The 57671-nt window shown below is 26.6% G+C and carries 48 protein-coding genes, 3 tRNA genes and 1 pseudogene (1 of these 52 running past the window's edge); 30 read left to right on the top strand and 22 right to left on the bottom strand.

Translation table 11 applies throughout. The features are described 5' to 3' along the window. Together CRV09_RS00355 and bioB are read right to left on the bottom strand one after the other, a co-directional pair. Positions 1 to 160, bottom strand: partial view of an 8-amino-7-oxononanoate synthase gene (locus tag CRV09_RS00355; RefSeq protein WP_136132163.1) — the 5' portion only. It extends 992 nt beyond the left edge of the window; only the first 160 of its 1152 coding nucleotides appear in the window; the start codon lies at positions 158 to 160; the stop codon falls past the left edge of the window. Next, positions 157 to 1179, bottom strand: a complete 1023-nt coding sequence (gene bioB, locus CRV09_RS00350) for a biotin synthase BioB (protein WP_136132162.1) — start codon at positions 1177 to 1179, stop codon at positions 157 to 159. The genes CRV09_RS00355 and bioB overlap by 4 nt, the downstream gene beginning before the upstream one ends. Positions 1180 to 1275: 96 nt before the next feature. On the opposite strand from bioB, the gene bioA reads away from it, so the two are divergent. Further along, on the top strand, positions 1276 to 2568 hold the full coding sequence (bioA, locus tag CRV09_RS00345) for an adenosylmethionine--8-amino-7-oxononanoate transaminase (RefSeq protein ID WP_136132161.1): 1293 nt from the start codon (positions 1276 to 1278) through the stop codon (positions 2566 to 2568). A gap of 260 nt (positions 2569 to 2828) precedes the next feature. Then, positions 2829 to 3524, top strand: a complete 696-nt coding sequence (gene gpmA, locus CRV09_RS00340; RefSeq protein ID WP_136132160.1) for a 2,3-diphosphoglycerate-dependent phosphoglycerate mutase — start codon at positions 2829 to 2831, stop codon at positions 3522 to 3524. Positions 3525 to 3626: 102 nt separating this feature from the next. Here gpmA and nadA read toward each other — a convergent pair whose 3' ends face one another. From nadA to sdhC, 9 genes are all read right to left on the bottom strand, one after another. Next, the gene (nadA, locus tag CRV09_RS00335; RefSeq protein WP_136132159.1) at positions 3627 to 4694 is read right to left on the bottom strand and encodes a quinolinate synthase NadA; all 1068 of its coding nucleotides are present in this window, start codon (positions 4692 to 4694) and stop codon (positions 3627 to 3629) included. 364 nt (positions 4695 to 5058) lie between these two features. Continuing rightward, entirely contained in the window at positions 5059 to 5931 is an 873-nt protein-coding gene (sucD, locus tag CRV09_RS00330) for a succinate--CoA ligase subunit alpha (protein WP_136132158.1), read from the bottom strand. Next, the gene (sucC, locus tag CRV09_RS00325) at positions 5931 to 7100 is read right to left on the bottom strand and encodes an ADP-forming succinate--CoA ligase subunit beta (protein WP_136132157.1); all 1170 of its coding nucleotides are present in this window, start codon (positions 7098 to 7100) and stop codon (positions 5931 to 5933) included. Before sucC ends, sucD begins: the two co-directional genes overlap by 1 nt. Positions 7101 to 7127: 27 nt before the next feature. Beyond that, positions 7128 to 8393: a 2-oxoglutarate dehydrogenase complex dihydrolipoyllysine-residue succinyltransferase gene (odhB, locus tag CRV09_RS00320; RefSeq protein WP_136132156.1), complete on the bottom strand. Its 1266-nt coding sequence runs from the start codon at positions 8391 to 8393 to the stop codon at positions 7128 to 7130. 11 nt (positions 8394 to 8404) lie between these two features. Further along, positions 8405 to 11218: a 2-oxoglutarate dehydrogenase E1 component gene (gene sucA / locus CRV09_RS00315; protein ID WP_136132155.1), complete on the bottom strand. Its 2814-nt coding sequence runs from the start codon at positions 11216 to 11218 to the stop codon at positions 8405 to 8407. Between the two features lie 50 nt (positions 11219 to 11268). Beyond that, on the bottom strand, positions 11269 to 11988 hold the full coding sequence (locus CRV09_RS00310) for a succinate dehydrogenase iron-sulfur subunit (protein ID WP_136132154.1): 720 nt from the start codon (positions 11986 to 11988) through the stop codon (positions 11269 to 11271). A 15-nt stretch (positions 11989 to 12003) separates the two neighbouring features. After that, complete coding sequence (sdhA, locus tag CRV09_RS00305; protein WP_136132153.1) at positions 12004 to 13770, bottom strand: succinate dehydrogenase flavoprotein subunit; 1767 nt, start codon at positions 13768 to 13770, stop codon at positions 12004 to 12006. Continuing rightward, positions 13771 to 14118: a succinate dehydrogenase, hydrophobic membrane anchor protein gene (gene sdhD, locus CRV09_RS00300; protein ID WP_136132152.1), complete on the bottom strand. Its 348-nt coding sequence runs from the start codon at positions 14116 to 14118 to the stop codon at positions 13771 to 13773. Then, a complete protein-coding gene (gene sdhC, locus CRV09_RS00295) occupies positions 14112 to 14489 on the bottom strand; it encodes a succinate dehydrogenase, cytochrome b556 subunit (protein WP_136132151.1) in 378 nt (125 codons plus the stop codon). Before sdhC ends, sdhD begins: the two co-directional genes overlap by 7 nt. Positions 14490 to 14924: 435 nt before the next feature. Here sdhC and CRV09_RS03650 point away from each other — a divergent pair, with 435 nt between their 5' ends. The 4 genes and pseudogenes from CRV09_RS03650 (at position 14925) to fldA (ending at position 16947) form a co-directional block, all read left to right on the top strand. After that, entirely contained in the window at positions 14925 to 15125 is a 201-nt protein-coding gene (locus CRV09_RS03650) for a hypothetical protein (RefSeq protein ID WP_338419100.1), read from the top strand. A 115-nt stretch (positions 15126 to 15240) separates the two neighbouring features. Then, positions 15241 to 15726: pseudogene (locus CRV09_RS03645) on the top strand (citrate/2-methylcitrate synthase). 141 nt (positions 15727 to 15867) lie between these two features. Continuing rightward, positions 15868 to 15942: a hypothetical protein gene (locus CRV09_RS03670; protein ID WP_422386571.1), complete on the top strand. Its 75-nt coding sequence runs from the start codon at positions 15868 to 15870 to the stop codon at positions 15940 to 15942. Positions 15943 to 16431: 489 nt separating this feature from the next. Next, a complete protein-coding gene (fldA, locus tag CRV09_RS00285; protein ID WP_136132150.1) occupies positions 16432 to 16947 on the top strand; it encodes a flavodoxin FldA in 516 nt (171 codons plus the stop codon). A gap of 173 nt (positions 16948 to 17120) precedes the next feature. Here the strand turns inward: fldA and glnS are convergent, their stop codons facing one another. Then, positions 17121 to 18803 carry a glutamine--tRNA ligase gene (glnS, locus tag CRV09_RS00280; protein WP_136132149.1) on the bottom strand — a complete coding sequence of 561 codons (1683 nt, stop codon included), beginning with the start codon at positions 18801 to 18803 and terminating at the stop codon, positions 17121 to 17123. 992 nt (positions 18804 to 19795) lie between these two features. Here glnS and CRV09_RS00275 point away from each other — a divergent pair. From CRV09_RS00275 to rodA, 11 genes are all read left to right on the top strand, one after another. After that, positions 19796 to 19869, top strand: a tRNA-Met gene (locus tag CRV09_RS00275). Between the two features lie 5 nt (positions 19870 to 19874). Continuing rightward, positions 19875 to 19958, top strand: a tRNA-Leu gene (locus CRV09_RS00270). Between the two features lie 26 nt (positions 19959 to 19984). After that, positions 19985 to 20056 (top strand) — tRNA-Gln (locus CRV09_RS00265). A gap of 568 nt (positions 20057 to 20624) precedes the next feature. Beyond that, positions 20625 to 21971, top strand: a complete 1347-nt coding sequence (miaB, locus tag CRV09_RS00260; RefSeq protein ID WP_136132148.1) for a tRNA (N6-isopentenyl adenosine(37)-C2)-methylthiotransferase MiaB — start codon at positions 20625 to 20627, stop codon at positions 21969 to 21971. A gap of 337 nt (positions 21972 to 22308) precedes the next feature. After that, entirely contained in the window at positions 22309 to 22764 is a 456-nt protein-coding gene (gene ybeY / locus CRV09_RS00255) for an rRNA maturation RNase YbeY (RefSeq protein WP_136132147.1), read from the top strand. Positions 22765 to 23107: 343 nt separating this feature from the next. Then, positions 23108 to 25714: a leucine--tRNA ligase gene (gene leuS, locus CRV09_RS00250; protein ID WP_136132394.1), complete on the top strand. Its 2607-nt coding sequence runs from the start codon at positions 23108 to 23110 to the stop codon at positions 25712 to 25714. A gap of 38 nt (positions 25715 to 25752) precedes the next feature. Beyond that, positions 25753 to 26415, top strand: a complete 663-nt coding sequence (locus tag CRV09_RS00245; RefSeq protein ID WP_136132146.1) for an LPS-assembly lipoprotein LptE — start codon at positions 25753 to 25755, stop codon at positions 26413 to 26415. Between the two features lie 21 nt (positions 26416 to 26436). Next, positions 26437 to 27477, top strand: coding sequence for a DNA polymerase III subunit delta (gene holA / locus CRV09_RS00240; protein WP_136132145.1), 1041 nt, complete (start codon positions 26437 to 26439; stop codon positions 27475 to 27477). After that, the gene (gene nadD / locus CRV09_RS00235) at positions 27467 to 28114 is read left to right on the top strand and encodes a nicotinate-nucleotide adenylyltransferase (protein WP_136132144.1); all 648 of its coding nucleotides are present in this window, start codon (positions 27467 to 27469) and stop codon (positions 28112 to 28114) included. Before holA ends, nadD begins: the two co-directional genes overlap by 11 nt. A 337-nt stretch (positions 28115 to 28451) precedes the next feature. Next, positions 28452 to 30296: a penicillin-binding protein 2 gene (mrdA, locus tag CRV09_RS00230; RefSeq protein ID WP_136132143.1), complete on the top strand. Its 1845-nt coding sequence runs from the start codon at positions 28452 to 28454 to the stop codon at positions 30294 to 30296. Between the two features lie 48 nt (positions 30297 to 30344). Continuing rightward, positions 30345 to 31472, top strand: coding sequence for a rod shape-determining protein RodA (gene rodA / locus CRV09_RS00225; protein WP_199733967.1), 1128 nt, complete (start codon positions 30345 to 30347; stop codon positions 31470 to 31472). Between the two features lie 64 nt (positions 31473 to 31536). On the opposite strand, the gene lipA is transcribed toward rodA, so the two are convergent. The 4 genes from lipA to CRV09_RS00205 form a co-directional block, all read right to left on the bottom strand. Then, a complete protein-coding gene (gene lipA / locus CRV09_RS00220; protein ID WP_136132142.1) occupies positions 31537 to 32442 on the bottom strand; it encodes a lipoyl synthase in 906 nt (301 codons plus the stop codon). 52 nt (positions 32443 to 32494) lie between these two features. Further along, positions 32495 to 33130, bottom strand: a complete 636-nt coding sequence (lipB, locus tag CRV09_RS00215) for a lipoyl(octanoyl) transferase LipB (RefSeq protein WP_136132141.1) — start codon at positions 33128 to 33130, stop codon at positions 32495 to 32497. Positions 33131 to 33627: 497 nt separating this feature from the next. After that, the gene (gene cspE / locus CRV09_RS00210) at positions 33628 to 33837 is read right to left on the bottom strand and encodes a transcription antiterminator/RNA stability regulator CspE (RefSeq protein ID WP_006118399.1); all 210 of its coding nucleotides are present in this window, start codon (positions 33835 to 33837) and stop codon (positions 33628 to 33630) included. Between the two features lie 659 nt (positions 33838 to 34496). Then, on the bottom strand, positions 34497 to 35780 hold the full coding sequence (locus CRV09_RS00205; protein WP_136132140.1) for a serine/threonine transporter: 1284 nt from the start codon (positions 35778 to 35780) through the stop codon (positions 34497 to 34499). A gap of 1028 nt (positions 35781 to 36808) precedes the next feature. Between CRV09_RS00205 and secB the strand changes: the two genes are divergently transcribed. The 4 genes from secB (at position 36809) to pfkA (ending at position 40854) form a co-directional block, all read left to right on the top strand. Continuing rightward, positions 36809 to 37258, top strand: coding sequence for a protein-export chaperone SecB (secB, locus tag CRV09_RS00200; RefSeq protein ID WP_136132139.1), 450 nt, complete (start codon positions 36809 to 36811; stop codon positions 37256 to 37258). 467 nt (positions 37259 to 37725) lie between these two features. Next, complete coding sequence (gene cysE, locus CRV09_RS00195; protein WP_136132138.1) at positions 37726 to 38541, top strand: serine O-acetyltransferase; 816 nt, start codon at positions 37726 to 37728, stop codon at positions 38539 to 38541. A gap of 276 nt (positions 38542 to 38817) precedes the next feature. Next, the gene (gene fieF / locus CRV09_RS00190; RefSeq protein ID WP_136132137.1) at positions 38818 to 39702 is read left to right on the top strand and encodes a CDF family cation-efflux transporter FieF; all 885 of its coding nucleotides are present in this window, start codon (positions 38818 to 38820) and stop codon (positions 39700 to 39702) included. Between the two features lie 189 nt (positions 39703 to 39891). Next, positions 39892 to 40854, top strand: coding sequence for a 6-phosphofructokinase (pfkA, locus tag CRV09_RS00185; protein ID WP_136132136.1), 963 nt, complete (start codon positions 39892 to 39894; stop codon positions 40852 to 40854). A 28-nt stretch (positions 40855 to 40882) separates the two neighbouring features. Here pfkA and tpiA read toward each other — a convergent pair whose 3' ends face one another. The 5 genes from tpiA to priA form a co-directional block, all read right to left on the bottom strand. After that, positions 40883 to 41647: a triose-phosphate isomerase gene (gene tpiA / locus CRV09_RS00180; protein WP_136132135.1), complete on the bottom strand. Its 765-nt coding sequence runs from the start codon at positions 41645 to 41647 to the stop codon at positions 40883 to 40885. A gap of 158 nt (positions 41648 to 41805) precedes the next feature. Further along, positions 41806 to 42552 carry a ferredoxin--NADP(+) reductase gene (gene fpr, locus CRV09_RS00175; RefSeq protein WP_136132134.1) on the bottom strand — a complete coding sequence of 249 codons (747 nt, stop codon included), beginning with the start codon at positions 42550 to 42552 and terminating at the stop codon, positions 41806 to 41808. Positions 42553 to 42842: 290 nt separating this feature from the next. Beyond that, a complete protein-coding gene (hslU, locus tag CRV09_RS00170; protein WP_136132133.1) occupies positions 42843 to 44180 on the bottom strand; it encodes an HslU--HslV peptidase ATPase subunit in 1338 nt (445 codons plus the stop codon). An 11-nt stretch (positions 44181 to 44191) separates the two neighbouring features. Next, positions 44192 to 44722 (bottom strand): ATP-dependent protease subunit HslV, encoded by a 531-nt coding sequence (gene hslV / locus CRV09_RS00165; protein ID WP_136132132.1) that lies wholly within the window; start codon positions 44720 to 44722, stop codon positions 44192 to 44194. Between the two features lie 509 nt (positions 44723 to 45231). Continuing rightward, positions 45232 to 47433: a primosomal protein N' gene (priA, locus tag CRV09_RS00160; protein WP_136132131.1), complete on the bottom strand. Its 2202-nt coding sequence runs from the start codon at positions 47431 to 47433 to the stop codon at positions 45232 to 45234. Positions 47434 to 47667: 234 nt separating this feature from the next. Here priA and rpmE point away from each other — a divergent pair, with 234 nt between their 5' ends. From rpmE to metF, 3 genes are all read left to right on the top strand, one after another. Then, entirely contained in the window at positions 47668 to 47880 is a 213-nt protein-coding gene (rpmE, locus tag CRV09_RS00155; protein ID WP_136132130.1) for a 50S ribosomal protein L31, read from the top strand. Between the two features lie 134 nt (positions 47881 to 48014). Continuing rightward, on the top strand, positions 48015 to 49178 hold the full coding sequence (gene metB, locus CRV09_RS00150; RefSeq protein ID WP_136132129.1) for a cystathionine gamma-synthase: 1164 nt from the start codon (positions 48015 to 48017) through the stop codon (positions 49176 to 49178). 501 nt (positions 49179 to 49679) lie between these two features. Further along, positions 49680 to 50570 (top strand): methylenetetrahydrofolate reductase, encoded by an 891-nt coding sequence (gene metF, locus CRV09_RS00145; RefSeq protein WP_136132128.1) that lies wholly within the window; start codon positions 49680 to 49682, stop codon positions 50568 to 50570. Positions 50571 to 50638: 68 nt separating this feature from the next. On the opposite strand, the gene argE is transcribed toward metF, so the two are convergent. Then, a complete protein-coding gene (gene argE / locus CRV09_RS00140) occupies positions 50639 to 51790 on the bottom strand; it encodes an acetylornithine deacetylase (RefSeq protein ID WP_136132127.1) in 1152 nt (383 codons plus the stop codon). Between the two features lie 77 nt (positions 51791 to 51867). On the opposite strand from argE, the gene argC reads away from it, so the two are divergent. The 6 genes from argC (at position 51868) to murI (ending at position 57514) form a co-directional block, all read left to right on the top strand. Continuing rightward, positions 51868 to 52872 carry an N-acetyl-gamma-glutamyl-phosphate reductase gene (gene argC, locus CRV09_RS00135; protein ID WP_136132126.1) on the top strand — a complete coding sequence of 335 codons (1005 nt, stop codon included), beginning with the start codon at positions 51868 to 51870 and terminating at the stop codon, positions 52870 to 52872. 23 nt (positions 52873 to 52895) lie between these two features. Continuing rightward, positions 52896 to 53672 carry an acetylglutamate kinase gene (gene argB / locus CRV09_RS00130; protein ID WP_277870351.1) on the top strand — a complete coding sequence of 259 codons (777 nt, stop codon included), beginning with the start codon at positions 52896 to 52898 and terminating at the stop codon, positions 53670 to 53672. 29 nt (positions 53673 to 53701) lie between these two features. Next, positions 53702 to 54919 (top strand): argininosuccinate synthase, encoded by a 1218-nt coding sequence (locus CRV09_RS00125; RefSeq protein WP_136132124.1) that lies wholly within the window; start codon positions 53702 to 53704, stop codon positions 54917 to 54919. Positions 54920 to 54979: 60 nt separating this feature from the next. Then, positions 54980 to 56368 carry an argininosuccinate lyase gene (argH, locus tag CRV09_RS00120; RefSeq protein ID WP_136132123.1) on the top strand — a complete coding sequence of 463 codons (1389 nt, stop codon included), beginning with the start codon at positions 54980 to 54982 and terminating at the stop codon, positions 56366 to 56368. 301 nt (positions 56369 to 56669) lie between these two features. Further along, the gene (locus CRV09_RS00115) at positions 56670 to 56912 is read left to right on the top strand and encodes a hypothetical protein (protein ID WP_136132122.1); all 243 of its coding nucleotides are present in this window, start codon (positions 56670 to 56672) and stop codon (positions 56910 to 56912) included. Further along, positions 56798 to 57514, top strand: a complete 717-nt coding sequence (murI, locus tag CRV09_RS00110; RefSeq protein ID WP_136132121.1) for a glutamate racemase — start codon at positions 56798 to 56800, stop codon at positions 57512 to 57514. Before CRV09_RS00115 ends, murI begins: the two co-directional genes overlap by 115 nt. Positions 57515 to 57671: the final 157 nt, after the last annotated feature.

Below are 57671 nucleotides of genomic sequence, written 5' to 3'. Positions count from 1 at the left end.
GATTTAATCCAAGATAATCATTACTGGAAAAATTAATATATGTTTTGTTTTCTATTTTAATAAGACGAGTACTATTTTCTTCCACAACATAGCGTTTACGCCATCTATTTCTAAATAGTTGTTTAGATAAAGCTTCATCTATTCTTTGTTGCCAACTCATTGTAATGTCGCATCGTAAAATTGTTCGTTAGTTAACACCTGATTTTTTGTATTTATATAATTTTCATTTTTTTTGATGTTATTATGTTCAGCTTTGAGTCCTAATTTATTCAATAACATAATATCTTTCTTTTCATTTGAATTCGGTGCTGTAAGCAATTTGCATCCGTAAAAAATTGAGTTAGCTCCAGCTATAAAGCACATAGCTTGAGTCTGTTCATTCATTCGATCTCTTCCAGCTGATAAACGAATGTATGATTTTGGTATCATAATTCTCGTTATAGCAATAGTTTTAATAAATTCAAATGGTTCAATATTTTTATTATTTTCTAAAGGTGTTCCTTTTACTTTTACTAGCATATTTATTGGTATACTTTCAGGAGGTTTTGGTAAATTAGCTAGTTGTATTAATAGACTAGCACGATCTTTTACTGTTTCTCCCAAACCTAAGATACCTCCAGAACAAATTTTAATTCCTGCATTACGAACTTTATTTAAAGTCTCTAATCTTTCTTCATATTTTCTTGTGGTTACTATTTTATTGTAAAATTCTGGTGAAGTATCAAGATTATGATTATAAAAATCAAGACCTGCTTTAGCTAAATGTTGCGCCTGAGAATTGGTTAATGAACCAAGAGTCATACAAGTTTCCATTCCTATTGCTTTTACTTCTTTTATTATTTTTTTTATATAAGGTATATCACGATCATTGATGTTTTTCCAAGCAGCTCCCATACAAAAACGACTGGAACCAGAAGCTTTAGCTTGATGAGCAGCAATTAATATTTCTTTTACTTTCATTAAACTTTGGTATTTTAAACCAGTTTTATATCTTATGCTTTGAGAACAATATTTACAATCTTCTGGACAATTACCAGTTTTTATTGATAGTAATGTACTGATCTGTATGAGGAGAGGATCAAAATGTCTACGATGGACTTGTTGTGCCTTAAATATTAAATTAATTAAAGGTTTGTTAAAAAGTTTTTCTACTTGTTTTATTTTCCAAATTTGTTTCATTTTTACTCCAATTTACTCTAATAATTAAAGATTATTTTCTATTAATCAATATAGTTATACTAATAAATTAATTTCTTCTAGTATGGTTTAATAATAATGTCAATAAAAACCGATTATGAATTTGATTATAAACATATTTGGCATCCTTACAGTTCAATTAAAGAACCATTTCCTTGTTATCAGGTAATAAATGCCCAAGGATGTAAATTAAAATTGAAAAACGGAAAGATACTTATTGATGGAATGTCATCATGGTTAGCAGCTATTCATGGATATAATAATACTCGTCTTAATTATGCAATTAAAAAACAAATAAAAAAAATGTCTCATATAATGTTTGGTGGTATTACACATCCTTCGGCAATTTCTTTATGTCGTAAACTTATAGAAATAACTCCTTTGTCTTTAGAGTGTATATTTTTATCAGATTCTGGTTCAGTATCGGTAGAAATATCAATGAAAATGGCATTGCAATATTGGTTAGGACGAAAAGAAAACCGTCAGAAATTTTTAGCACTTAAAGGTGGTTATCATGGTGATACTTTTGCTGCGATGTCTGTATGCGATCCTAATAATTCAATGCATAGTTTATGGCAAGGATATTTAAATAAACATTATTTTGCTTCAGCACCAAAATGCAATTTTTATTCAGATTGGGATGAAAAAGATTTTAACAGTTTTGCCTATCTTATAGAAATGCATCATAAAAGCTTAGCAGCTGTTATTCTTGAACCAATAGTTCAAGGAGCTGGTGGAATGCGCATTTATAACCCTCGTTATTTGCAATTAGTTCGTGAATATTGTACTCACTATGGAGTATTACTAATTATTGATGAAATTGCCACTGGTTTTGGCAGAACTGGTAAATTATTTGCTTTCGAACATGCAAAAATTGAACCTGATATCCTATGTTTAGGAAAAGCTCTTACTGGCGGTACTATGAGTCTTGCCGCTACGATTACTACCCGTAAAATAGCTAATACAATTAGTAATAGTTCAGCAAATTGCTTTATGCATGGTCCAACTTTTATGGGTAATCCTATAGCATGTGCTGTAGCTGTAGAAAATTTAAATATATTACAGAATAATAAATGGATAAATCAAGTCTTTAATATTGAAAATCAACTTCGAAAGTACTTATTACCATTAAATCAATTAAAACAAGTTGCAGACATTCGTATATTAGGTGCCATTGGTGTTATTGAAACCCATAATTTATTAAATGTTGTAGCAATTCAAAAATTCTTTGTTGAACAAGGTGTTTGGATCCGTCCTTTTGGTAAATTAATTTATTTAGCACCACCATATATTATAAAAAAACATGAATTAGAAAAATTAATTGGGGCTGTTATTTTAGCAATTGAAAAACCTGTACATTACTTACAATAAGTCTTTTTAATTCTCACTGTAATGAATTTATTGATATAATATACAAAAAAATACACAAAATTATTTATAAATAATATTTATATATTCTAATAAAAATAAATATATAGAGTTTAAAAATTTTATTTTAGACAAAATAGTTTTTAATTTATTTTTTATTTTATAAATATTAAAAATAAATGATAAATTGATATACTATCAAATGATATATTATCTCAAAACATTTTATATCATATAAAATAATTAAAATTAAGGATGATTATATGAATTTAAATAAATTAGTCTTATTAAGACATGGTGAAAGCAAATGGAATAAAGAAAATCGCTTTACCGGATGGGAAGACGTAGAGCTATCTAATCAAGGTCATGATGAAGCAAATAAAGCTGCTAAACTTTTAAAAAAAGAAGGTTTTTTATTTGATTTTTCTTATACTTCTATGTTAAAAAGAGCAATCCATACACTATGGCATGTCTTATATCAACTTGATCAAACTTGGATTCCAGTAGAAAAATCTTGGTGTCTTAACGAACGTCATTATGGTGCTTTACAAGGATTAAATAAAACAGATGCAATTAACAAATATGGAGAAGAACAGGTTAAACAATGGAGACGTAGTTTTTCTACATTTCCACCAAAAATCACAATTGATGACAAAAGATTTCCAGGGCATGATTACAGATATTCTTTATTAAAATTCGAACAACTACCTTTAACAGAAAGTTTAGAATCAACTCTTAACAGAGTCGTTCCTTATTGGAATACAAATATTTTACCTTTGGTAAAAAAAGGTAACAGAGTAATTATTGTTGCACATGGTAACTCATTAAGAGCATTGGTAAAATATTTAAATAATATTAGTAAGAAAAAAATTGAAGATATTAACATTCCTACTGGAAAACCCTTGGTATATGAATTCCTAAATAACTTTAAAATATCAAAAAATTATTATTTAGAATAAATATTATATAATATATTTATAGAAATGACTTAAATTTATTATATTAGATTTAAATATTGATTTTTTATAAAATATTTTAAATCAATACATTGAATTAATGAATTAAATATTTCCTTTTATTTCACGATTAAGTTGTTTTGCAAAATCTAGCATCCGGTTCAATGGTAATAATGCTGCTTTACTCAATTCAGAGTCAATATTAATTTCATATTTAGAACCACCAAATTCTAAACTATCAGCAATATTTTTTAGATTATTCATTGCCATCCATGGACAATGAGCGCAACTACGACATGTTGCACCTTCACCAGCAGTAGGTGCTTCCAAAAGTTCTTTTTTTGGTACAACTTGTTGCATTTTATAAAAAATAGATCGATCAGTGGCTACTATAATTTGTTTATTTGGTAATTCTTTTACTGCATTAATTAATTGACTAGTTGATCCAACAACATCTGCTAATTCAATTATTGCTTGTGGAGATTCTGGATGAACTACTATTGCAGCATCAGGATAGATAAATTTCATACGTCTTAGTGATTTGAATTTAAATTCATTATGTACAATACAAGTACCTTGCCAATTTATCATATCAACATTTGATTTTTTAATAATATAATTACCTAAATTACGATCAGGTGCCCAAATAATTTTTTGCCCTAAACTGTCTAGATATTCAATTAATTCGACTGCAATACTTGATGTAACAACCCAATCCGCCCTAGCTTTAACTTCAGCTGAAGTGTTAGCGTAAACCACCACAGTACGATCTGGATGATCGTCGCAAAAAGCACTAAATTCTTTGATCGGACAACTAAGGTCTAAGGAACAATCTGCTTTTAAGGTAGGCATAATAACATTTTTTTCTGGACTAAGTATTTTAGCTGTTTCTCCCATAAAACGTACCCCAGCAACTAATAAAGTAGTTGCTGGATATGTACTACCAAATCTAGCCATTTCTAGTGAGTCAGAAACACATCCACCGGTATCTTCAGCTAATTTTTGAATTTCAGGATTAGTGTAATAATGTGCTATTATAACCGCATTACGAGATTTCAATAGCATCTTAATTTTAGTTAAATAAAACAATTTTTCGTCTTGAGTTAATATAGAAGGTTTTATCCCAAATGGATAAGTTATATCTCTATAATCAACAAATACATTACTTTTCATATATAACTCATTTTTTTTGATCAAATTAATAAAAAATAATTTTTAATTAACAAATTAAAATAGTTAAGTTTAATTATATTGATATTTAAAAAAAATTTATCAAATTTTTATTAGTTTAATATAATAAAAAATTAGATTAAATATAATAACCATAAATAAATTACAAATTTTATCTATTTGCAATCTCTAATATTGTATATATTTTAAATATTATTATATTAAATAATACTATTAAATTAGTATAATAAATATTAATTATCGTTATATAATTTAAAAATTAATTCAATAATGGATATATTAATTATAAAAATATTAAATTTATGTTGTTTAAAAATTAGTTCAAAGATAGTAAACTATAAAAAAATTATTGAATTAAAATAGATCTAACTGTTTCACCAATATCTGTCAATTTAAGAACTGTATTTACCCCAGCTTTCCTAAGTAAAGTTAATTTTTTATCTGCTGTACCCCTATCTCCCGATATAATAGCACCAGCATGTCCCATTCGTTTGCCTTTTGGAGCGGTTATTCCAGCTATATAACCTACAATAGGTTTTGTAATATATTTCTTTATAAAAACAGCTGCTTTTTCTTCTGCTACACCACCAATTTCACCAATGATAACAATCAGTTTAGTTTGTATATCATTTTGAAACATTTTTAATATGTCAATAAAATCAGATCCTGGAATAGGATCTCCTCCAATGCCTACACAAGTAGATTGACCATATCCAGCATTAGTAATTTGCTGTACTGCTTCATAAGTCAACGTACCAGAACGAGAAATAACACCAACACAACCAGGTTTATGAATGTAATCAGGCATTATACCAATTTTGCATTCACCCGGAGTAATAACTCCCGGACAATTAGGTCCAATCATACGCACGCCTTTTTCATTTAATTTTGTCTTTATTCCTATCATATCTAAAGTTGGAATACCTTCTGTAATTGTGATAATCAACTTTATGTCGGAATCTATAGCTTCAAGAATACTATCTTTACAAAATTGAACGGGAACATATATTACACTCGTGGTAGCACCAGTATATTCAACGGCTTCTTTTACTGTATTAAATACAGGTAAACCCAGGTGTATACTGCCACCTTTTCCAGGTGTAACCCCAGCCATAAGTTTAGTTCCATAATTCAATGCTTGTTTGGAGTGAAAAGTACCTTGTTTTCCGGTAAAACCTTGACAAATGACTTTAGTCAATTTGTTAATTAGAATTGACATTATTTATTCTCCGATGCAGCGCTAACAGCATATTTAACTGCTTCTATTAAATCATTTCTAATAGTAAAACCTAAATTACTATTTATTAGTTTTTTTATGCCTAATTCAGAGTTATTACCTTCTAATCGTATTATTATTGGTAATTTTATTTGTAACTTCTTTATTGCATTAATTATACCATCGGCAATAAAATCACATCGTACAATACCACCGAAAATATTAACAAGAATAGATTTAATATTATTATCTGATATTATTATTTTAAAAGCTTCAATAACGCGTTCATTAGTTACATTGCCACCAACATCGAGAAAATTAGCTGGTTGACCACCATAATATTTAATTATATCCATAGTTCCCATGGCTAAACCAGCGCCATTAACCATGCACCCAATGTTACCTTTTAATGATACATAACTTAATTCAAATTTATTTGCAAGAGCTTCTCGTGGGTCTTCTTGGCTTGAATCTATCATCTTGTTAAATTCTGGATGACGAAATAAAGCATTGCTATCAATAGATAATTTGCTATCTAGACAAATTAAATTACCACTTTTATTAACTATTAAAGGATTAATTTCAACCAACTTAAGATCAAGATCTGTAAACATACATGCTAATTTAATAAAAATATCAGTAAATTGATTTATTTGTGTACCTGTTAATCCTAATTTAAATGCTAGTTCTCGTCCTTGATATTGTTGAGGACCTGTAATAGGATCTATTTCTATTTTATAAAGCATATTAGGTGTTTTTGTTATTATTCTTTCAATTTCAACACCTCCATTAACAGAAACCATAAAACTTATGCGATATGTTTCACGATCTACAACAGCACTTAAATAAAGCTCTTTGTCGATTGCAGCATTTTCTTCAATTAGAATTTTGTTAACTAGTTGACCATTACTATCTGTCTGATAAGTTATCAGACGTTTTCCAAGCCATTTTTTAAAAAAATCTCTTATTTCTTCTATATTACGTGCTATTTTTACAGCACCAGATTTACTACGACCGCCAGCATGTACTTGACATTTCATTACTAACGAATCAGCTTTAATCTTATTAAATAATTCTTCTGCTTCAGCTAAAGTACTACATATGTAACCTTTTGGTATTGGTATATCGTATTTTGAAAATAAATTTTTAGATTGATATTCATGTATGTTCATTAATATTATATCCAAGTAATATTATAATTATATATCCAGCAACAAACGTATTGGATCCTCTAGAGCTTCTTTTACTTTAACTAAACAACCAATAGACTCACGACCATCAATTAACCGATGATCATAAGATAAAGCTAAATACATCATTGGTAATATTACAATCTCACCTTGCAAGGCCATAGGTCGATCTTTAATAACATGCATACCTAAAATTGCACTCTGTGGTGGGTTTAAGATGGGTGTTGACATTAATGATCCAAATACACCACCATTAGTAATGGTAAAATTACCACCTATTAAGTCTTCTATTTTTAATTTACCATCCCGACCTTTAGTTGCTAGTTCTTTTATTTTTCTTTCAATATCTGCCATACTCATACTATCAACATTATTTAAAACTGGAGTAACTAATCCGCGAGGTGTTGATATAGCGATGCTGACATCAAAATAGTTATGATAGATTATATCATCATTATCAATGAAAGCATTGAGTTCTGGATATTTTTTTAGTGCTTCAACAACCGCTTTAACATAAAAGGACATAAAACCCAAACGAATTCCATGTTCTTTCTCAAAAAGATCACCATATTGGTTACGAATTTTTATAATTGGTTGCATGTTAACTTCATTAAATGTTGTTAACATAGCTGTATTATTTTTTGCTTCTATTAATCTTTCTGCAATGCGTTTTCTTAAACGTGTCATTGGGATACGTTCTTCAACACGATTAGCATTTGAAATAGAATCCTTAACTGTTGAATGTATATTTACATTTGTATTTTTTTGTTGATTTTCTATAATATTTTTGATGTCTTCAATATTAATGCGTTGATTAATATCCTTTCCTTTTATTTGAGAAATATCTAAATCATACTCCATAATTAACCTGCGAATTGATGGAGTTAATGCATTATTTTCTTTATCTTTTTCTTTTTTCTCAACTAAGATGTCTATTTTTTTATTTTGATCATTTCTATTATCTGTATCATTTCTATTATCTGTATCATTTCTATTATCTGTATCATTATTAATTATGACAGTTTCTTTATTAATAGTTTCTTTTAAATAACCAATAACTTGACGTGCTTTTACAACTGCACCTTTATCTTCTAAAATATTGGCAAGTATTCCGTCGGCAACTGCTGGAACTTCTATTATAACTTTATCAGTTTCGATTTCTACCAATACTTCATCAAAACTGACAATATCTCCTGGTTTTTTATGCCAAACTGCTATTGAAGCATCGCTAACTGATTCAGGTAAATCAGGAACAAGGATTTCCAAGTTACTCATTATCTTTCCTTTTAATTAACATCAATCAATGCTTTATTAATCAGATCTTTTTGTTGTTTAAGATGTGTGGAAATACAACCGACAGCAGGTGAAGCAGAGGGTGGACGACTTACATAATGAACTGTTGCATTAAATGGTATAATTTTACTAAAATAATGCTCAACATATAACCATGCACCTTGATTTAAAGGTTCTTCTTGACACCATATAAAATCCTTTACATGAGAATATGATTCTTTTAATAATTTTTTAAATGCATTGTACGGAAAGGGATAAAGTTGTTCAATACGTACTATAGCTATACTAATCTGTTTATTTTTGTTACGTTGTTCAATTAAATCAAAGTATACCTTACCAGAACAAATTATTACACGCTCTATTTTTTTTGGATTTAAATTATAAGTTTCATCGATTATTAATTGAAAATCCCCATTTGCCATTTCTTCTATTTTTGAAGTAACCAAAGGATGCCGTAGTAATGATTTTGGAGACATAACAATTAATGGACGACGCATCTTTCTTATAGATTGTCGTCGTATCATATGATACATTTGTGCTGGTGTAGAAGGAATACAAATCTGCATATTTTGTTCAGCACAAAGTTGTAAATATCTTTCAAGACGTGCAGAAGAATGTTCTGGACCTTGACCTTCATACCCGTGTGGTAATAACATAACAAGTCCCGACATACGACCCCATTTTTGTTCACCAGAACTTATAAATTGATCAATTACTACTTGTGCTCCATTTGCAAAATCTCCAAATTGAGCTTCCCAAATTGTTAAAACTTTCGGTTCAGTTATGGAGTAGCCATACTCAAATGCAAGAACAGCTTCTTCTGATAAAACAGAATCCCAAATGTTAAACTTTCCTTGATTATTACATATATGATTTAAAGGAACATAGGTAGATCCATCAATTTGATTATGAATAACTGCATGTCTATGAAAAAAAGTACCTCGACTGGAATCTTCTCCAGAAATACGTATTGAAATTCCTTGGTCAATTAATGAAGCATAGGCAAGATTTTCAGCAGCACCCCAATCAAAATTTCTTTTACCTTCTGCCATTTCTTTTCTATCATTGTAAACTTTAACTACTCTTTCTTGCATTTTTATTTCTGCAGGAATATAACTAATAAGATGGGCTAACTTTTGAAGATGGTTTACATCTATTTTTGATATATAATTCCCATCCCAATTATGATTTAGGTATGGAGACCAAATAGAAGAACGTGAATTATCAGTAAATAGATTTGGTATAATACATTCTCCTTTTTCAAGGCTAATACGATAAGAAATCATCATGTTATTGACATCATTTTCAGAAATAACTGCATTCTTAACCAAAAGATCTGTATACATTTTACGTATAGTAGGATGTTTTTTTATTTTTTCATACATTAATGGTTGAGTAACTGTTGGTTCATCAGCTTCATTATGTCCATGTCTTCTATAGCAAACTAAATCAATGAATATATCCCGCTTGAATTTTTTTCTATAATCTAAAGCTAGTCTTGTAATAAATAATACAGCTTCTACATCATCAGCATTAACATGAAAAATAGGCGCTAATATCATTTTACCAATATCTGAACAATATAGTGTTGAACGTGAATCTTTAGGATTGGATGTAGTAAAACCTATTTGGTTATTAATTATAATATGTAAAGTTCCACCTACCTCATAACCTCTTACTTGAGACATATTTAATGTTTCTTGAACAACTCCTTGACCAATTATAGCAGCATCACCATGAATCATAATTGGTAAAACTTCATTATTGTCATTTTCTTCCGATCTGTCTAATCTTGCACGTACTGAACCCATAATCACTGGGTTAATAATCTCAAGATGAGAAGGATTAAATGCTAATGTTAAGTGTAATAAACCATCTTTTGTTTTTATATCAGATGAAAATCCCATATGATATTTTACATCTCCTCCTCTAACTAAATTTTCTTCATATTTTCCAGAAAATTCGTTAAAGAGATCTTTTGGCTTTTTGCCTAAAATGTTAATTAACACGTTAAGACGACCACGATGTGCCATACCCAATACTATTTCTTTAATTTTATTTTTACCTGAACAACGAATTATTTCCCTTAACATCGGAATTAATACATCTCCACCTTCCAATGAAAAACGTTTTGCACCAGGAAATTTAGCACCTAAATATTTTTCTAAACCTTCTGCTGCAATTAAATCATTTAGAAAATCTTTTTTTTCTTTTTCATTAAATAGATTGCGATAGTTATTCGATTCAATTTTATCCTGAATCCAAAACTTTTCTTTAACATCATTAATATGCATATATTCCACACCAATAGAACCACAATATATATTTTTTAATTTATTTAAAAAATCAGATAGTTTTATTGGCTTTTTTTCATTGATGAAATAATTCAGATAAAGTTTTTCTTGAAAATCAGAATCTGTTAATTCATAAAAAGCAGGATCAAGATCAGGCACTAAATCTGGTTTATAAAAATCTAATGGATCTAAACTTGCATGCCTGTGACTATGAGATCGTATGGCATTAATTAATTGCATTATTTTGAATTGTTTATTACCGTTATTGTAAAGATTAGAATCATAATAACATTTATTTTTTACTAAACAACAACGCAGATAATTACGGATATTAGAATGTGATTTTTCAAGTTTTATTTCTATATCTGTTAATTTTTGAAATATTTTTCTCCATCCTGTATCAATAGATTCAGGATTTTTTAAAAAATCTTCATAGAGCTTCTCTATATAATGTTGGTCTATACTGACTAACCAAGACGATTCTAACCAAGATTTTATCGCTCTATTATGCATTATAATCCCTTAGATATTAACTTTTATTTAATTTACTATTATTAGTTTATTTAAGTTCTATTCTTTAACAACATTAATTTAATTTGATTAATAGCTCTTGTGGGATTCAATCCCTTTGGGCAAACACTAACACAATTCATAATGTTATGACAACGAAAAACACTAAAAGAATCATATAAATTATCAAGTCTTATATTTTTTTCTGTGTCTCTATTATCTACTAAAAAACGATAAAGGTTTAATAAACCAGCTGGGCCAATAAATTTATCTGGATTCCACCAAAATGAAGGACATGAAGTAGAACAACAAGCACAAAGAATACATTCATATAGTCCGTCTAATCGTTCACGTTCAGATGGAGATTGAAGATATTCACGCATCGGAGTATTTGGTTCATTATTTAATAAAAAAGGTTTTATTTTTTTATATTGATCATAAAACTGACTCATATCTACTACTAAATCACGTATAATTGGTAATCCAGGTAAAGGACGTATAATTATTCTTTTTTTTCTATTTTTTAATTTTGATAATGGAATAATACAAGCTAATCCATTTCTGCCATTGATATTCATCCCATCAGAACCGCATACTCCTTCCCGACATGAACGACGAAATGATAATGTTGGATCTTGTTGTTCTTTTAAAAAAATTAAAGCATCTAGCACCATCATATCACGGCCATCTTCTAGTTCAAGAGTATAATCCTGCATATATGGCTTTTTATTCACTTCTTTGTTATAGCGATAAATTGAAAACAAAAGCTTCATAACTATTCAACTCAATTAATAAGTGCGTACCTTTGGTGGAAAAGATTTGCGTAATTTAGGTTGCATATTAACTTTACGACGCATCATATTTTCAGTTTGTGGAAGGTAAATACTATGGCATAACCAATTTTTGTCATCTCGATCTGGAAAGTCAAAACGATTATGTGCACCTCGACTTTCAGTACGGTAGTTAGCAGCAATTGCAGTTGCATAAGCTGTTTCCATTAAATTATCTAATTCAAGACATTCAATGCGTTGTGTATTAAATTCTTTTGAATGATCATCTAATCTAACTAATTTTAATCTTTCTCTAATAATTTTTAATTCATTAATACCATATTCCATCGTTTTACCCTCTCTGAATACAGAAAAGTTATTTTGCATACAGTATTGAAGTGCTTTACGAATATCAATTGGATTTTCGCCTGTTTTATTTTTTTCCCAATAATTCAAACGCATCATTGCATTATCAATATCTTCTTTAGAAGCCTCACGTAATTCTCCTTGTTCTTCTATACTTTGCAATAAAAATAAACCAACTGCTCTACCGAACACTACTAGATCTAATAATGAATTACCTCCTAGGCGATTAGCACCATGTACTGATAAACAAGCAACTTCACCTACTGCAAATAAACCAGGAACAATAATATCTTGACCTTGTTCATTAACTTTTATTACTTGGCCAGTTATTTTTGTAGGGATACCACCCATCATATAATGACATGTTGGAACTACAGGAATAGGTATTTTCGTAGCATCAATATTAGCAAAAGTACGAGATAATTCAAGAATACCTGGTAATTGCGATTCAAGTATTTGTTTTCCTAAATGATCTAATTTTAGCTGCACATGAGGACCCCAAGGACCATCAAAACCACGATTTTCACGGATTTCTATCATAATTGATCTGGCTACTACGTCACGACTTGCAAGATCTTTAGAATTTGGTGCATAACGTTCCATAAAACGTTCACCATATTTATTTAAAAGATAGCCTCCTTCACCACGACAACCTTCTGTTACTAAAACTCCTGAACCAACTATACCTGTTGGATGAAACTGCCACATTTCCATATCTTGCAATGGAACTCCAACACGCAATGCCATACCAATTCCATCACCAGTGTTAATATATGCATTCGTTGTAGATTGAAATATACGACCTGCTCCTCCTGTTGCTAATATAGTAGCTCTAGCTTTAAAATAAACTATTTCACCAGTTTCTATTTTAATTGCAACACATCCAACTATAGCATTATCGTTGTTTTTTACTAAGTCTAATGCATACCATTCTGAAAAAATAGTAGTTTTATTTTTTAAGTTTTGCTGATATAAAGTATGTAATAAAGCATGACCAGTCCTATCAGCAGCAGCGGCAGTACGAGCTGCTTGCTCTTCTCCAAAGTTTTTTGATTGACCGCCGAAAGGACGTTGGTAAATACGTCCATCATCAAGACGTGAAAAAGGCAAACCCATATGTTCTAGCTCTAATATTGTTTCTGGACCATTTTTACACATATACTCAATTGCATCCTGATCACCTATATAATCAGAACCTTTTACAGTGTCATACATATGCCATTCCCAGTTATCTTTATGTATATTACCCAAAGTCACAGTAATACCACCTTGTGCAGAAACTGTATGGGAACGAGTAGGAAATACTTTTGATAATAAAGCACAACTTTGTCCTGCTTTAGTAATTTGAAGTGCAGCTCTCATACCAGCACCACCAGCACCTATTACAACAGCATCAAAATTTATAACTGGTAAATTCATTTATCCTCCACAAACTACAATAAATCCAAAAATAGCATATGATATTAAGAATAATATAATTATTGATTGTAGTATTAGACGTACAAATGCTAATTTGACGTAATCTGTTAATACTTGCCAAATACCAATCCAGCCATGGATAAGAACAGAAAATATCACTAACATAGTAAGTGTTTTGGTTATAATATTTTCAAAAAATTTATGCCAAGTATAATAATCTAGTTTATCTACATTAATGAAAAAACAACAAAGGTAAATTGCATATATAACTATAACAATTGCCGTTATACGTAATATAAACCAATCTATAGCACCATTACGGCTTAAAGCAGAAGGATAACTTACCATATAAAAACTCCTGCACATATAGAAAGGATAATAGTTATACCAAATATTACGTAAGTTGAGATAATACTATTACCTAGCGTTTCAGATAAAAAACTTAGATCTGTCAAAATATGACGAATGCCATTGGTTATATGATATATTAGAGATATAGAAATTAACCAAATAATAAATTTACAGAAAGAACTATTAAACAAAGATATAACATACTGAAAATTCTCTGGAGAAGAAAGAGATAAATTTAAAAACCATAATAAAATACCAAAAACAATCAATATCACTATACCAGAAATACGGTGTAAGATAGACGATATTGCTGTAACAGGAAAATGAATCGTTGATAGCTTTAAGTTAATAGGTCGTGATTTATTCATTGTTAATAATTTTAATTAAAAATCAATTCAATAATACTGATTATAATAATTATTTTAAAAAATTACTATTATTATAAAGGTATCATAATAATGATTACAATTCTTCGATAAAAATTTTTGAATATTTTTTAGATAAAATTGATAATGATCACTTTTTATCTGTCTTATTTAAAATAGTTGATATTCTTTATATTCATTTATAATTCATTATACAACCATATATATGTGTCAATAATAAATATTATTTAACAATAATAATTTACTTTATTAAGTAATATAATTATAAAATTAAATGTTTAATTAAATAATTTCCTCAATACATTATAATTATTCAAAATATGTGATTTTATAATCATTACTTTTTTAGTTTATGAGCATATCATAACATAACAATATTATATATTGTTATGTTAACAATTAAGGGGTCTATAACAAATGAATTATGAAAAAACAAAAATAACTATACATGATAAAAAACCAATTGAATTAAAAATATTAAAAGGAACATTAGGTCAAAATATTATTGATATTAGAATATTAAACTCTAAAGAATTACTTGCTTTCGATCCTGGATTTACTTCTACAGTTTCTTGCAAATCAAAAATTACTTTCATAAATGGAGATAAAGGTATTTGATTACATAGGGTCTTCCCTATAAGCTAATTAGCAACTGAATATAATTACCTAGAAGTGTGTTATATTTTGTTAAAGGGATATACACCTACAAAAAATAAATTTATAAATTTTCATTATGCCTTATACAATGATTCATGAACAAATAACGAGATTATTCAATTTATTTAGAAGATATTACCATCCTATGGCTGTTATGTGTGGTGTTACTGGAGCATTAGTAGCATTTAACGTAGAACGTCATCGTGAAATTGCATCTTTCAGTTTGTTGTCTAAAATGACAACAGTAGCTGCAATGTGTTATAAATATTCTATAGGTTAATAAATATCCTCATAATGATTTATCTTATGTGCTGGTAATTTCCTACAAATGATGTTTGCTACACTTTGTGAAACTTATAACATTAATCCTGTTTTAGAACGAGCTATGGATCGAATATTAATTCTTCATGCTGATCATAAACAAAATGCCTCTACATTAATAGTTAGCAGTGCAGGTTTAGGAGCAAATCCATTATTTGCTTGTATAGCAGGTATTGCTTCTCTTATAGGTGGTATGAGAACAAACACATTGGAACAAATGAAACTTGTTTGCATATGTTAGAAGAAATTAATAATGTTATTCGTATTCCAAAATTTATTAACAGTGTAAAAAATAAAAATGATTCTTTTTGTTTATGGTTTTTGGACGTCGCGTATATAAAAACTATGATCCATATTTTATAGAAAAAAGCTATATCCAAATGTGGATTTTTATTCTGGTATAATACTAAAAGCAATGGGTATTACCTCTTCGTTTTATATTTGCAATGGCTCGTAATGTTGATTAGATTGCGCATTAGAAAGAAATGTATGATGATAAAATTAAGATAGCTAGACTATGTCAGACTGAATATACTGAACGTAAATTTGTTTCTAAGTTAAATGATTTATGTTAAATGACTAACACTTTATAATACTTATTTAATATACTTTATTAATTGAATTATAGATACAATACTTTAGTAAGTTTATAGATTGATTAAATTTTTTAAAATATTTTAGATTGATTACCTTATTCTATAATTATTAAATTATCTTAATAAATTACAATTTAGCATTAAAATGTTTTATAAATTCATTTTAAAATTTATTATTCATTGATAATTTTATCATTTTTGATATCAATCATTTAAGATATGTTATTTTATATAATAACATAATTTATAATAGGATTTAACTGATCAAAACTCTATAGAATTTTGATCAAAAAATAACATATTAATTTATCGTTTATAAAAATTTTAAATCAATATTAGTAGAGGTTTTTATGAAAAATATAGGTATTTTTTTTGGTAGTGATACTGGCAATACAGAAAATGTTGCTCAAATAATTCAAAAAAAAATAGGTAATAATATTGCAAAAATTTATGATATAGCTGATAGTAGCAGAGAAGATTTAGAAATATTTGATATAATTTTATTAGGAAGCCCAACATGGTATTATGGAGAATTACAATGTGATTGGGAGGATTTTCTACCAATATTAAAAAAAATTAAATTCAATGGAAAAAATGTAGGTTTATTTGGTTGTGGAGATCAAGAAGATTATACAGAATATTTTTGTGATGCGATGGGTATCTTATATAACGTTGTTCTATCCAATGGAGCAAAAATTATAGGTCATTGGCCTACTAAAGGTTATAATTTTGAATCCTCAAAAGGACTAGTAAATAAAGATATTTTTTTAGGATTAGCTATTGATGAAGATCGTCAATCACATCTTACTAATGATAGAGTTAATAAATGGGTGAAACAAATTTTAAATGAATGTGGTCTTCTTTAAAATAAAATAGAAGTTCTAACTATATTGTTATTATTGATTAAATATTATAGTGGTAAATTTGATTTTTTAACTAAAGTATGTTTTTGATTATATCTATAAAAATATGTAAAGTCATGCTAATTGCTAATATTGATATATATTAATAAAATTAAAATGTTAATTTAATTTGGAAATTAAAATGATTTACTAGATAATTTTTCATAAGAATCACGTAAACTAACAATGCGATTGAATACTAAATGCGATTGATTAGAATAAACGCTATCTGCACAAAAATAACCTTCGCGTTCAAATTGATAAGGTTTGTTGGCTTTTGCGTTTTTAATACTTTGTTCAACATAACCATGTTTAATTTCTAGTGAATTTGGATTTATATTTGCAAGAAAATTTTTTTCTGAACTTGGATTTGGAATGTTAAATAAACGATTATATAAACGAAATTCAGCTGGCTGTGCATGTGCTTTTGATATCCAATGAATAATACCGTTATTTTTGTAACTTTTATCAATTACATTTTTGCTTAATGTATTTAGATCACATGTGCAATATATACAAATTATGTTTCCTTCTTTATCTTTGGTAATATAATCACAACGAATTATACAAGCATTACGCAAACGAACTTCTTTTCCAAGAATTAAACGTTTATAATTTTTAATATATTGTTCACGAAAATCAGCTTTATCAATCCAAATTGTATTACTAAACACTACTTCACGAGTACCCATTTCTGGCATATTGGGATGATTTTTCATTACAATGATTTTTTCATAATTCAACGGAAGATTTTGAATAATGATTTGAATTGGATCTAATACAGCCATTGCACGAGGTGCATTTCTATTAAGTTCATCACGAACACATGATTCTAGCAAACTCATTTCAATAATATTTTGTTGTTTAGTTACTCCGATACGATGACAGAATTCACAGATTGAAGCTGGTGTGTAACCTCTACGCCGTAAACCAGAGATTGTTGGCATACGAGGATCATCCCAACCTTCAACATATTTTTTATTTACTAATTGGCTTAATTTTCTTTTTGACGTAACTGAATACTCTAAATTTAATCTAGAATATTCGTACTGACTTGGATATATTGTAGAAATAGAAATATGTTTCAATATCCATTCATAAAGACGTCTATTATCTAAAAATTCTAATGTACATAATGAATGAGTAATTCCCTCCAAAGCATCAGATATACAATGAGCAAAATCATACATTGGATAAATACACCAATCATCACTAGTTTGATGATGTTTAAAAAATTTAATTCTATACAGTACTGGATCTCTCATTAAGATAAAATTAGAAGACATATCAATTTTAGCACGTAGACATGCTTTTCCTTCTTTAAAATAACCTTTTTTCATTTTGTCAAACAAAAATATATTTTCTTTTATAGATCTGTTACGATATGGACTGTTTACTCCAGGTTTACTCCAAACTCCGCGATATTCTTTAATTTCTTCTATTGTTAATTCATCTACATATGCAAGTCCTTTATTGATAAGTTCAATTGCATATTTATATATTTGATCAAAATAATTTGATGTGTATTTAATATCTCCGCTCCAAGTAAAACCTAACCACTTTATATCATTCTTTATGGATTCAATAAAATTACTATTTTCATTTACAGGATTTGTATCATCAAAACGTAAATTACATTTACCATTATAATCCTTTGCAATTCCGAAATTCAAACATATTGATTTTGCATGTCCAATATGAAGATAACCATTTGGTTCTGGTGGAAAACGAGTATGTATATTGTCATATTTACCAATTGCTAAATCCTCATCTATAATATGACGAATAAAATTCATAACTTGGTATTTGTTTTGTTTCATTTTTTTAATTCCCTCAATTATAGTAAATAAAATAATAAGAATATAAATTATTAAAATAATTAGTAATATAAATCAAAAATTTTATTTAACTATTAGAGATAATTTATATATGTAAATTCAACGCAATTATACATATTATTTTGTAATTATAAAAAACTTAAATTAATATTATTAGAGCAACTATATTGTAATTTAGTTATCTTAACTGAAATATTTGATTTTTTTTAAAAAATTGAAATAAATAATATAAAAATTGTATTGAATTTAATATTGTTCATATTATGAGATTCTAAATAGTGTGATTTACAATTATCTAATGATGAAATACCAGACATTAATAATGTTGTCAATCTCAGATCTATTATGATAGAAGATAAATGTATTTCATATCTAAATATTAAACATATTTAACTCGTTAAACTAAATTATTAGGGATTATTTTATAATCCTATAATTTATTATTATTAGGAATACAATCAATGTAAGATAAAATATAAACTTATATTTACAAATATTCTATTATAAAGTTAATAAAATAAATTACACGTGTTAAAAAAATAGTTGAAAAATAACCGAAAATTACTCCTAAATGAATTATGAGATTATATTTTTTTATGTAATTACATAATTATAGAATAAATACAGAAATAATTATTATAGTTTTGTTCTACTTTAACAAGTATTTGCATTATAAGATCTTGAAATTAATAATTTAAAATTATGGATTATATAATACAAAAAATATTGTCAGCTAGCTAACTAATTAAATAAAGAGATTATTTCTAATATTTATTAGAAATGAGTATAATCAGTTATATATTAATTTCTATATTTAATTCCTAATTCCTATATTAGTTTTATATTTTAATTTAAAGTTTTTTCTTGAATATCCTTTAAATTTAATAAGATTAAAGTCATTATAAAAAAATTAGTTGACGATATATGATTAACTTATCATAATAATAGTTGAATTAATTTGCTATATGCAAAATAGCTACGTAGCTTAGTTGGTTAGAGCACAGCACTCATAACGCTGGGGTCACGGGTTCAATTCCCGTCGTAGCTACTATTGCGGAAGTGGCGAAATGGGTAGACGCACCAGATTTAGATTCTGGCACCTCTATTGGTATACGAGTTCAAATCTCGTCTTCCGCATTCCATTCAGATGCGGGTGAATCAGATGGGGTATAGCCAAGCGGTAAGGCACCGGTTTTTGATACCGGCATTCCCTGGTTCGAATCCAGGTACCCCAGCTAAAAAACTAATCTTTAAGATTATTATATCATTCAATTTTTATAATTAAGATATATTGGGTTTATTTATCGATTTATTATTGATAAACGTTAAATGAATCTTTTCTCATTTTATGAAATTTTTATTTGAAAGAGCTTTTTCATATTCGATGATTTCTAAAGATATATATAAATTATATTTTTACTTTTATTAAATAGTTTATTAATAATAATTTCATTTTCGTTTTATATCAGAACATTTTAGATAAAATTTATATTCGTATATAATCTATATATTTATTTTTCTGAAACTATTAATAAATAAATATTTAATGTATATTTATATTTTACAAAATTTTAAATATTATAATTAATTTATAATGATTTTTACTTAATATTGAAACTTATTTAAGATTTAAAGTATTATGTATTAAATATTATTAAAAGTCGAAAATAATTTTGATTTTAATTAATGTAAAATAAAGTAATTATTATTAATATATGTATAATGATAATGAAAATTTAATCAATCATATTAAATATGATTGATTATTTATATAATAGAGTGTTTAACTCTAAGAGTTTATAAATGAAAAAAATATATATTAAAACTTGGGGCTGTCAGATGAATGAATATGATTCATCTAAAATTATCAATTTATTAAAACAATCTCATGGTTATATTTTGACAAAAGAAGCTGAAAATGCAGATATTTTGTTATTGAATACCTGTTCTGTTAGAGAAAAAGCACAAGAAAAAGTTTTTCACCAATTGGGAAGATGGAAAAATTTTAAAAAAAACAATACTGATTTAATTATCGGCGTTGGTGGATGTGTAGCATCACAGGAAGGTGAATATATTATAGAACGTGCACCTTACGTAGATATAGTTTTTGGTCCACAAACACTACATCGTCTTCCTGAAATGATTAACAGATCTTATAATATAAAAAATCCAATTATAGATATTAGCTTTCCAAAACTAGAAAAATTTGATAGATTTTCTAGTGCTATTGCAGATAAGCCTACTGCTTTTGTTTCTATTATGGAAGGTTGTAATAAATATTGCACTTTTTGTATAGTACCTTATACTCGAGGCGAAGAAGTAAGTCGTTCTAGCAATGAAATATTATTAGAAATTTCTCAGCTAGCATCACAAGGGGTAAGAGAAATTACTTTATTAGGGCAAAATGTAAATGCATACCGAGGATTAAATTCTGAAGGGCAGATATGTACACTAGCTAATTTATTACGTCTTGTTGCAAAAATTCAAGGAATAGATCGCATTCGTTTTATTACTAGTCATCCAATTGAATTTAATGATGAGTTAATTGAAGTTTATAAAGATATTCCTAATTTAGTAAGTTTTTTACATTTACCTGTACAAAGTGGTTCTGATCGTATACTTAAATTGATGAAACGTTCACATACTGCATTAGATTATAAATCTATCATTAATAAATTAATTCAAGTACGTCCAAATATTCAAATAAGCTCGGATTTTATTGTTGGTTTTCCTGGTGAAACAGTCTGTGATTTTAATGAAACTATCAACTTTATCAAAGATATAAACTTTGATATGAGTTTTAGTTTTCTATATTCTCCTAGACCAGGTACACCTGCAACTTATTTACCTGATGAAGTAAAAGAAGAAGAAAAAAAACGAAGGCTTTATTTACTTCAAGATCTTATTAATAAACAAGCTAAATATTGGAGTGATCGTATGGTTGGCACTATACAACGTGTTTTAGTGGATGGATTTTCACGTACAGATACCAAAGAAATATCAGGAAAGACGGAAAATAATCGTGTAGTCACGTTTAAAGGATCATATAATAACATTGGCAAATTTGTTGATGTAAGAATTACAGGTAATAATTTTAATTATTTAAAAGGTAAATTACTCAAGACTGAAGATGAAATAAATTTTTCATAAATATAAAATATTACTAAAATAATAATTTATTAGCACAATAAAAAAGTAGAAAAAATTGTTAATAATTCTTCTCCTAAGAAACTAATAAAATTACCAGCAAATATATTAATAAATGTGTATATTTGTTTGAATTTTCATTAAGTAATAAATTAGAATAATTTAAATAAAATGCGTATCTTCAATAAGATATAATCATATTAGTCTTTTATTAATAATTATATATTTTTAATTAATTCATATTTTTATAAAAAATATGAAATTTTAGAAACTAGTTGTTAGTTTATTATAAATAAAACATTAGTAATTAATGTATATTAATTTTTTGAAAAATAAATAAATGAGAGAAATCATAGTAGATTTACAAATTGCTTGTAGAGAAGTTAATAACATACCTAATATATTAAACTTTAAAAATTGGATAGAAAAAATATTAATTTATTTTCACAAAAAAAGTGAAATTACTATTCGTTTAGTAGATGAAGAAGAAAGTCGTAATCTTAATCTAAGATATAGAGGAAAAAATAAGTCTACAAATATTCTTTCATTTCCTTTTGAACAACCTACAAATATTAAGTTATCTTTATTAGGTGATTTAGTTATTTGTTTCCCATTAATTGAAAGAGAAGCAATAGAACAAGGAAAAAATATTGAACTTCATTTAGTACACATGTTAGTTCATGGCGTACTTCATTTGCTTGGATACACGCATAATACAGAAAATGAGACTAACTTAATGGAATGTCTAGAAATCAAGATAATGTCTATCCTTGATTATCCTAATCCATACAAATAAAACATCATTTTAGATAAAGAGAATAGATTAGTTTAAATCCAGATGATAATAGTCAACAAAAACAAATTTTACAAACTATACTCAATTATTCTTAAAATAAAATGTCTTGTTGAATTTTTTATATTTTAAATAAACAAACCTATTTTAGGTTTTAAGTTCTTTCAAAATAAATAAACAATTTTGTTGTATTAAATATAATAAATTATTATATATTTTCAAGTAAAGTTTTAATAACATATTCTTTATGTTTTTAGTATTATTAATAAAATAATAAAATTGTTATAATAAAGATAAAAATATATTATTGCAGTCGGTTATAAATTAAGGATCACTGTAAGTGTTTATGAAAAAAGAATACCATCCTAAAGATATTGAATTTAAAGTTCAAAGTATTTGGGATGAAAATAAAATTTTTAATGTAACTGAGAATAAAAATAAAGAAAAATATTATTGTTTATCTATGATACCTTATCCTTCTGGTCATATACATATGGGACATGTTCGTAATTATACTATTGGAGATGTAATTACAAGATATCAACGTTTACTTGGAAAAAATGTATTGCAACCAATTGGATGGGATGCATTTGGACTACCAGCTGAAAATGCTGCAATTAAAAACAATACTATTCCTGCGATTTGGACTTATAAAAATATAGCTTATATGAAAAAACAGCTAAAATCTTTAGGTTTTAGCTATGACTGGAATCGAGAAATAACTACTTGTCGACCAGAATATTATTACTGGGAACAATTATTTTTTATAAAACTTTATAATAAAGGTCTAGTGTATAAGAAACTATCAGAAGTAAATTGGTGTAATCAAGACCAAACTGTATTAGCTAACGAACAAGTTATTAATGGTCGTTGTTGGCGTTGTGATACTCCAGTTAAACGTAAAGAAATTTCACAATGGTTTATGAAAATCACTGATTATGCAGAAGAACTATTAAGAGATTTAGATCTTTTAGAAGATTGGCCTGAAAAAGTAAAAACTATGCAACGTAATTGGATTGGACGTTCTGAAGGTTTAGAAATTATTTTTCAAATAGCCAATAATAATAACATTAAGGATAAAATAATAGTATATACTACACGTCCAGATACTATTTTTGGAGTAACTTATATTAATTTATCTTTAAATCATCCATTAACTTTAAAAATTTCTAAAAATGATATTTCAATTTCTAATTTCATCAAGGAATGCAGAAATACTAATATTTCTGCAACTAATATAGCAAAGAGAAAAAAGAAAGGAGTCATTACGAATTTAATGGCAATTCATCCATTAACTAGTGAACTTATCCAAGTTTGGATATCAAATTTTATCCTTTCAGAATATGGTACAGGTGCCATAATGTCTGTTCCGGCCCATAATAATGATGACTGGGAATTTGCTAAAATATATAATTTGCCTATAAAATCAGTCATTTTAAATAATGACGGTAGTGAGCCAAATGTTAATAAATCAGCAATGATAGAAAAAGGTGTATTATTTAATTCAGGAAAATTTAATGGATTAAATCATAAAGATGCAATTAATATTGTATCTGAAGAATTAATATCAAAAAAAATTGGAATACGTAAAATATATTATCGTCTTCGTGATTGGAATATTTCACGTCAACGTTATTGGGGTACGCCAATTCCAATGGCAACATTAAAAGACGGAACTTTAGTTCCAATTCCTAAAGATCAATTACCGGTTATATTACCTGAAGATATTGTTATGGATGGTATTATTAGTCCAATAAAAACAAATAAAGAATGGGCTAAAATTAAAATAAATAATCAAGTTGCGTTTCGAGAAACTGATACTTTTGACACTTTTATGGAATCTTCATGGTATTATGCACGTTATACCTCACCTGGCTATACTAAAGATATTATAGATTCTGTAGAAGCCAATTACTGGTTGCCAGTAGATCAATATATAGGAGGTATAGAACATGCTATAATGCATTTGATGTATTTTCGTTTTTATCATAAATTATTACGAGATGCTGGTTTTTTAAATTCCAATGAACCTGTAAAGCGTCTTCTTTGTCAAGGTATGGTATTATCTGATTCTTTTTATTACGTAGATAACAATGGTAATCGCAATTGGATATCTCCATTAGATGTAATTGTAAAACGTAATAAATTAGGTGAAATTATAAATGCTATTGATAAAAAGGGACGTCTATTAGTTTATGATGGAATGAATAAAATGTCTAAATCTAAAAATAATGGAATTGACCCTCAAAAAATAATTAGTTGTTACGGTGCTGACACGTTACGTTTGTTCATAATGTTTGCTGCTCCAGTAGAAATGACATTACAATGGCAAGAATCTGGTATTATTGGAGCACATAGATTCTTAAAGCGTTTTTGGAATTTAGCATTTGAACATATAAGTAACTTAAGTATAGCTCCATTAGTTTTATCCAATCTTAATAATAAACAAAAAAATTTATTAGAAATGTTGAATAAAACAATTATTAAGGTAACTGAGGACATTGATCGCCGTAGATCCTTTAATACAGCTATTGCGGCTATTATGAAATTAATGAATAAAACAATTCTCGCTCCTAAAGAGAGTGAACAAGATAAAGCATTAAGACAAGAAATATTGCTAGTTTTAACACGTTTGCTTTATCCTTTCACTCCTCATATTTGTTATGTTATATGGCAAAATCTAGTAGGGGATAAAAATATCAGTATAGACGAAGCGTCTTGGCCAGTTCCTAATAATTATAGGAATGAAACTATTAATGATTCATTTTTAATAGTTGTACAAGTAAATGGAAAATTACGAGATAAATTAGTAATTACAGACATTAATCTTACAAAAGAACAGGTAGAACATGTTGCTATTCAACGATATGCAGTTGCAAAATATGTTAATGGAGTTACTATTAGAAAAGTAATATATATACCAGGAAAAGTAATAAATTTCGTAACTAATTAAACAACTAATTTTGTTAATAATTAAAATAGGGAAATAACATGAAAAATATTTTTTATAAGTTATTAATTATATTGATAACATTTACAACAACAGGTTGTAATTTTAAGTTACCTAAGATTTTTCATGCTCCACATGGATTTAGGGATGTAATTATTTATAAAGACAAAGATCATAGCCCTATTTCACCTTATATTTATAAAGGGTTAGCTTCTAATCATATTAGAATAGTTAAGGATACTGAACAAAATCGTGCTAACTTCCCTGTACTATATTTTATTCACCCACAAAAACAAAACTATCCTCTTCTAGAAATTCTTAAGCAAAAGAAATTAACAACAAAAAATTGTAAATTTAAATTAGAGACATCAGTAGATTTAAAATTACCAAAGCATAAAATATTTAAAATAAAAACTTATAGTTATCATTCATTATGTGAGTATATTGGAACTATTGATACAAAAAATAATGAAAAATATAACAAATTAATTGATGATGTAGGGCAACAAGCTGCTGATAAGTTTTTAAATGAGTTATTCTATCAGTATAGCTCAAAAGTTAAAATTAAAAGAATTGTATTAAATCCGTCAAATCATAATAGGGGATCAAATTATAAATATTATAATCGTAAATTTTTAAGTTCTAATAATAATAATAGACAGAAAAGGATAATACCTAGAAGATTAAATAAGAGATTTAGATAGAAGATTAAATAAGAGATTTAGATGATCAAAATTTATGCTCAACAACTTAGCACTCAACTTCATAAGAAATTACATAATTGCTATATATTAATAGGGAATGAACCATCTTTAATAAATGAAAGTGCTAATTTAATAAATACAATAGCTAAAAAAAATGGTTTTGGAGAAAGTTTTTATTTTATAATAGATAATAGTACTAATTGGATTAATTTATTTATAATTTGTAATTCATTGAGTTTATTTAATACTAAAAAAGTTATTAATTTACAATTCAATGAATTTAGTCAAAATGAATTAATAACAAAACAGCTAAATGTACTATCTAAGTTATTACATCCTGAAATTTTATTTATTTATCGTATAGGAAAACTAAATAAAAATGATGAAAGTAGTATTTGGTTTAAAATAATTTCTAGATGTGGTATATCAGTTTTATGTTGGAAATTAGAACTGAATAATTTATACAAATGGGTAGAAATTCGTGCTAAAGATATGAAATTATCTATAGATGATAATTCAATAAAGTTACTTTGTCATTACTATGAGGGTAATTTATCAGCATTAACTCAAACTATGAAAATGTTATGTTTGCAGTGGCCTGACAGGAAATTAACTTTATCTAGAGTTAAATTATCAATAAGTAAAACACAATGTTTTTCTTCTATTGTTTGGGTTAATGCTTTATTAGAAGGCAATATTATTCGTGCAATAAAGATTTTAAATGAGTTAGAACGAAGCAATAATGAAGCAATTCTTTTACTTAATACTTTACAACGTGATATATTAATATTGGTAAAATTGCATTATTATCAACAAAAACAAAAACCTTTATGTGTTGTTATGGATAATTGTAATGTATGGAAACAAAGACGTTACTTGTTTAAGTATGCTTTAAAAAGATTGGATACTACTAATTTACAAACAATAATACATTTATTGATCAAAGTAGAAACTTCAATAAAGCAAAACTATACTAAGATAGTTTGGTTGCAATTTGAAATGTTGTCATTTTTATTATGCAATAGTAATATGTTGCCTATTGACTTTTATCGTGTCTTGTAAAATACGAACCATATTTGGAGGGACCTTTGATCCTATTCATTTTGGTCATTTATATACAGCAAAGATATTAGCTACTAAGCTTCGTTTAGAACGCATATTTTTATTGCCTAATTGTAATCCACCTCATCGTTTATTACCAGAAGCTAATGCAATACAACGCATTAATATGATAAGATATGCTATTGAAAGAGAACCATTATTTAAAATTGATTCTCGTGAATTACAATATGAAACACCTTCATGGACTGTTTCTACTTTAGAAAATATACGTACAGAATTTGGTAATAATCAATCTATTGCTTTTATAATTGGTTATGATTCTTTATTAAATTTAAATAAATGGTATCGTTGGCAGGATATCCTCTCTTTATGTCATTTATTAGTATGTAAGCGTCGCTATTATAAATTAAGTAATGAAAAAAAAGAAAGATTTTTTTGGATAAATAAGTACGTTATTCAAGATATAAAAAATTTATATTTAAAACCATCAGGATATATATGGTTAGCCGATACTCCTTTTTTTAATATTTCATCTAGCGAAATCAGAATACTTTTTAAGCAAAATAAACCATGTAATAACTTACTTCCACAAGTTGTTATTGATTATATTTTAAAATATGGGTTATATAAAAAATAAATTTAGTATTAGACGAGATTATTTATTAAAATTAAAGAAAAGCATTGGTTTTTATTTTATAAAATAATATTTAATAATCAAAATTTATATTATATTTGATATCTAATTAAAAACTGCTAGTTAGCATTTTACTTAACATTAAAATTAATTTTTAATTAGCAAAAAAGAATATATACTGAAATAGTATCGGTACTTGTATCCCTGTTAGGAATATATTTATTCACTAATATAAATAAATGAAATAAACTGGGATATTGTTAAAAGTAAAAATAATTATTAATTATTTAATATACTATTTTATATACAACGTTATTTATCAATTTAATTATATATTAACATGAATTTTAATAATCGTAACAACGGGAAAAATATTTCTATACGAAGAATATTAATTGGTTTTTCCTTTATTCTAATAGTGCTTTGTGTAATATTGGTAAATATATATTATTTACAAGTAATAAATTTTAAAGAATATACAATACAAGCAAAAAAAAATTATGTTAAATTAATTCCAATTGAACCTAGTAGAGGAACTATATATGATTGTAATGGTATAGCTTTAGCAATTAATCGAAATTCTTATAAAATACAATTTATATTAAAAAAGATTCATGATTTAAATAAAACATTTTTAAATTTAAGTAAGATTTTCGATTTAACAGATAGTGATTTTAAAAATTTAAAAAAAGAACTTATAAAAGGTTTTAATGTTATTGATATTCCTCTCGGATCTCAAGTAAATATAACTAAACTTGCTAAATTTACGGCAAATAAACATCTTTTTCCCGGAGTAAGAATAAAAAAATATCAAATTCGTTATTATCCTTTTGGTAAAACACTATCTCATATTATAGGTTATATATCAAATATTAATAATAAAGATATCAATAATTTAACTAAAATTAAAAAAAGAGATAACTATTTAGGCACTAAAAATATCGGTAAGCTAGGAATTGAAGCTTATTATGAAGATGTATTACATGGAAATATTGGTTATAGAAAAATTAAAATTAATAGCCGTGGTTATAAACTTAGAGAATTACGTAAAAAACCGCCAATATCAGGTAATGATATATACCTTACTATAGATTTAAAATTACAACAATATATCGAAAAGATAGTTGCAAATAAAGGTCGTATTGCTGTAATAGCAAGTAATCCTAAAACTGGTGCAATATTAGCTATGGTTTCTATTCCTAGTTTTAATGCAAATTTATTTGTAAAGGGCATTTCTAATAAAGATTATAATATATTATTAAAAGATAAAAATTTTCCTTTATATAACCGTGTAATTCAAGCTATTTATCCTCCTGCATCTACAGTCAAACCATATATGGCACTTACAGCACTTAATGCTGGAATAATTAGTAGTGATACTACCATATTTGATCCAGGTTGGTGGAAATTACCAGGTTCTAAAAAATATTACCGTGATTGGAAAAAATCAGGTCATGGATACTTGGACGTAATAAAGTCTATAGAGGAATCTTCTGATACTTTTTTTTATCAAGTCTCATATAATATGGGCATTGATTATATCAATGAATGGATGACAAAATTTGGTTTTGGTAAACATACTGGTATTGATTTGTTTCAAGAAAATATAGGAAACATGCCAACACGTAAATGGAAAGTAGATAATTTTCAAAAACCATGGTATAAAGGTGATACAGTTCCAATTGGAATTGGACAAGGTTACTGGACTTCTACTCCATTACAAATGAATAAAGCATTGATGACTTTGATAAATAATGGAATTGTTAAGATTCCACATATTCTTCATTTTATTACTGATATAAATTCCAATATCCTTTATAACAAACCATTTACAAAAAATGCAATCACTTCCAATTCCAAATATTGGAATATAGTTAAATATGGAATGTATGGTGTGGCTAATCATGTAAACGGAACTGCATATCATAATTTTGCAAATGCTCCTTATAAAGTAGCAGCAAAGTCTGGTACTGCTCAAGTATTCGGATTAAAAAAAAGTGAAATTTACAATTCATATAAAATCCAAGAAAATTTACGTGATCATAAGTTAATGAATGCATATGCTCCTTATGATAAACCACGTATAGCGGTGACAATTATTATGGAAAATAGTAATAATAATCATAAAATAGGATTAGTTATGCGCAAAATTTTAGATTATTATTTAATTAATAAGAGTAAATAAATTAATTAAAGACTATGTTTACAACAAAATCTTTACGGAAAGATCAATATGTCAATCAGAGCATTTAATAATAAATTCAACGTAAATTCAATTTGGATGCGTATTCATATTGATCCATTATTTATGTTTACAATGGTTCCTTTATTAATTTATGGAATAATTATTGTATGGAGTGCTAGTAATCAGAATATAGGAATTACAGAGAAAAAAATCATTCAAGTTATAGTTGGTTTAACGACTATGATATTATTAGCTCAACTACCACCTAAAATTTATGAAAAATATGCTTATTATCTCTATATAATATGTGTGATTTTATTAGTAGTTGTAGATGTTTATGGTCAAATAAGCAAAGGATCACAACGTTGGTTAGATTTAGGAATATTACGGTTTCAACCATCAGAAATTGCTAAGATAGTTGTTCCATTAGCAATCACCAGATTTATCAATAATGATTTCAAACCGATAACAATAAGACGTATATTTGCTGCCTTAATTTTTATATTAATACCAACTTTATTAATAGCAATACAACCTGATTTAGGGACATCTATTTTAGTAGCTATATCGGGACTACTTGTATTGTTTATTTCTGGCATAAATTGGAAGTTAATTATTATAACATTATTTTTAATAATTTTATTTAGTCCTATTCTGTGGTTTTTTTTAATGCAAGATTATCAACGTGAACGTATAATTATGCTACTACATCCAAATAGTGATCCTTTAGGAGCTGGATATCACATTATGCAATCTAAAATAGCTATTGGTTCTGGTGGTTTATATGGAAAAGGTTTTCTTTTAGGTACTCAATCACAATTAAAATTTTTACCAGAAAGACATACTGATTTTATTTTTGCAGTTATAGCAGAAGAACTAGGCCTAATAGGTATAGTATTTTTATTTTTGTTATATTTACTCTTAATCATAAGAGGTTTAATTTTAGCATTACGTGCTTCAAGTTCTTTTGGTTGTGTAATAATAAGTACTTTAATATTAGTTTTATTTATATACATAATCATTAACGTAAGTATGGTTAGTGGTGTTTTACCAGTAGTTGGCATACCATTACCTATGATAAGTTATGGAGGATCATCATTAGTCGTACTTATGGCTGGATTTGGGATTATGATGTCTATTGACACGCATAAAAAAATATTAAGTTACTATATTTAAGTTTATTATAAATATTTATAATTCATAACTTAAGTTTTATATATTTTTACAAAAATGTTAATATTCAATTAATATGCAATCCTCTATCTTGCCTATCAGCATAATAAGAAGATCTAATTAGTGGGCCACAAGCAGCATAAGTAAAACCCATAGATAACGCTTCTTTTTTTATATCATTAAATTCCTTAGGACTTATGTAGCGTTTTACTGGTAAATGTTTATGACTTGGTTGTAAATACTGTCCTACAGTTAACATAGTTACACCGTGACTACGTAGATCTTGCATTACTTTGATAATTTCAGCATTTGTTTCACCTAATCCTACCATTAACCCAGATTTAGATGGAATATTTGGATGATATTTCTTAAATTTTTCCAATAATTGTAAAGATTTTTTATAATTAGCACCAGGACGTATTTGGCGGTATATTCTTGGAACATTTTCTATATTATGACCAAATATATCAGGTGGTTGGTTATTTATAATCTTTAAAGCATGATTCATACATTTTCGAAAATCAGGGACTAATATTTCAATTCTAACGTTGGGACTATGTTTACGAATTGCAATAATACAATTAACAAAATGTTGTGCCCCACCATCAATTAAATCATCGCGATTAACAGAAGTAATTACTATGTACTTTAATCCAATAGCAATTACAGCATTAGCTAACCTATTAGGTTCATCAGGATCAGGCATAGAAGGATTTCCGTGTTTAACATCGCAGAATGGGCATTTTCTGGTACAGATTACTCCAAGTATTATAAATGTTGCTGTATTATTATTAAAACATTCAACAATGTTTGGACATGAAGCTTCTTTGCAAACTGAATTTACATTATTTTCATGCATAATAGCTTTAATATTATTAATACGAACTAAATTTGTAGGTAATTTAATTTTAATCCATTCTGGTTTAGATAGAGTTTCTTGATTTTCTATGTTTTTTATTGAAATTATTTTCATTGTTACTATATTTCTATATTAGACTTAAAATATTATGATTCAATAGTTTTTATTATTGATATTTAATATGTTGATAGTTCATTAGACTAGAAAATTCTAATATTAACAGAGATCTAACTTTATCGATATTAATATTTGGACAATAATTTTGTATTTTAGTCATTTTCATATCGGCATAACCACAAGGATTGATAATTAAAAATGGTTTTAAATCTACTGTTACGTTTAGCGCTAATCCGTGCAAGGAGCATCCATTACTGATGCGTAGTCCCAATGAACAAATTTTCTTGTTTTTTACGTAAACTCCGGGAGCATCTAAACGATTATGAGCTTTTATTTCAAAATAATTTAAAGTATTAATTACTGTTTTTTCTAATATACTTACTAGTTCCTTAACCTTTATTTTTTGACGTTTTAAATCAATCAAGACATACATTATTTGCTGTCCTGGACCATGATAGGTTATTTGACCACCTCTATCACTTTGAACAATTTTAATTAAACTAGGTTGTAAAATATGTTTACTTTTTCCTGTTCTGCCTTGAGTAAATATTGAATAGTGTTCCACTAGCCATATTTGATCGTAACTTCTTTGATTACGTTGACTTGTATATTGGTGCATTGCAATTGATATAGATTGCCAATCACACAAATTCAATTGACGTACTATTATAGAGTTAGTTGGCAATGGACTCCCTTTTTAAACTTTCGAAAAAATTATATTTCATAATAGAATTATACTATAATAATTATTTGGATAAAATACCACTAATTTAAATTACAATATAAAAATTATATTTATTAAATATTTTTTATTACTCGTTATAATTTACTATATATCATTAATAGCAATAATAATTGTTATTCACAATAAAATATTTCTATGCAAATAAATATTAATTATTTGATTAAATTTCATAGAAAATTTAGTTATAAAATAATTGGTTTATCAAAATAAATTTAGTAAAAATGTGATTCAAGTGATAGGACTTTATTATTCTTCTGTTAATATTACTATAAATGATAAATGCTAGTCATATTAATTCAAATATTAAAAAATATATGAAAAACTTGGAAAAATTAAAATAGTTTGGTGTATATTATAATAAAATTATATTGAATTATTAATTTAAAATAAAACCCGCCTAATTACGGCGGGTGGTTGTAGTGTTTCTGACTGTTAAGTTAAAGACTGATAACGTTAGCAGCAGATGGGCCTTTTGCGCCGTCAGTAATTTCAAACTCAACTCTTTGACCTTCAGCTAGAGTTTTGAATCCGTTACTCTGAATAGCAGAGAAATGCACAAATACATCTTTGCTACCATCTTCAGGAGTAATGAAACCGAATCCTTTTGATTCATTAAACCATTTAACATTACCTTTGATCTTAGACATCTAATATTACCTTTACTTGAAAAAAAATAACACTATCACTGTATTAATATTCAGTACAGCAATTGTAAAAAATACATAATTTAAATCTATCTATACTTTAAAAGTATTAATATTAATTATATTTTTAATTATTATTTTTTTGAATAATTCAGTACCCTCCTTTTTGATTTTATATTAAATTTATATTTAAATTTTTAATACTAAATGTTTCTAACTATTACACAAAATAATATTTAATTCAAATAAAATATTTACATTATGTCTTAATAAAATTTTCAAATTAGCTGCCATTATACCATACATTATAAATAAGTGTACTCTATCAAGTTGAAAAAATATAGTTATTATTAATTAATATTTTTTATAATTAATAGAATAAATTATTCACTGTACTGAAGTATTTATTAATAAATCATAAAAATCAATAAGTTTTATAAAACAGTATCCAATATAATATATATTTTAAATATTATTTTTAAATATGCCCATAAATTTAGTTAAAATAATTAAGACCATTAATATAGTATTAAACATATTCAATAATATTAAAAAATAATTTAAATTAGTATCTTTTTATTATGATCATTTTATTATATTAAATAATATAATAACAAATCATTTAATAAAATTTAATATTTTATTAAAATTTTTAAATATAATTAATAAAAAAATGAATAAAAAATTGCAGAAATTGCAGTTAAACCAATAAATACAACAAATAAATTAACAAAATTATTAGAATATTTGCACATAATTGGAACTTTTTTAATTGCATATATTGGCATTAAAAATAAAATTACTGAAACAATTGGTCCCCCTAAAATTTCTATCATTTTTAAAATATTGGGATTTAATGTAGCTACAAACCAAGTTGTTGTTAAAATAAAAAATGAAGTTATATAATTTATCCGTTTATTGTTTACATTTTTACCTAACTTGCGTAGTAATTTATCTATTATTCCATTAAGTCCTTCTCTAGCTCCTAAATAATGTCCAAGAAATGATTTAGTAATTGCTATAATAGCAAGAGGTGAACCCAACCAATCTATCACTGGTGCATTAAAATGATTTGTAAGATATGTTAATACAGTAATATTTTGTTTTTTAGCAATATTTAAATCTTCAGAAGATAAACTAAATACACAGCTAAAAACGAAGAACATAACTGTTATTATCATTAATAAATGTGCATAAGCAAGAATACGTGAACATTTCTTTTCTGCATATTCTCCATATTCAGATCTTTTTGCTAAAGCAAAAGAAGATATAATAGGTGAATGATTAAAAGAAAAAACCATAACTGGAATAGCTAACCATAATGTAATCCAAATATTATTGGTTTGATGAAAATTTAAAGTTTCTAAGGTAGCTCTTTGCCAATGTGGCATCAAATAAAATGATATTAAAATCAATGAAATAATAAATGGATAAACTAATAAATTCATTACTTTTAATATTATTTTTTCACCAAATCTAAATATTAGCATCATTAGCACAATTAAAATGAATGATAATAACCCTCGTGGTGGAGGTATTATTTTTAATTGATTTAAAATAAAACTATTTAATGTATTGGTCATAGCTACACTATACATCAATAGAGTAGGATATATAGATAAAAAGTAAAATAACGTTATAATATTACCTATATGAGTACCGAAATGTTCTTCTACTACTTCAGTAATACCTCCTGAAGGATTATTTCCAGATAATACAAATCTTGTTAATGCTTGATGAGAAAAAAAAGTTAAAGGAAAAGCAATAATAGCCATAATAATTAATGGAATCAAGCCTCCAATTCCTGCATCAATAGGTAAAAACAATACTCCAGCACCAATTGCTGTTCCATATAATCCCATTAACCAGGTAGTATCAGTTTTATACCACCCTTTTTTAGCTGCCGTATTAATATTACTTGACGTGCTTATTTGAGTGGTTTTCATTAAATACTCCGATAAAATCTTATAAGTTTTATTTAATTTAAAATAGTTATAATATATTAAATGATTTTTTCCATTATTTAATAATGATATTAATTTATAAATACACTATTTTACGGTGATTAAAATATTATTGTATATTATAATATTATATTTTAATATAAAATAATTTATATTAAGGTTGATATCGTATTTTATCATTTCTAGAAAAATATAAATATATATAATCAAATATTATTATCAAATTAAATATCAATTAAACTCATTAATTAGTCATTAATAAGTTTTTTAAGATAAATTTTATAAATTATAATATTATTTTTTAATTAACAAATATAATTCACTCTATTTTATGATAATCATGAAAATAAAAATATATAAAATTTATTATAATTTTGTATTTAATATATAAAGTATGACTAATATTTTATAATACTTTATTAAACTATAAAAATATTTCAATATCATTACATATTGATTCAATAAAATTATTCAGGATTAAATAAATACTTTAATGTAATTTTAATAACTTTGATATAATAATTAACATTTATTATTATTTTATTTTTACAATTTTTACATTACAATTAATTAATATATTTAGTTTTTATAAAAAATAAATATATTTTAATATCAAATGTATTATTATGATTTTATAAAATAAAAAATTACAATATATTAGATATGTTTAAATTTTTATTATTTAATAATTATAAATAATATATTAATAAAGTAATTAATTTAAAAATTAATAAATTAATAATAAAAGTAAGAATATTTATCTAGTTAACAGTATAAGATGTAAAATATTAAAAGTAGAATATATATAATAAAAAAACATAAGATAAAACGAAATAAAAAAACAAAAAATGATTCAACGTAAGGGTTATAAAACATTAACTCAAATGTTTATTAACGAAAAACATACATATAAGAGGTTATGATGATTTATTTTAAGCTTGATAACAATAAAAGCTTAACTTTACTTTCTTTATAGTTTTATCAAAATTTTAATTTCAAGGTATGACTATATGTCAAATTACAATATTAATGAAATAAAATTTCAAATTAATCGTATATATGTTAAAGATATTTCATTTGAAGCAGCAAATACACCGAAAATCTTCCATAAAGATTGGAATTCAAATTTTAAATTAGATGTATATACTTCTTCTTATCAACTATCTAGTAAATTATTTGAAGTTGTATTAGGATTGACTGTAACCGCTAGCATGGATAAAGATATTGCATTTATTTGCGAAGTAAAACAAGCTGGAATATTTAATACAAATAGTATCCATGACTCTCAAATCATATATTTTTTAGGAGTATATTGTCCAACAATTCTGTTTCCTTATGGAAGTGAATGTATTTCTAATCTAGTTACACGTGGAACATTTCCTCAGATAAATTTAGCACCTATTAACTTTGATGACCTTTTTCATAAACAATCTAAAGGAACACTAAAAAAAGATAATTGATTTATAATAGAAATACAAATTATATATAAGTTTTATAAATACATGTATTAATGAAATTAATATTATACATAGATAGCAAACAAAAATGTAAATTTGATATTTTCATTTATTATTAGATATATTGCTTTAATTTTGAGCGCGTTAATACAAATTATTTTTTATATTTTATAATTAACGATACATGTTATTTGATAAAAATTTTCTATTGATTATATTATGATATAATAAATTATGCTAAATAAAACTGTTGATTTAAACTAAACATACTAATATTTTTATATTTAAAATATATGTATTTTAAACCGTTTTTACCAAGATTGCTATATAAATAAAATTTATGGTTTTATATTGGTTACTGTTTGATTAATTGTTTATTATTCAATCTTTAACAAAAAGAAATAAAAAATTTTAATAGTATAAATATAATTTTGTAATTAATAATTAAAATTTTATAGGAAGTAAAATATATGTTTTTTGATCTATTAGAAATAATTTGGACTCATATAAAATCGGAAGCTTTTATTATATCTAATCGTGAGCCGATACTTGCTGATTTTTATTATAAGACATTACTTAGGCATGAAAATTTCATTAATGCACAGAGCTATATTTTAGCTAATAAACTGTCCAATTTTATAATGCCTACCATTAATATGCAAGAAATAATAAAAGAAGTATATAATGATGATATATCTATTATTATTTCTTCTGCTTATGATATACAAGCTATACTTCAACGTGATCCAGCAGTCAATAAATATTCAGTCCCTTTGCTTTACCTAAAAGGATTTCAAGCATTACAATTATATCGTATTAGTCATTGGCTGTGGAATAAAGGTAGATATACCTTAGCAGTTTATTTACAGAATGAAATTTCTACCTCTTTTAGTGTAGATATTCATCCTGCAGCAAAAATTGGTCATGGTATTATGCTTGATCACGCAACAGGAATTGTTATTGGTGAGACAGCAGTGATTGATAATGATGTTTCAATATTGCAATCAGTTACTTTAGGAGGCACTGGTAAAGTAGTAGGAAATAGACATCCAAAAATTCACGAAGGTGTAATGATTGGAGCCGGTGCTAAAATTCTTGGCAATATAGAAATAGGAAAAGGCGCTAAAATTGGTGCTGGTTCAGTAGTATTGAAAAATATACCACCAAATACTACTGCTGCTGGTATTCCAGCTCGGATTATTGGTAAATCAGGTAGCAAAAAACCATCCATGGAAATGGATCAATATTTTAATAGTTTAGAATTTCAACTTGGCGATGGTATCTAATTCAAATTATATTTCGAAAATTATAATCAATAAATTAAATAAACATTAATATAGTGTCTATAATTATAGATTAATATATTAGTATTAATATTTTAATATCAATAGTTAACAATGAATTGTATTCATTAAGTCAATTGTATCTTTACCTTACGTATAGATGTCAGTTTAACTTAAAAGAAATAATTAAGACTAAATTATTTTATTAATTTAAATCATAATACTTTTTATTAATTTAAATAATAACCTTATTTAATTTAAAAAAATAAAGAGCTTAAAATGCAACAATCTTATTGCCAATTAGTAAAACTAGCCGCATTAGTAGCTACTATTTTTTCATTTATATTATTTATTATAAAGATTTTTTCATGGTGGTATACTGAATCAGTAAGTTTACTTGCTGGTTTAATTGAATCAATAGTTGATATCACTGCTTCTTTGATCAACTTATTAATTGTACGTTATTCATTACAACCTGCAGATTCTGAGCATATGTTTGGTCATGGGAAAGCTGAATCATTAGCTGTATTAGCACAAAGTATGTTTATTTCTGGTTCTTCTCTTTTACTTTTTCTTACAGGTATAAAATATCTTATATCACCGACTGTCGTTCATTCTTTAGGTATTGGAATTATTGTTACAATAATTTCGCTTATTTCTACTTTAATTTTAGTATTTTTTCAAAGATGGGTGGTTCGTAAAACTGGTAGCCAAGCAATTCGTGCTGATATGTTACATTATCAATCAGATGTCATTATGAATTGTTCAATTTTAATTGGTCTTGTGTTAAGTAGTTATAACTTTATTCATGCTGATGCATTGTTTGCTTTAGGAGTTGGTTTATTTATTCTTTGTAGTGCATTAAAAATGGGATATAATGCAATTCAATCGCTATTAGATCGTGTTTTGCCAGAAACAGAACGTTTAAAAATTTTGGCAATACTAGATAAATGGCCTAACATAAAAGGTATCCATGATTTGCGTACGCGCCAATCAGGATCAACTAGATTTATTCAATTTCATTTGGAATTAGAAGATCATTTAACACTTTCACAAGCGCACGACATATCTGATTTAATAAAAAAAGCCCTACTTATAGAATTTCCAGGTTCGGATATAATGATTCATCAAGATCCATATTCTGCTGCAAATTTTAGTAAATAATTTCATAATTTATTGAATATCACTTTAATTAAGATTAGCGAAATAATTTCTTATAAAAAATTATAGCTTTTTCTAATTATCATTATTAACTTAAATAATAATTATTATTATATTATTTGCAATAATAAATACCAAATCAATAATAATATATAGATTTTTCAAAAATATCATTTTTAAATAGAGGTTATTATGATAAAAAAAATTGGTATACTAACTAGTGGTGGTGATGCACCAGGGATGAATGCAGCCATTCGTAGTATTGTACGTTCTGCATTAAGTGAAGGATTAGAAGTTTGTGGCATTTACGATGGTTATTTAGGTTTATATGAAAATCGCATGATTAATCTTGATCGCTATAGTGTGTCTGATGTGATTAATCGAGGTGGTACTTTTCTTGGTTCTGCTCGATTTCCTAAATTTATTAACGAAAAAATCAGACAAATTGCTATAAAAAATATGGAAAAATCAGATATTGATGCCCTAGTAGTCATAGGGGGCAATGGATCTTATATGGGTGCCATAAAAATGACTGAAATGGGTTTTCCTTGTATAGGACTTCCAGGAACTATCGATAATGATATACCTGGAACCGATTATACTATAGGATATTTTACTGCACTTGAAACTATAGTACAAGCTATTGATCGTTTAAGAGATACTTCGTCTTCACATCAACGTATTTCTATTGTTGAAGTTATGGGTCATTGCTGTGGAGACTTAACATTAGCAGCTGCTATAGCTGGTGGTTGTGAATTTATTGTAATACCCGAAATGCCATATATTCGTGAAGAATTAGTAAAAGAAATTAAAATAGGTATAGCTAAAGGTAAAAAGCATGCAATAGTTGCAATTACTGAACATATTTGCGATATAAATGATTTAGCATTTTTTATTGAATCAAAAACTAAACGAGAAACTAGAACTACTGTATTAGGACATATCCAAAGAGGAGGTGCTCCTTGTGCATACGATCGTATCTTAGCTTCACGTATGGGTAATTATTCAATTCAATTACTAATGCAAGGTTATGGTGGACGTTGTATAGGCATCCAAAATGAAAAAATGGTTCATTACGATATTACAGATACAGTTAAAAATATGAAGCGTTCATTTAAAAGAGATTTATTGAAAATTGCCAAACAACTTTACTAAATAATTAAAATAAAAATATTTATGTTGTTTAAATTAATTTTGATGCTTGAGCTATTTTAACAATTTTTGAAAACACTGAAGCATTCAATGAAGAATTTCCTACTAATAATCCATCAATGTCTGGTTTGCTAATTATTTCAGCAGCATTTTTTTCATTAATAGAACCACCATATTGAATAATTAATTTTTTAGCAATGTTCATATCGTATGTTGCAATGTAGTCTCGAATGAACTTGTGAACAGATTGTATTTGTACTGGAGTAGGACATCTTCCTGTTCCAATTGCCCAAATTGGTTCATAAGCAATAACTGCATTTTCAAATGCTTGAACTCCTTGATTATCCAATACAGATGCAAGCTGTAATTTACAAATTTCTTTTGTTTTACCTGTTTTATTTTGAGTTTCATTTTCACCAATACATAAAATTGGGATCAGATCAAACGATTTTATTATTGAATATTTTTTTGATATATAATTATCATCTTCTTTATGATAATTACGACGTTCAGAATGACCAACAATAACGTATTGTACCCCTATTTCTTTTAACATTTCTATCGAAACATCACCTGTATAAGCTCCACATAAACTTATATCTACGTTTTGAGCACATATTTTAATATTATCTGATATAACTTTACTTACTCTGTCTATGTAGAGAATAGGTGGTGCAACTGCAATATGACAATTTTTTATATTAAATAGTTTTTGATTAAGCTGATTAATCAATGAGTTCACCATTAAGTTACTTCCATTTAGCTTCCAATTTCCTATAATTAATGGATATTTCATTAAAAATTCCTATTTTATATCTAAAGATAATCATTGTATAATGAATAACATTGACAAGCAACCTAAACAATATTTTATTGCTAACAATTTTAGATATTATTGCTTAATAATTTATTTAAAATAATTAAATAGATACTACTTAATTGGTATGCAATTAACTACCAATAATTTTCACTGGTTATATGCCCGCATTTTTCTTTTAAGTTTAATTCCATTCCGCGAGTATCTTTTAACAAATTTTTAGTTTCATATACCATTGCAGGGTTACCACATAACATCACGTGACTATTTTTACAATTTATATTCAATCCTATTGACTTTTCTAACTCTCCATTAGAAATTAAATCAGGTATACGACCATGTAAGGAGCCAAATATTTTTTCTCTGCTTACTATTGTTTTAACTTGTAACTTCCCGTTATATTTTTTTTGTAAACTATTTATTAAATTAGTAAAACTTAAATCTGCAAAATACCTGACAGCATGAACAAGTATTATATTTTGAAAACGCTCTAATCCTTTTCCATATTGCAAAATGGAAAGATATGGTCCGATAGCAGTACCAGTTGAAATCATCCATAGTGTTTCGCATTGAGGAATTGAACTTAAAACAAAAAATCCGCTAGCTTTTTTTGTTATTAATAATTTTTTACCTGGTTGTAATGAACGTAAATATGGACTCAGTTTTCCTCCGGATACCATAGTTAGATAAAATTCCAATATTTTATCGTTAGGAGCATTGACATAAGAATAAGCTCTTTGTATACGTTTACCGTTAAAATTTAATGCTATTTTAGCAAATTGACCAGCTACAAAAGAACAAATAGGCGCTTCAACTCTAAGACTGAATAAAATATCTGTCCAATTCTTTATCTCATAAACTTTAGCATCAACCCAATCAGACATATAAAAACCTTTTCAAAATATCATTAATAAATTTTAACAAATAATAAATCTGGATTAAGTTTACAATAACATTAAATAAATTTCAATATATTATATATAATATATTGAAATTATAACAATTTAAGCTGATTTAAATATTAACTCAGCTGTAATTTAGAATAAATGTTTTAAAATCAAAAATTATAAATCAATTATGTTTTTGCTATGAATTAGTTAGCAATAAAATATTCATTTTTTAGATAAATGATTTATATTATAATAATTAACAAATAATTCTATAAATTAATATGTCATAATATGAAACGACTTAGATCTTCATTAGATATCAATTGATCTAGATGTTTTCCAACATATTCTGCATCAATTGTTACTGATTCACCTTTGCGATCAGTAGCATTATAAGAAATATCTTCCATCAGACGTTCAAGAACGGTATGAAGGCGACGTGCACCGATATTCTCAGTTGTTTCATTAACATGCCATGCAGCTTCTGCTATTTTACATATACTATCATCAGTAAAATCTATGTTTACACCTTCAGTATTAATTAAAGCTTTATATTGCATAGTAACTGAAGCATTCGGCTCAATCAGTATTCGTTTAAAATCATTTACAGTTAAAGCTTTTAATTCAACACGAATTGGTAATCGACCTTGAAGCTCAGGAATAAGATCAGAAGGACTAGTTACTTGAAAAGCACCAGAAGCAATAAATAAAATATGATCAGTTTTTACCATTCCATGTTTAGTAGATATAGTACATCCTTCTACTAAAGGTAAAAGATCACGCTGTACACCTTCACGTGATACATCTGGTCCTCCAATATTTTGACCACCAAATTTACAAATTTTATCTATTTCATCAATAAAAACAATTCCATGCTGTTCAACAGCTTCTATAGCATTTTGTTTTAATTCTTCTGGATTTACTAATTTACTCACTTCCTCTTCTATTAACAATTTCATAGCTTCTTTTATCTTTAATTTTCGAGATTTTTGTTTCTGAAATCCTATATTTTGAAATATAGATTGTAATTGATTTGTCATCTCTTCCATACCTGGTGGTGCCATTATTTCTATACCTAAAGATGCCATTGCTAAATCAATTTCAATTTCTTTATCAGCTAACTGACCTTCTCGTAGTTTCTTTCTGAAAGATTGTCGTGTTGCAGAAGGTTCATTTTTTTGTTCTGTTTGACCCCAATTACTTTTAATTGGAGGAACTAATACGTCTAAGATACGTTCTTCAGCTAATTCTTCAGCTCGATATTTATTTTTTTCTATTGCTTGACTACGTACCATCTTGATAGCTGAATCAGTTAAATCACGAATAATAGAATCAACTTCTTTACCTACATAACCTACTTCTGTAAATTTTGTCGCTTCAACCTTAATAAAAGGTGCATTGGCCAACTTTGCTAATCGACGTGCTATTTCTGTTTTTCCTACACCAGTTGGTCCAATCATTAGGATGTTTTTAGGTGTTACTTCGTGACGTAATTCCTCATTTAGTTGCATACGCCTCCATCTATTGCGTAACGCAATAGCTACAGCTCTTTTAGCACTATCCTGACCTATTATAAAGCGATTTAATTCTTTAACAATTTCACGAGGAGTCATTTCGGACATAATTAAAATCCTTACGTCTTGAACGGTAATTCTTCAAAATTAACGTTATGATTGGTATAGATGCATATATCACCAGCGATACAAAGTGCTTTTTCAACTATATTTCTAGCATCTAATTCAGTATTTTCTAATAAAGCACGTGCTGCAGCTTGTGCAAACGCACCTCCGGAACCGATAGCGATTAAATCATTTTCTGGTTGAATTACATCTCCATTACCACTTATAATAAGTGATGATGATTCACCAGCTACTGCTAACATAGCTTCAAGACGTCTTAATATACGGTCAGCACGCCAGTCTTTTGCCAATTCAACAGCTGCTTTAACTAAATGACCTTGATAAGTTTCTAGTTTTCGTTCAAATAGTTCAAATAAATTAAAAGCATCTGCAGTACTACCTGCGAATCCAGCAATTACCTTATCGTTATAAAGACGACGTACTTTCTTAACATTGCTTTTCATTATAGTATGACCAAGAGTAGCTTGACCATCACCGCCAATTACTACTTGGCTGTTACGTCTGACACTTACTATTGTTGTCACAGGTAGATTTCCTTGTCACATTCAGTCAAGAAGAGCTCTTAATTTGGATTATAGAGCATCATGAGAAATATGGGGTAAGTTTAATGGGTTTCAACCCCTAATAAAATATGATTCTAACATGTTTAAAATAATAAGACCTATTTTTAAAATCAAATATAATTAATTATATTTGATTTTATCAATAGAATACTTCTATATTATCTATGTTTAAAGCTATATAAAAGATTATTTCTATTATTTCTCTAAATAATAGATTTTGTAAATTTATTAAATTCCTTTTAAAGGAATATCTTAAAGTTTGTCTAAAGTTATTATAAACAATATCCTTTAAAGATAATGATGCATTAATCCTTAAATTCTGCAATCAATCGATAAATATAAAATATTTTAAATTAAATTTAATTAAAATTGTTTCTTTAAATAGTTATTTTAATAAAAAATCTTGAGTAGACTATAATATAATAATTGTATTGATTTATATGATTTCAATGTCTATTCTATTAAAATATTTAAATTTCAGTTGGATCAATGTCTATAGTTAATTTAACTTTACGTGTTTCTGGTATTATATTAATTGATGGTAAAGATTTGTTAATTAACTCTTGTAATTTCTTGCGTGAAGGATGCTGTATTAAAAGATTCCAACGCCAACGTTTATTTATTTTAGGTTGCAAACATGGAGATGGTCCCATAAACCATATTAATTTATCATTTAATGAATTATTTTCTAATAAATTACGTAATTTTTGAAGCAATTGAATCACTTTTATATTATCAAAGTATTCTGCACGAAATATAGCATGATTAGTCCATGGAGGTAATAATACAGATTTACGTTCCATTAACGTTTTTTCAGCAAATGAAAAATATCCTCTATTTAGTAAAATTTTTAATAATGGATGATTAGGATAATGAGTTTGTAGCAAGACTTCTCCTTGTTTCTCAGCTCTCCCAGCACGTCCAGCAACTTGAATATAAAGCTGAGCGAAACGTTCTGTCGCTCGAAAATCAGATGAAAATAGTGCTCCATCCACATTTAATAGCGATACTAAAGTGACATCTGGAAAATGATGACCCTTTGTAATCATTTGAGTGCCGATTAAAATACAAGGTTCTCCGTTATTTATCTTAGCTATATATTTTCCTAATGCATTTTTTTTTCTAGTAGTATCCTGATCTATACGTATTATCTTTATATTAGGAAATAATTTATTTAATTTTTGTTCAATTTGCTCTGTACCTACACCAACTGGTATTAAATTTTTTGAATTACAGTTAGGACATCCATTATGTATGGATTTTGTATTATTACAATAATGACAAATTATTTGATTTTTACATTGATGTAATGTAAAACGACGCTGGCAGTTGTGACATTCAGCAATCCAACTACAATCATGACATAAAACTAAAGGTGAAAAACCTCTACGATTTAAAAACAGTAAAACTTGATTTTTAGCATACAAATGGCTTTGAATTTTCTTGATAAGAACTTGTGATAAACCACCAATTAATGCTAATCCTTTAAGATCTATAACTTGTTGTAATACTAATTTAGCATTACCAACACGCTTCATTAAGCTTAACTGACGATATTTACCCTTAATTACATTATGTAATGTTTCTAATGCAGGAGTTGCCGAACCTAATACAATTGGTATATTTTCTTGACAAGCTCTAAATACAGCTAAGTCACGAGCCTGGTATTTCCAACCTTCTTGTTGCTTATAAGAATTATCGTGTTCTTCATCTATAATAATTATACCAAGTCGTGCTAGTGGAGTAAATAAAGCTGAGCGAGTCCCAATTACAATAGCACTTTCACCACGTTTAGCTCTTAACCATACAGAAAGGCGTTCATTATTATTTAATGAAGAATGAAGTAAATCAATAGGAACATTAAAACGTTTACGAAAAGCATTAATAATTTGAATTGTTAAACCAATTTCTGGTACTAAAATTAATGCCTGTTGACTACGTATTAAAATATTTTCTAGTATTTGAAGATATACTTCAGTTTTGCCAGAACTTGTAATTCCTGCTAACAACCATGCTACATAGTGTTTATCTTCTTTTCTTATAGATTCAATAGCTGTAATTTGTTCTTTATTCAATATTGGTTTTTCATGTTGAATAGTTAAATTATTACACCAATTCTGTGTTGGTAGGTTGTATTCTTTGAGAGTACAAAGCCCTTTAATGCATAAAGATTTCATAACTTGATTAGTTATGTTGTATTGGTTTATATCGTTAAAAAATAGTGATTTTTTGCGTAATAAATTTAAGGCTTGTTGTTGTTTAGGTGCATTTTTAAGGTTTTCAATATTAATACAAATACCTTTTTTAGTAATTTGCCATAACAATTTTGAATGTTTAGATATTAATTTGCCTTGACGTAACAATGTAGGAATAGCGTGGTTTAAAACCTCTCCTAGAGGAGAATGATAATAATCTGAAGCCCATTTCAATATATTCCATAATGATTGATCAAATAAGGATTCTTTATCTAAAATTTCTTCAATTGTTTTTAGTCTTTTTTCTTGTATATTAGAATTATTATTATCATATAATGATACAATGATACCAATCATTTTTCTATTGCCAAAAGGTACTTTTACACGTCCCCCAATAACTGGCTGGATATCCTTTGGATATATATATGTAAATAAACGGTGTATTGGAATTGGTAAAGCAACTTGAACAATAAACATATTAATCCCTTTATAATTCAAAAAATAAAAATTATATCGGTAGTCTCATTAAATATTAATAAAAATAAAATTTATTAAAGTATGATTAATTGTACATTTAAGTCGTAAAATTAGAAATATTAGGTTATATAATATTACACAAATATATGGTTTTTCCGGTTTTAATTTACATTATCAATATGTTAATTATATATAATAAAAATATTAACATTAACTTTTATTTAAGGTTTTTATATGAAAAAAAATGTTCATCCTAATTATGAGATAATTACTGTTAACTGTACTTGTGGTAATGAAATTACAGTTCGATCAACTCTAAAAAATAAATTGAATTTGGACGTATGCAGTCAATGTCATCCTTTTTATACTGGTAAACAGCGAGATGTTTCAAGTGGCGGACGTATTGATCGTTTTAACAAACGATTCTCTTTAATTGATAAAGAGTAATGAATCTTTAATAAAATTATAGAAAGGAATGCTTATTTAAAATATTTAGCATTCCTATTTAAAGTAATATTAAATTATAAAGATACAAATATTATAAAACATCTTAGTTTATAAATTTTAGGAAAATTAATAATATGACCCTTAAACAGGCGACTATAGCAGTTCACAGTGGTTTAAATACCGACAAACAATATGGTTGTGTGTCTTCGCCTATCTATCTTTCTAGTACTTATAATTTTATTAATTTTAAAGAACCAAGAATTCATGATTACTCACGTCGTATTAATCCTACAAGGGATCTAATACAAAAAGCATTATCTGAATTAGAAAAAGGCGTAGGTGCTGTATTAACCAATACTGGTATGTCAGCAATCCATTTAATAATGATGAGTTTCCTTACACCGCATTCTTTATTAATAGCACCTTATGATTGTTATGGTGGAAGTTATAGATTATTTTATAGTATGAATCAAAGAAATGCATATCATGTGAAATTCATTAATCAAAGTGATATATCAGCATTAAATATAGCATTTGAAAAAAAACCAAATTTAATATTAATTGAAAGTCCAAGCAACCCTTTATTACGTGTTGTAGATATTACTAATATTTGTAAATTAGCCCGTGAAGTAGGTGCTATTAGTGTTGTAGATAATACATTTATGACTCCAGTATTACAAAATCCTATATCTTTAGGAGCTGATCTTGTTGTTCATTCATGTACTAAATATATTAGTGGTCATTCTGACGTATTAGCTGGTGTAATAATTGCAAAAGATCCTGAACTTATAAATAAATTAACCTGGTGGGCTAATAATATAGGTGTTACGGCAGCAGCATTCGATAGTTATTTACTACTACGTAGTTTACGAACCTTAATCCCTCGTATTGAAACAGCTCAAAACAATGCATTAAAAATAATTGAATATTTAAAAAGACAAAAATTAGTAAAAAAAATATACCATCCATCTTTAATAGAAAATGTTGGATATCAATATGCAATGAAACAACAAAGAGGTTTTGGAGCTATTTTAAGTTTTGAATTTGACGGAAATGATAAATTATTAAAATTATTTCTAAATTCATTAAAATTATTTACTTTAGCAGAATCTTTAGGAGGTGTTGAAAGTTTGATTTCTCATCCATCTTCTATGACACATGCAGGTATGTCCAGTGAAGCAAAATCTATAGCAGGCATATCTGAAATGTTATTACGTATTTCAGTTGGAATCGAAGATCATGAAGATTTAATTAATGACTTAGATAATGCATTTGAAATTATATCAGATAGTATTTAGTTTATTTTTTAGTTAATATTATTATATTAATTAATACATATACCTTATATATTTATCTATTATATTCAATATTATACTTACTGTATAACTTACCAGCAAAATAATATTTTTCTTTAATAAACAATTAATATATTTAATCAAAGATCAAAATAATAAATAATGTTTATTAAATATTTTATTTTAATTAAATTACTAAAAATCAAGTAATGCTAATTTCTAGCAAAATTAATTAATATTTAGAAATAAAATATAATAATAAAATGTTTAACTTATTATTTTTTTGAATCAATAATTTATCATAATATTATTAAATTGTTATTATTTAAGTAAATAATAACCAGTTTATAAATCATAAGAAGCTCTGTTTTAAATTTTAAAAATTATCTTATTAATTTAAAACAAATTACATATATTAAAAGGATTATATAATTTTTAAGTGAGTTATGTAATTTAATTAAGATTAGTAAATTAATATCATTTATAAGTTATAAGGTAAATGAGATGAATAGCTATTACACTAATCAACAGGAAAGATTAAATAAAAATAGGTTTGAATTAAATAAAAAATTTAACATTTCATTTGAATTTTTTCCTCCTCGTACTAAAGAAATGGAAAAGACTTTATGGAATTCTATTAATTTTCTTAGTAAATTAAAACCTAAATTTGTTTCAGTTACATACGGTGCTAATTCAGGAGAAAAAAAGCTTACATATAGTGTTACTAAAAATATTAAGAATCGCATTGGATTAGAAGCAGTTCCTCATATGACATGTATTAATTCTACACGTGACGAATTACGTAATATAGCATATAAATATTGGCATAATGGTATTCATAAAATTGTAGCATTAAGAGGCGATGTAAATAAAAACAATAACATTAAACAAAAAATGTATTGTTGTGATTTAGTATCTTTATTAAAAGAAGTAGGTGATTTTGATATTTCTGTTGCCGCTTATCCTGAAGTTCATCCAGAAGCAAAAAATGCACAAGCTGATCTAATTAATCTAAAATATAAAATTGATGCAGGTGCAAATCGTGCTATAACACAATTTTTTTTTAATATAGAAAATTACTTGCGTTTCAGAGATCGTTGTGTTGCTATCGGTATCGATGTTGAAATCGTCCCTGGTATTTTACCCGTATCAAACTTTAAACAATTAAAAAATTTTGCAAAAATTAGTAAAGTGCATATTCCTGAATGGATGTATAAAATGTTTGAGGGTTTAGATAATGATCCTGAAACTTGTAAAATGATAGGTGCGCATATATCTATAAATATGGTTGATATTTTATCTAGAGAGGGTGTTAAAGATTTTCATTTTTATACGTTAAATCGTCACGAAATGAGTTATTCAATTTGCCATGCATTAGGTATAAAACCTATATAAATTATCTTAAATATTATTTAATATAAATTTTCTAACATATTTCATTATTTAATCTTTCTTATTTTTCATTAATTACAAAAATAATGAACTATCCTAAAAATATTTTCATAAGCAGGTTTAATAAATGATATATCCATAAACTCATTTGGTTGATGAGCTTGATTTATTGAGCCAGGACCAAAAATTAAGGTTGGACATATATTCTGAATAAATGGAGCTTCTGTGCAATAATTTACTATTTCTAATTTTTTACCTAATAATTGTTGTATTTGTTGTATACTACTACTATTAGAACATTTATAAGCAGGAATAGGTTGATGTAATTGATCAATATATATTCTGTCTAACCAAATTTTTCTTATAGGTTTTAAAGCTTGATTAATAAATTTGTTTATATCATTAATAGTAAAGTTAGGCAAAAAACGAATATCTAAATGTAATTCACAGTAAGAACAAATACGATTAGATAAATCTCCTCCTTTAATACTACCAAAATTAACAATTAAATAAGGACTATCAGATTTATTATCATGATGATTTTTTATTACAATTTTACGTAATTTTGATAAGTGATATATTATTTTTTGTGCTATATCAATAGCATTAACACTATTGATGCTAGACATATCGCTTGAATGACCTGATTCACCTCTAATTCTAACGGTAATAGAAATATGTCCTCTATGCGAGGAAATTAATTTAAGAGAAGTTGGTTCACCTATTATAGCAATATCTGGTTTTAATGCAGTTAATTTTGAAAAATTTTTAGCTCCGATCATTGTTGTTTCTTCATCAGCAGTTGCTAAAATATATAAAGGTTTTCTTAGTTTGCTTATGTCAATATTACTAAGTACATTAATAAGTAATGCAAAAAAACCTTTCATATCTACTGTTCCTAAGCCATAAAATTTATTATCAGATTCAGTTAAAATAAACGGATCATACTTCCAAAAATTAGGATCACATGGTACTGTATCAGTATGACCAGATAACAATAAACCACCTAAACCTTTTCCAGTTGTGGCCAGTAAATTAAATTTGTTGCGTGTATTCGGAATAGAAGATAATGTAATTTTAAAACCAAGATCATAAAACCAGTTGGCTAATAAATGAACTAAACTTTCATTACTTTGATCTAAAGAAGGATCAATCGAACTTATGGATGGTATTGATATTATTTTACGATAACATTCAATAAAAGAAGGTGTTTTTATTTTCATTAATTATATCCCTTAATTTAAATTTAATTAATATATACAATCATAAACATATTCACTGGAAATAGCGATTTATCATTATGTTAAATACTTTAATTATTGGTGCTAACGGATATGCTGGTGTAGAACTTGCAAATATTTTAATTCGTCATCCTCATATAAAGATAATTGGTTTATTAGTTTCAGAAAATAGTATAGATATAGGAAAACCTTTATCTGAAGTTTATCCAAGAATGAAAAATATCATAGATTTACCGTTAATTAGTATTAAAAGCATGTCCTTTAAAACAGATAGAATAGATTTAGTTTTTTTTGCTACTTCTCATGAAGTTAGTTATAAATTAGTGCCAAATTTTCTTGATATGGGTTGTATTGTTTTTGATCTTTCAGGAGCATTTCGTGTTAAAGATAAAAAGTTTTATGATGATTTTTATGGATTTTCTCATAAAAATGAGAAAATTTTACGTAAAGCTGTCTATGGTTTGGCTGAATTTCAATGCGATAAAATTAAAAAAGCACAATTAATTGCATTACCAGGATGTTATCCAACTATTTCACAGTTAGCTCTAAGACCATTAGTTGATAATGGTTTAATCAATAAATCACAATATCCAGTCATTAATGCTATCAGTGGAGTTAGTGGAACTGGAAGAAAAGCAACTATAAATAATCATTTTTGTGAAATTAGTTTAAAAGCCTATGGCGTATTTAATCATCGTCATCATTTAGAGATTGTTAAAAATCTAGGAATACCGGTAATTTTTATTCCACATATAGGTAATTTTTCTCGAGGTATTTTAGCCACTATTACATGTTTATTAAAAATTGGCATAAAAAAAGAGAATATTACTAAAGCTTTTCATAATGCTTACCATAACAAACCTTTTGTTCGATTATATCAAAAAGGATTTCCAACATTAAATTCAATTGTTAGATTACCTTATTGTGATATTGGTTTTGAAGTAAAAGATAATCATTTAATTATTGTTGCTGTTGAGGATAATTTGTTAAAAGGGGCAGCATCTCAAGCAGTCCAATGCATGAATATCCGGTTTGGTTTTCCTGAAACGCAATCTATTATTTAATTTTAATACATATATAAACTATGATTAATCCTTTGGTTGTTAAGTTAGGTGGTTCTATTTTAGAAAAAGAAATAGCATTAAATAATTTATTTAAAACAATAGTGAGTTATCGCAAGATTGCTAATCGCTGTATAACCATAATTCATGGAGGAGGATCTATAATAGATAACTTAATGAATAAATTATCATTAAAATCAATAAAAAAAAATGGATTACGTATTACCCCATCTGATCAAATTGACATTGTTATAGCTGCTTTAGCAGGAATTGCTAATAAGAAACTCCTTGCCTTAGCGAAAAAAATAGGGATTAATGCTGTAAGTTTATGCTTAGGTGATGGACATATAGTTAACACTATACAATTTAATAAAAATTTGGGACATGTTGGCAATGCATTTATTGGTAAGCCAAAATTATTAAATATTTTATTTGATAATGATTATGTACCAATTATTAGTTCAATAGGCATTGATAATAAAGGTATTTTATTGAACATTAACGCCGATGAAGCAGCGACCGCACTAGCTTTAACTTTAAATGCTGACTTAGTTTTATTATCAGATGTACATGGTATCATAAATAATGAAGGAAACACTATAGCAGAAATAAATACATATGAGGCAGAAAAATTAATTTCTGAAAATATAATACAAAATGGTATGATTATTAAAGTAAGAGCTGCACTAACTGCGGCACGAACTTTAAATCGTCCAGTAAACATAGCTAGCTGGGAACAAGCTGATCAGTTAATTAATTTATTTAATGGATGTTATTCAGTTGGCACTAAGGTTTTTGTTTAATAGAATATTATGGAAAAGGATTTACATAAATGCAATTAAAAAACGTTAAAAAAATAGTACTAGCTTATTCAGGTGGGCTTGATACTTCAGCTATAATACCATGGTTAAAAGAAAATTATAATTTTTGTGAAGTAATTGCCTTTGTAGCTGATGTTGGTCAACCTTACAGTTGTTTAGATAGTGTAGAAAAAAAAGCAATAAGCTCTGGTGCATCTTCGTGTTATATAGTTGATTTAAAAGAAGAATTTATTAGCAAATATGTTTACCCTATATTACAAACAGGTGCAATATATGAAGGTCATTATCTTATGGGTACAGCTATGGCAAGACCTATTATAGCCAAAGCGCAAATTGATTTAGCTATAAAACTTAATGCCGATGCTTTATGCCATGGAGCAACAGGTAAAGGTAATGACCAAGTACGTTTCGAAACTACTTATGCTGCAATAGCACCAAAATTAAAATTAATAGTTCCTTGGCGTGAATGGGATTTACGTTCTCGAAAAGATATTTTGCAATATTTAAAGAAAAAAAATATACCTACGGAATTATCTATAAAGAAAATATATAGTCGAGACGAAAATGCATGGCACACTTCAACTGAAGGTGGAATATTAGAAAATCCATTAAATGCGCCTAATAAGGATTGTTGGATTTTGACTAATGATCCACTAGAAGCACCAAACGAACCTGAAAAAGTAATTATTAATATTAAAAAAGGGAAAATAATTGCAATAAATAATGAAATATTAAGTCCTTTTCAATGTTTAAAGAAATTAAATAAAATTGGTGCTAAACATGGAATAGGTCGTGTTGATATGATAGAAAACCGTTTAATAGGTATAAAATCAAGAGGTTGTTATGAAACTCCAGGTGGAACAATAATGGTTAATGCATTACGTGCTTTAGAGCAAATGGTTTTAGATCGTGAAAGTTTTAAATGGAGAGAACAAATTGGACATGAAATGTCTTATATAGTTTATGATGGTAAATGGTTTTCCCCATTAAGAGAATCTATACAAGCTGCTGCTAACGTACTAGCTGAACAATTAACTGGCGAAATAGTGATGAACCTTTATAAAGGTACTGCGACTGCTATTGAAAAAAGTTCAAAAAATAGCCTATATTCTAAAGATTATTCTACTTTTGAAGAAGATAGTGTATATGATCATCGTCATGCAGATGGTTTTATTAAATTATTTTCTCTTTCTTCTAAAATAAGAGCTCTTAAAAAACAAAATAAATAATTATTAAGATAAGAATATTTTATTCATTTTTATAAAAAACTAATTAAGTGGAGGGTTTATATGTCACTTTGGGGCGGAAGATTTGCTATGTCAATGAACAAAACTTTCAAAAAGTTTAGTGATTCATTGTATTTTGATTATAGACTTGTAGAACAAGATATTATTGGTTCTATTGCATGGTCAAAAGCATTAATGACAGTAAATGTTTTAAATACAAAAGAACAGCAATTATTAGAGAATACATTAAATTTAATATTAAAAAAAGTTAGTATTAATCCAGAAATAATTTTATCCAGTAATGCTGAAGATATTCATAGTTGGGTTGAAAGTCAATTAATCGAAAAGCTTGGTGAATTAGGAAAAAAATTACATACTGGTCGTAGTCGTAATGATCAAGTAACAACAGATTTAAAATTATGGTGTAAAGTTAATATTAAAAGATTGTTACAAGCACACTTAGAACTGAAGAAAAAATTAATAGCAACTGCAGAAAATACCCAAGATGTTATTATGCCAGGTTATACTCATTTACAACATGCACAACCAATAACCTTTGCATATTGGTGTTTAGCTTATCTAGAAATGTTGATTAGAGATGAAGGTCGTTTAAAAGATACTTTAAAACGTATGGATATTAGTCCATTAGGTTCTGGTGCGTTAGCAGGAACTACTTATGCCATTAATAGACAACAATTAGCTAGCTGGTTGGGATTTAAATCTGTTACTAATAACAGCTTAGATGCTGTTTCTGATCGTGATTATATATTAGAATTAATATCTAATGCAGCAATTGGTATGATACATTTATCGCGATTTGCTGAAGATTTAATTTTTTTTAATACTAATGAATTAAGTTTTATAGAATTAGCAGATGAAATAACATCTGGTTCATCACTAATGCCACAGAAAAAAAATCCAGATGTATTGGAACTGATTCGTGGCAAATGTGGTCAAGTTCATGGTGCTTTAACCGGAATAATAACAACCTTAAAAGGATTACCTTTAGCTTATAATAAAGATATGCAAGAAGATAAAAAATTTTTATTCAATGCTGTTGATACTTGGATTGATTGTATATATATGTCAGCACTTGTATTAAATAAATTAAAAATAAATAAAATACGATGCCAAGAAGCTATAAAAAAAAATTATTCCAATTCAACTGAATTAGCAGATTATCTGGTATCTAAAGGTATTCCTTTTCGAACAGCACACCATATAGTTGGTAAAATAGTATTAGAAGCAATTAACCAAAATTTAGCATTAGAAGAACTTGATTTAAATCAATTAAGAACATTTAGCTCTAAAATTACAGAAGATGTATATTCTATTCTTAGTATACAGTCTTGTCTTGATAAGCGTAACGCAACAGGAGGTGTATCTTTTAATCAAGTGTCACATGCTATTGAATATGCAAAAAAAATGCTGACAACTTCAATAGTTATTTAATTTTTTTTAAAAAATTAAAAAGTATCATTATTAATAAATAAAAACATCTGTTTGATTTAAAAGACATTCTTATATTAAAAAGAATTTAACTTAAAATATGTTATTAAAAACAACCAACATATTTTTATGTTTAAACATTGAATTAATGGTTATTGTAATTAATTATTTAAAATAATAAAATAATTCATATTATTATATATAATAATATATTAATTATATCAAATAGAATTAAATTTAAAAATGAATAACTCAAAATTAAAATTTTTTAATATCCTCAATAAAAATTATGGGATTGATTAGCATGTTGTTTATACAAGATGACATCACAAATGGTTTATCAGATTATAATCTAAAACCTATTGTACTAATTTTTGATTCTGGTATTGGTGGTATTTCAGTATACAAAGAAATTAAAAAAAAAATCCCAATATTCATTATATTTACGTCTTTGATAATGATAGCTTCCCTTATGGGAATAAAGATGATTTATTCATTCTTAAACGTATTATTAATATTATTGAAACAATATCGAAAAAATATTTAATATCTTTAGCTGTGATAGCATGTAATACAGCAAGTATAATTGCTTTAATTGAATTACGTAAATATCATTTATTTCCAATTATAGGTTTAGTCCCAGCTATCAAACCTTCAGTCCAAATAACAAGAAATGGTATAATAGGTCTTTTAGCTACACATAACACAATATATAGTAACATCGTTAGTGATTTAATATCTAAATTCGCTGGTAAATGTAAAATTTTAGCAATAGAATCTAGCAAACTAGTAATTTTGGCAGAAGAAAAATTTATAGGTAAAAAAATTTTTTTAGAAGATTTACGTTGTATTCTTAAACCTTGGTTAAATAATTTTAAAACACCTGATACCATAATTTTAGGCTGTACTCATTTTGTTTTACTACGTGATGAATTAAAAAAAATATTTCCTTTAAATACATATTTAGTAGATTCCGGTATAGCTATTGCTTACCGTGTAAATTGGTTATTAAAATATAAAAAAATTAAACTTGGATATTTAAAAGAAAACATAGCATACTGCACTTCTTTAAATAAAAAATCGAATCAGCTATCTCGTGTTTTTAGAGATTATGGTTTTCCAATATTAAAACAACTTATATTAAATTAATATTATTTTAAATTATGATATCAGATAGAGATTATAATATAGTCAAGATATTTATAATTAATCAGTATATTTAGACAAGAAAAACTTGACTAATAAGGTCAACAGAGTTAGCATAACGAATTATTATAATTATTATTAACAAAGCTCTTTAACAATT

This window comes from Candidatus Pantoea edessiphila (genome assembly GCF_002933345.1).
In the GTDB taxonomy this organism is placed as follows: Bacteria; Pseudomonadota; Gammaproteobacteria; order Enterobacterales; family Enterobacteriaceae; genus Pantoea_C.
The sequence above is the reverse complement of the archived record's forward strand: the minus strand, read 5'-3'. Positions and strand labels throughout refer to the sequence as shown.

What these genes read in the sequence shown, in the direction of transcription:
- sucC (WP_136132157.1), bottom strand. Translation starts at nt 7,100, where the DNA reads ATGAACATACATGAATATCAATCTAAAAATTTATTTTCAAAATACGAT.
- priA (WP_136132131.1), bottom strand. Translation starts at nt 47,433, where the DNA reads ATGTTTATTGTTCAAGTTGCTTTACCAATTCCAATACACCGTTTATTT.
- fldA (WP_136132150.1), top strand. Translation starts at nt 16,432, where the DNA reads ATGAAAAATATAGGTATTTTTTTTGGTAGTGATACTGGCAATACAGAA.
- sdhD (WP_136132152.1), bottom strand. Translation starts at nt 14,118, where the DNA reads ATGGTAAGTTATCCTTCTGCTTTAAGCCGTAATGGTGCTATAGATTGG.
- secB (WP_136132139.1), top strand. Translation starts at nt 36,809, where the DNA reads ATGTCAAATTACAATATTAATGAAATAAAATTTCAAATTAATCGTATA.
- sucA (WP_136132155.1), bottom strand. Translation starts at nt 11,218, where the DNA reads ATGCATAATAGAGCGATAAAATCTTGGTTAGAATCGTCTTGGTTAGTC.
- nadA (WP_136132159.1), bottom strand. Translation starts at nt 4,694, where the DNA reads ATGAAAAGTAATGTATTTGTTGATTATAGAGATATAACTTATCCATTT.
- fpr (WP_136132134.1), bottom strand. Translation starts at nt 42,552, where the DNA reads ATGTCTGATTGGGTTGATGCTAAAGTTTATGAGATAAAGAATTGGACA.
- metB (WP_136132129.1), top strand. Translation starts at nt 48,015, where the DNA reads ATGACCCTTAAACAGGCGACTATAGCAGTTCACAGTGGTTTAAATACC.
- CRV09_RS00310 (WP_136132154.1), bottom strand. Translation starts at nt 11,988, where the DNA reads ATGAAGCTTTTGTTTTCAATTTATCGCTATAACAAAGAAGTGAATAAA.
- bioB (WP_136132162.1), bottom strand. Translation starts at nt 1,179, where the DNA reads ATGAAACAAATTTGGAAAATAAAACAAGTAGAAAAACTTTTTAACAAA.
- sucD (WP_136132158.1), bottom strand. Translation starts at nt 5,931, where the DNA reads ATGTCAATTCTAATTAACAAATTGACTAAAGTCATTTGTCAAGGTTTT.
- holA (WP_136132145.1), top strand. Translation starts at nt 26,437, where the DNA reads ATGATCAAAATTTATGCTCAACAACTTAGCACTCAACTTCATAAGAAA.
- CRV09_RS00115 (WP_136132122.1), top strand. Translation starts at nt 56,670, where the DNA reads ATGTTGTTTATACAAGATGACATCACAAATGGTTTATCAGATTATAAT.
- CRV09_RS00205 (WP_136132140.1), bottom strand. Translation starts at nt 35,780, where the DNA reads ATGAAAACCACTCAAATAAGCACGTCAAGTAATATTAATACGGCAGCT.
- argC (WP_136132126.1), top strand. Translation starts at nt 51,868, where the DNA reads ATGTTAAATACTTTAATTATTGGTGCTAACGGATATGCTGGTGTAGAA.
- rpmE (WP_136132130.1), top strand. Translation starts at nt 47,668, where the DNA reads ATGAAAAAAAATGTTCATCCTAATTATGAGATAATTACTGTTAACTGT.
- fieF (WP_136132137.1), top strand. Translation starts at nt 38,818, where the DNA reads ATGCAACAATCTTATTGCCAATTAGTAAAACTAGCCGCATTAGTAGCT.
- ybeY (WP_136132147.1), top strand. Translation starts at nt 22,309, where the DNA reads ATGAGAGAAATCATAGTAGATTTACAAATTGCTTGTAGAGAAGTTAAT.
- CRV09_RS00245 (WP_136132146.1), top strand. Translation starts at nt 25,753, where the DNA reads ATGAAAAATATTTTTTATAAGTTATTAATTATATTGATAACATTTACA.
- glnS (WP_136132149.1), bottom strand. Translation starts at nt 18,803, where the DNA reads ATGAAACAAAACAAATACCAAGTTATGAATTTTATTCGTCATATTATA.
- gpmA (WP_136132160.1), top strand. Translation starts at nt 2,829, where the DNA reads ATGAATTTAAATAAATTAGTCTTATTAAGACATGGTGAAAGCAAATGG.
- bioA (WP_136132161.1), top strand. Translation starts at nt 1,276, where the DNA reads ATGTCAATAAAAACCGATTATGAATTTGATTATAAACATATTTGGCAT.
- argH (WP_136132123.1), top strand. Translation starts at nt 54,980, where the DNA reads ATGTCACTTTGGGGCGGAAGATTTGCTATGTCAATGAACAAAACTTTC.
- CRV09_RS00125 (WP_136132124.1), top strand. Translation starts at nt 53,702, where the DNA reads ATGCAATTAAAAAACGTTAAAAAAATAGTACTAGCTTATTCAGGTGGG.
- lipA (WP_136132142.1), bottom strand. Translation starts at nt 32,442, where the DNA reads ATGAAAATAATTTCAATAAAAAACATAGAAAATCAAGAAACTCTATCT.
- hslU (WP_136132133.1), bottom strand. Translation starts at nt 44,180, where the DNA reads ATGTCCGAAATGACTCCTCGTGAAATTGTTAAAGAATTAAATCGCTTT.
- CRV09_RS03650 (WP_338419100.1), top strand. Translation starts at nt 14,925, where the DNA reads ATGAATTATGAAAAAACAAAAATAACTATACATGATAAAAAACCAATT.
- sdhA (WP_136132153.1), bottom strand. Translation starts at nt 13,770, where the DNA reads ATGAATTTACCAGTTATAAATTTTGATGCTGTTGTAATAGGTGCTGGT.
- rodA (WP_199733967.1), top strand. Translation starts at nt 30,345, where the DNA reads ATGTCAATCAGAGCATTTAATAATAAATTCAACGTAAATTCAATTTGG.
- miaB (WP_136132148.1), top strand. Translation starts at nt 20,625, where the DNA reads ATGAAAAAAATATATATTAAAACTTGGGGCTGTCAGATGAATGAATAT.
- mrdA (WP_136132143.1), top strand. Translation starts at nt 28,452, where the DNA reads ATGAATTTTAATAATCGTAACAACGGGAAAAATATTTCTATACGAAGA.
- tpiA (WP_136132135.1), bottom strand. Translation starts at nt 41,647, where the DNA reads ATGAAATATCCATTAATTATAGGAAATTGGAAGCTAAATGGAAGTAAC.
- sdhC (WP_136132151.1), bottom strand. Translation starts at nt 14,489, where the DNA reads ATGAATAAATCACGACCTATTAACTTAAAGCTATCAACGATTCATTTT.
- argE (WP_136132127.1), bottom strand. Translation starts at nt 51,790, where the DNA reads ATGAAAATAAAAACACCTTCTTTTATTGAATGTTATCGTAAAATAATA.
- cysE (WP_136132138.1), top strand. Translation starts at nt 37,726, where the DNA reads ATGTTTTTTGATCTATTAGAAATAATTTGGACTCATATAAAATCGGAA.
- pfkA (WP_136132136.1), top strand. Translation starts at nt 39,892, where the DNA reads ATGATAAAAAAAATTGGTATACTAACTAGTGGTGGTGATGCACCAGGG.
- odhB (WP_136132156.1), bottom strand. Translation starts at nt 8,393, where the DNA reads ATGAGTAACTTGGAAATCCTTGTTCCTGATTTACCTGAATCAGTTAGC.
- cspE (WP_006118399.1), bottom strand. Translation starts at nt 33,837, where the DNA reads ATGTCTAAGATCAAAGGTAATGTTAAATGGTTTAATGAATCAAAAGGA.
- leuS (WP_136132394.1), top strand. Translation starts at nt 23,108, where the DNA reads ATGAAAAAAGAATACCATCCTAAAGATATTGAATTTAAAGTTCAAAGT.
- metF (WP_136132128.1), top strand. Translation starts at nt 49,680, where the DNA reads ATGAATAGCTATTACACTAATCAACAGGAAAGATTAAATAAAAATAGG.